Here is a 57,671-nt window from a genome sequence, read left to right as displayed (position 1 = left end):
TTCTGCAGAGAGATACAGATCGTCTTTACTACCTTCAACGCGTAAAAAACCAAAACCATCGCGGTGGCCAATAACCGTCCCGCGTAATAAGTCCAGACGCTCCGGCAAGGCGTAGCACTGACGGCGGGTGAAGACCAATTGCCCATCACGCTCCATGGCGCGCAGGCGGCGACGCAACGCCTCTAGCTGTTCTTCACCAGATAAATTAAGTTCATTCGCCAGCTCTTCACGGCTGGCAGGTGTTTCGCGCTTCGCGAGATGAGCCAAAATGAATTCCCGGCTAGGGATCGGTGACTCATATTTTTCTGCTTCTCGTTCCAAGAATGGATCTTGTGACATTGAGGTTCCTCCGTTGTCAGCAGCAGCTTGCTATACGTGTTTTATTATAAGAATTACTCAACAAGTAATAGCTTGTAGAGCGGGGTATTATCCTGAACCATATCGGCTAAAGTATAGTTATCCAGCTCGTTAAGGAAACTTTGCACCGCCTGATTAAGCACTTGTTTCAGGCGACAAGCGGGTGTTATATGGCAAAAATCACTACTGCAATTCACCAGAGAAAGTGGTTCTAACTGGCGCACAACATCGCCAATCCGAATCTGGTCAGCCGGTTTACCTAACCGTATGCCGCCATTCTTTCCCCGCACAGCGGTTACCAGCCCCACACGGCTCAACTGATTGATTATTTTAACCATATGATTGCGAGACACGCCATAGACCTCAGTTACCTGAGAAATGCTGGTCATTTGGCCTTCAGGTAGCGAGGCCATATAAGTAAGCGCCCGCAAACCATAATCAGTAAAACTTGTTAACTGCACGTATACCCCTGAGTATCAGTTTACCCGGCTTAAACCCATCTACAATGACACGTTTTGGATAGGTTATAAGTGTGATTCTAAGTGCTATTTAGAAAACTTATAGTTTGAATGATAAACCAGTCACAAAGCTTGCGACTAATCATTTAGATGAAGGGCGGGTTTTTTGATGTAAAACAGCTGGTCGAAGATAACTTTCAGGTGAATCTGAAACAATAAACCGGACATAAGCCCGGTTCATTAGCATCTGAATTCTGATTATTTAGCTATTAGCTAATGAATCAAGCATCAAATGGGTCGCGCAGGATCATGGTTTCTTCACGATCTGGGCCGGTAGAGATGATATCAACCGGAACACCTGTCAGCTCTTCTACACGTTTGATGTAGTTCAGGGCTGCCTGTGGCAACTTACTGTGTTCTTTCACGCCAAAGGTCGTTTCTGACCAGCCAGGCATGGTTTCATAGATTGGCTCAATACCTTCCCAACCTTCAGCAGCCAGTGGGGTGGTATCAACTTCACGGCCATCTGGCATGCGGTAGCCGACACAAATCTTCACTTCTTTCAGGCCATCGAGCACGTCCAGTTTGGTCATGCAGAAGCCAGATAAGGAGTTGATTTGCACAGCACGGCGCACAGCAACAGCATCCAACCAACCGGTACGACGGCTACGGCCAGTGGTCGCGCCATATTCGTTACCTTGCTTGCGCAGGAACTCGCCCGTTTCATCGTTCAGCTCAGTCGGGAATGGACCTGCACCGACGCGAGTGGAATAGGCTTTCACGATACCCAATACGTAATCAACATAACGTGGGCCCAGGCCAGAGCCTGTCGCTACGCCACCAGCAGTGGTGTTAGATGAAGTCACATACGGATAAGTACCGTGGTCAATGTCCAGCAAGGTGCCTTGAGCGCCTTCGAACATGATGAATTCACCTTGCTTGCGGGCATTGTCCAGCAATTCGGAAACATCAACTACCATCGCGGTCAGGATATCGGCGACAGCCAATACTTCATCCAGCACTTTCTGGTAGTCAACCGCTTCTTCTTTGTAGTAATGCACTAGCTGGAAGTTGTGGTAATCCACAATTTCTTTCAGTTTGATTGCGAAGGTTTCTTTATTGAACAAATCACCTACGCGCAGACCGCGACGGGCAACTTTATCTTCATAGGCAGGGCCGATACCACGACCGGTAGTACCGATTGCTTTTGCACCACGTGCTTTTTCACGCGCATTATCCAGAGCCACATGATATGGCAGGATTAATGGGCATGCTTCGGAGAGTAACAGTCGCTCACGTACAGGCACACCGCGCGCTTCAAGTTCTGTCATCTCTTTCATTAAAGCGTCAGGCGCCAGTACAACACCGTTACCGATGATGCTGGTTACGTTTTCACGCAGAATACCTGAGGGAATTAAATGAAGAACGGTTTTCTCACCGTTGATAACCAAAGTATGGCCAGCGTTGTGACCACCTTGATAGCGCACAACATATTTAGCCCGTTCAGTCAGCAGGTCAACGACCTTGCCCTTACCTTCGTCACCCCATTGGGTGCCCAGTACGACGACGTTCTTACCCATCTCAAAAATCACCAGGTTGCTTAAAAAAGGATTCTAACATCTCATACGGCGGCTTTCAGTACTTTTTAACACATAACTGAACAATTTTTGTGCTTATATTTAGCCACCCATGCGGCTACGCAACATGTAGTAGATAACAACGCCTGCAACCACTAATCCTCCGCCAAAACGACGTAAAGTGGCATCCGATAATTGGGTCATTGCCAAGATCATTTTGCGCCAGGCTTTGGGATAAAGCATCGGGCCAAGCCCTTCCAGTACCAAAACCAAGCCTAATGCTAATAAGATGGTTGAATTCATTGTCTGTCTCAATCAAATAGAAAAACGGCCTCAAATAGAAAAGGCCCGCGTTAACGGGCCTTACTATTACAGTCAAAAACATACAGTCAAAAACGCGCTATTACGGCAGCCGTTATGGACGTTTGCTAGAGTTATCTGGCGATTTCATGTAGCGGAAGAAATCACTCTCCGGGCTCAGTACCATGACATCATTGCCGCTGCTGAAGCTATTTTCATAAGCACGCAAGCTACGAATGAAAGCATAGAAGTCAGGATCTTTACTGAATGCATCAGCAAACAGACGAGCAGCTTCAGCATCACCGCCACCACGAGTAATACGCGCCTGACGCTCTGCTTCTGCCAGGGTACGAGTCACTTCATAGTCGGCTGTTGCACGCAACTTCTCTGCTTCTTCCTGACCTTGTGAACGGTGACGACGAGCAACTGCTTCACGTTCTGCCCGCATACGCTGGAAGATTGCGTCAGAAACTTCTGCCGGTAAGTTGATTTGCTTGATTCGCACGTCAACCACTTCAATCCCCAGAGCCGCCATACTGTTCGGGTTAACCGCAGGCTGTTTGCCGCGAGTTTCCTGTTCAACACGCGCTGCCGCAGAGGCAATAGCATCATCCGCTTCAGTGGTCACGGCTTCATCACCCACACTACCGGTGTTCAGCGCATCACGCACATCTGACGTCAGACGGCCACGAGAGTCTGTTACGATGTCGCGCACATTCAGGCGACCGATTTCAGAACGTAAACGGTCACTGAATTTACGTTTTAACAGCACTTCAGCCTGAGAGACATCACCACCACCAGTGGCAAGGTAGTAACGGCTGAAATCGCTGATACGCCATTTCAGATAAGAGTCAACAATCAGGTCTTTCTTCTCGTTAGTCACGAAACGGTCGGCCTGGTTGTCCATGGTTTGAATACGGGCATCCAACGTCTTCACTGTTTCGATAAACGGTATCTTGAAGTGCAGGCCCGGTGCGTACACCAGAGGCTTGTTATCACTATCACGCAATACCTTGCCAAAGCGCAGGACAATCCCGCGTTGACCTTCTTGTACGACAAACAGCGAAGCGTAGAGTGCGACTAACACCACAACGACGATAAGTAAAAAAGACTTACGCATTGGTTATTCTCTCCCTACGCGAGTGGAAGTATCACGCTGAGCATTCGCCCGGCGCTGATCCATGATAGAGCCACTGGTTGAACTGGTATTCGAGTTACTTGCACCAGATTCTTGGCTGCTATTGGCAGAGGAAGGCGGATTCAGACGAATCAGACTTGTGTCTTTACTGCCATCTGCTTTATCTGCACCTTGGCCACGCATCAGTTGATCCAGCGGCAACACCATCAGACTGTTACCTTTGTCATTAGCCAGCACTTTGCGGGTATGACCGAGGACTTTCTCCATGGTTTCGATGTATAAACGCTCACGGGTAATTTCCGGTGCCGCCTTATACTCCGGCAACAACTTCGCAAAACCAGCAACTTCACCCTGCGCTTCCAACACTTTACGCGCGGCATAAGCACGGGCATCTTCTAACAGACGCTGCGCCTGACCGTTAGCACGAGGTTGGACTTCGTTGGTGTAAGCTTCTGCTTCACGAATATACTGTTGTTCGTTTTCACGGGCAGCAATCGCATCATCAAATGCCGCTTTAACTTCTTCCGGCGGACGTGCTGCCTGGAAGTTAACGTCCAGCAGAGTTATCCCCATGTTGTATGGACGAATAGTTTCTTCCAGTACACGCTGAGTATCACTACGAACGATGGTACGGCCTTCGGTGAGGATTTTATCCATGGTGTATTTACCAATAACACCACGTACTGCGCTGTCAGTTGCCTGACGCAGACTGTCATCCGGATTAGTCACGCTAAAGAGATAAGCGGCCGGATCAGTCACGCGGTACTGCACGTTCATTTCGATGCGAACAACGTTCTCATCAGAGGTCAACATGACACCTGAAGCCGCCAATTCGCGTACAGATTCGACGTTAACCGGGGTGACTTCATCGATAAAGGTCGGTTTCCAGTTCAAACCGGGCTGTACAATGTGGCTTAATTTACCCAAGCGAGTCACAACACCGCGCTCAGCTTCTTTAATTGTATAGAAACCACTTGCTGCCCAGATAACCACAACCGCAACCACCGCGATACCCACAATACGACCACTGAAACCAGGGCCTCTTGTCGTTCCACCGCTATCGTTACCGCTTCCGCCACTTTTGCCGCCGAGGCTACTCAGCTTTTTGCTCAGTTTACGGAAGATATCATCCAGATCCGGCGGCCCTTGGTCACGGCCACCTTTATTATTATTGTTATTTCCGCCAGAGTTGCCGCCATTATTATTGCTGCTCCCCCACGGATCGCGGTCCTGTCCGTTATTACCGGGCTGATTCCACGCCATGTTTTAGCTCCATTCTTCTATGATTGGTTTTCTTCAGGCCAAGAGCACACGCCAAAGAAGCTGGCTCTTAATCTCACAAAAAAGTTCAATTAATCAATTAATTAGCCAAATCTGGCTCACTAACAACATAACTGACCAAATCTTGCTCTTGTTTACAGAGACGACGCCAATCAACGATAGGCATTCTGACCACCATACCGACATTCCCGTCCTCGTCTATCCACTCTTTTTCAATTGCCTGAAGCTGGTAAAAACGGCTACGTAAACGGCCTGCCTGAGGCGGCAAACGCAATTCAAAGTGTGCGATCTCACCTGAAAGACGCTCCGTTAACGCTTGAAAGAGCAACGGGATACCTGCGCCGGTTTGGGCCGAAAGCCAAACTCTGACTGGCAGATTTTCTTCGTTGCGATCAATTCGCGGGACGAAATCATCCAACAAATCAATTTTATTCATTACTAATAATGTAGGGATTTCATCCGCCTCGATTTCTGCCAATACAGAATCGACCGCGGCCATATTCTCGGCTACCCGAGGATCAGCTGCATCAATAATGTGTAACAGTAATGAGGCTTGCCGCGTTTCTTGTAATGTCGCTTTAAAAGCGGCAACCAGATCGTGCGGCAAATGCCGGATAAAACCTACCGTATCCGCCAACACTGTATCGCCCACATCAGCCACATTAATACGGCGTAAAGTTGGATCCAGCGTGGCAAATAGTTGGTCAGCCGCATAGACATCAGCTGCCGTAATTTTGTTAAACAGGCTAGATTTACCGGCGTTGGTATATCCCACCAAAGATACTGTCGGAATATCAGCACGGGTACGCGCACGTCGCCCTTGCTCACGCTGCTTTGCCACACGCTCCAACCGGTTCAAAATCAGGCTGATACGGTCACGTAGCAAACGGCGGTCGGTCTCCAACTGGGTTTCACCTGGCCCTCTTAGGCCAATCCCACCTTTTTGACGCTCAAGGTGCGTCCAGCCGCGTACCAAACGGGTCGCAATATGGCGCAATTGCGCTAATTCGACCTGTAATTTACCTTCATGGGTACGGGCCCGTTGGGCAAAAATATCTAAAATTAGACCCGTCCGATCAATTACCCGGCACTCACACAAACGCTCAAGATTTCGCTCTTGCGCGGCGGAAAGGGCATGATCAAACAGGACAACAGACGCACCACTGGCTTTCACTGCATCAGCAATTTCTACTGCCTTTCCCTCGCCCACAAAAAACTTAGGGTGCGGTGCTTTGCGACTACCCGTCACAATTTGCAAAGCTTCTACGCCCGCAGAAGATACTAGCGCTTCGAACTCACGCAGATCCTCTGAGTTTTTGTCTTGCGAGAAATAGATATGAACCAGTACGGCCTGCTCACCGCCTTCATAACGGTCAAACAAACGTGCAACCTCTCAAACGGATCAAAACCGCTAGTGCGGAGAACATAAGCCCGAATCCGTTGCTTATGTTCCCCGTCATGGTTGACCAGCAATGCGCTTTATTCAGCGTCATCGCTATCCTGCTGCGGCTGTTGCGGCGCAGATGGATTACTACCATGATAATTATTGGTGCTACCACTCGGATTATTGCTGTGATGCGAAACCGGGCGCGAAGGCACTACAGTAGAGATGGCATGCTTATAAACCATCTGGCTGACTGTGTTCTTTAACAGAATGACAAACTGATCAAAAGACTCAACTTGGCCCTGCAGTTTAATGCCATTCACTAAATAAATAGAAACCGGAACCCGTTCACGACGCAATGCGTTCAGGAACGGATCTTGCAAAGATTGCCCCTTAGCCATTCTATATTTTCCTTATTTGCTTGTTGTTATTAACTAAGAACCTATCGGCTCGAAAATAAACTGCGTAAAAAAATCCGCGCGTTGAGTACTAATCAATTGTACACAATCATTCAACCTATGCACTAACAACCTGTATTACAGAGTCTAAAGCCTCTCCCGGCTTATCACTGTCGAGCCACTGGACTGAACCCCAGCCCCGCAACCAGGTCATTTGGCGCTTTGCCAGTTGACGTGTCGCACAGATTCCGCGGTAAACCATTTCGTCGTAATCAATCTCACCGGACAGATAAGACCACATCTGTCGGTATCCCACACAACGAATGGCCGGCATATCCGTATGCAAATCACCACGGTCAAAAAGCGCCCTAGCCTCTGTTTCAAACCCGGCATCCAGCATCTGACGAAAACGTAATTCAATCCGCTGGTGCAAGAGTTCCCGGCTAACAGGCGCAATCGCAAATTGGTGAACCCGATAAGGTAAGGTTTCACCTGAAATTTTAGTCAGTTCTGTTAGAGTTTTACCTGAAATAAAAAAAACTTCCAGTGCTCTGGAGAGCCGTTGGGGATCATTAGGATGAATTCGCGCCGCAGCAACCGGGTCGATTTCAGCCAATTGTTGATGTAATGCTTCCCAACCCAGTTCCGCCGCCTGCTGCTCAATACGCTGGCGCACTTGCGGATCTGCTGACGGCAATGGAGATAACCCATCCAACAGCGCTTTAAAGTACAACATTGTGCCACCCACCAGCAGCGGTATACGCCCGGCTGCGGTAATGTCGGCCATTTCTTTTAATGCATCTTTACGAAAATCAGCGGCAGAGTAGGATTGCGCTGGGTCACGAATATCAATCAGCCGGTGTGGGGCTAACGCCAGTTCTTCCGCGCTGGGTTTCGCGGTGCCGATATCCATACCACGGTAAATCAGGGCGGAGTCGACACTGATGAGTTCCACAGGCAGCCGTTTTCTCAGTGCAATGGAGAGCGCTGTTTTACCCGAGGCGGTTGGCCCCATAATAAATATGGCCGGTGGCCGGTCTAAATTTTCAATATCATTCATGTTTCAGGGTTGCCAATGCAGCCTTTATATCAATAGGTTGTAATAGCCCAGCGGGTGGTGATTTCACTAACTGTGGGCAAAGACGTTCAACATCCGCCAATAATTGTATCGCTTGAGACACATTCCATACCTCATGTTCACTGCCAAGATGGCGAGAAATCCATGTGGCCAGAGCATCTGGCGATATCTCTTCATGTTGCGACAGATAGCCTAACAGTTCCGGTATCAGTTTTTGTAAATTTTGTTGGCGTAATGGTAAAGATACTGCACGTAAGGTCGCTCTTGTATGCTCAATGGCCAATTCTATTCCCATGGTAGCTAACAATTTCTGATGATGCAGGCCTGCAGCCGCTTCATTTTTATCCAATGTCAGTTTTAATGGGATCAGTAATGGCTGAGGGCGTAGTCCTTCTGCTGACGGGTTCAATTGGGCTTGCTTTAGCCACCGTTCGGCAACCGTCAGTGCTAATAATGCGACACCCTGCTTATATTCAATAAGAGCATAACAAGGCGGAAATACCGTCAATACCCGACCAAAACTGTAATTATCACCATGAAGTGGCTCGTCCGCCGGGATCTGACGCGCAACAGGAGCTGGAGCTAGTGCGGTGTCTACCGCTTTACTCTCAGTCGCCGGTTGCACCAGTTGACGATATAACTCGCCTTGCTGCTTTTGATAAGGCTGGCCCGAATGATAGGCCGGAATAGGTTCGCGGGCGATGGAGCGCTCAGTAGTGATTGTTCGCTCCGGTGCAGCAACTCGCTCTACGGGTGGCGCTTTCGCCGGTTCCGGCTGCGCATATTTATTAACGCCCGCTGCCACGCGATTTTCCGGCTGCCAGCGCGGTGCTTCGATCTCTTCGCCATCTTCATTGATGTTCAGCACCGGAGTCGCCGCTTGCTGTAAAACAGTGGTAACGGCTTGATATATAAAATCATGCACCAGCCGCGCCTGCTGGAAACGCACTTCATGTTTAGCCGGATGCACATTGACATCAACCTGATGTGGGTCAATATCCAGATACAAAACATAAGCCGGTTGTTGGTCGTCTTTGAGTAAATCTTGGTAAGCCTGGCGGATCGCGTGGTTAATCAGCCGGTCGCGCATCATACGGTTATTAACGTAACAATATTGCATTTCACTGAGTGTGCGGCTGGCGGCAGGATCAGCCACCCAACCACGGATGGTTAAATCGCCATGTTGCCAGGAAATCGCCAGCGCATGCTGCAAAAATGTCGGGCCACAGATACTGGCCAGACGGCGTTCATGCTGGGAAGGATCTGGAGCTGCACGATACTGCCGCATCAACTTGCCGTTGTGACTGAGATTGATAGCCACGTCGAAGCGCGCCAGCGCAATGCGGCGCACCACTTCATCAATATGACCAAATTCAGTTTTTTCAGTACGCATAAATTTGCGACGGGCGGGCGTGTTGTAAAACAGGTCCAGCACCTCAAGGGTACTGCCGACCGGGTGAGCCGCGGGCTTGATGGTCACCGCCATGTCGCGGCCTTCAGCATAAGCCTGCCAAGCTTCATTCTGTTCTGCTGTTCGCGATGTCAAAATTAGCCGGGAAACTGAACTGATACTGGCTAGCGCCTCGCCGCGAAACCCCATACTGAGGATGGCTTCCAAATCTTCCAGTGAACTTATTTTACTGGTCGCATGGCGCGCCAAGGCCAAGGCCAAATCATCTTTACCAATACCACAGCCATTATCACGGATACGAATCAGTTTTGCGCCACCACGTTCGATATCAATATCAATCCGTGACGCCCCCGCATCCAGACTATTTTCTACCAACTCTTTTACGACCGATGCAGGCCGTTCTACCACTTCACCGGCGGCAATTTGGTTAGCAAGCTGTGGTGGTAGAATCTGAATTGGCATAGCCGTTCCTTCGCTTACGATTGTGGAATTGTGAGGGTTTGCCCAAGTTGGACATTACCTGACTTTATCTTATTCGCCCGCTCAATCTCACTCATCGACACACCATATCTGGCTGCAATGGCCGACAGCGTATCACCCCGTTTCACCTGATGTTTCACGGGCTGACTTTTGCTCGGCTTCACTTTAGCAACGGTTTTGGGTGCTGTTATCGCGCCCGCACTGCCCGATGCCGGTACTTTCAAGCGCTGCCCCACCCAGACCACATCATTTTTCAGTGTGTTATTTTGCCGCAATACCGCCATGCTGACGCCGTATTGACTGGCAATGCCAGATAAGGTTTCGCCGCGTTGTACTTTATGAATCTGACTTTTACCTGCCGCAAGTGGCTTGGCGGCAGATGTTCTACCGCTCTGCGCATTACTGTTCGCCACCGGCTCTGGCTGACTAACACTTGAACGTTGTGAAGATGAATCAACCGCCGCTGTTTCAATGAGCGGGCGGTTTTCGACCTTTGGGTCGGCTTGTAGCGGATGCGCGAGGAAATAACTGCGCAAACCTTTATAAATGGCTTGAGCAATTTTCTCCTGATACGCGCTACTGCCAAGCAGCCGCTCCTCCGTACTATTACTGATAAAGCCGGTTTCCACTAACAATGACGGAATATCCGGTGAACGTAACACCCCAAGGCTGGCGTGTTCAGGCCGACGTTTATGAATGTCGCCCACTCTTTGCAGCTCATTCAGCACTTTGGTGGCAACGTCATAACCCACCCGCTGAGAGTGACCAAATTGCAAATCCAATACGGCCTGACTCAAGTAGGGGTCAGAAGCGGTGTTTGCCAGCACATCACCCGCACCACCGAGCAGTTCGGATTGCTTCTCATGCTGCTCCAGCCAGTTGCCCATTTCACTGTTAGCGCGGCGATTCGACAGTACCCAAACCGAGGCTCCGGTTGCGCTGCGGTTAGGTGCCGCATCCGCATGGACGGAGACCAGCACGTTAGCTCCCTGCTTACGCGCCACGTCCGAGCGGCCCATAACCGAAATGAAGTAATCGCCATTGCGGGTCAACACGGGTTTAAACATCGGATCACTGTTAAGCAATGCTTCAAGCCGACGGGCGATAGCAATAGTGACATTCTTCTCTTTCAGACCATTTTGCCCGATAGCTCCGGGATCTTGACCACCGTGACCAGCATCAATGGCCACCACCACGCGCGAGCTATTAGCGGCACTGGCAGTTTTGATTGGTCGGGAGGTGTTGGTGGTGATGTTCTCACTGCTCACCACTACCGTTGGCTTGTTGTTAAACGGGTTTTTAGCCACCGAAGTGGTATTGGTGCTGGTGACCCGTGATGCCGTGTTCGCGCTCGCCGCCTGTGACGTTAAACGCCCGGCATTAGGACTTGGCGTATTAGTTTGATTTAGTGGCGTATTATTTTGGCTTAATATGGGCTGCGGCACTTGCCGAGCAGGCGCGCTGGCCGCCGCCGTCATCGTAATCACGACAGTGTAATTGTTACCTGATTGCTGAGTGACCGCACGAGTTTTGACTTTTTGTGTCAGTTCCAGCACCAAACGGGTGCTTTGCTCATCTTTCGGGGTGCTGGAGCGAATTCTTTTCAGTAGGTTCTGCCCACTGAATTCCAAGGGTAATCCCGAAAGATTGCCACTTTGGCGAACATCTAACACCACCCGCTCAGGTGAATTCAAAGAGAAAAAAGCGTAAATCGGCTGACCATCAAAACTGAGCGTAACCCGACTTTCTGTCGGGCCATTATTCACTTTAATATCAGTCAGTTTCACCGCCCATGCTGAAGGCAGGGTAAATAACCCCATCATAACCAGCACTACAGCGGCTAATGTGCGCTTCCCGCGGTTAAGTCGCGACTGGCTAATTAATTTTGTTAAGCCATGCATCATTATCAAATTATCCTTGCACAGCAGCTAAACGGCGCAACACATCTGCACCCGCATCAGAAATAGCCACCAGGCGAGCTTCACGCCCTTCGTCCTGATAAGCCAAATGCAATTCAACATCCGCCTGAGGTAGGAACCCAGCCCCTTGCTGCGGCCACTCCACCAGACAAATTGCCTGTTTATCGAAATAATCGCGAATACCCATAAACTCTAGCTCCTCGGGGTCAGCCAGACGATACAGGTCAAAATGGTAAACCGGCCTTGGGGCCAAGCTATACGGCTCAACCAAAGTATAAGTCGGGCTTTTAACATGCCCTGAATGGCCAAGGGCCTGAAGGAAGCCACGGCTAAAAGTTGTTTTTCCGGCACCTAAGTCACCGAACAGATAAATAACGCTGGCACCATTGAAGGCATGGGCCAAAGCGGCCCCTAATGCAACGGTCGCTGCCTCATCAGGCAGAGGTAAAACGAGTTCTTTCATTCTGTGATATCTATCTTGCTAACTCAGGATTAACGTACTTCGGAATAACTGGCAGCAAATCTGTGGCCAGTAAACCCCGGGTGCCTTGAACTTCAGCCAGTGTGTCTGCGGCAACGCCATGCACAACACAACCTGCACAGGCAGCATCATACAGCACCAGCTTTTGTGCTATCAAACTGCCAATAATGCCGGACAGGATATCCCCCATACCACCAGAGGCCATACCCGCATTACCGACATCAGCAATCGCCATCTCGCCCTGTTCACTGGCAATTAGAGTACCAGCCCCTTTCAAGACCACCACACCACCATATTGTTTAACAATGTTACGGGCAGAAAGTAAGCGGTCACTCTCAATATCAGCGACGCGGCAACCAAGCAGGCGGGCAGCTTCGCCAGGATGAGGGGTCAATACCCGATTCTGACGCCTATGTGGATTTAATGCCAGTAAGTTGAGAGCATCTGCGTCCCATAATGCTGGTTTATCACTTTGTTGCAATAGATTCAGAGCATTCCTGCTCCAATCGGACTGCCCTAACCCCGGGCCGACCACCAATACATCAGCCCAGCTCATGCTTTGCGCGAGAGTTTCATCCGTTAACTCCTGCACCATCAGCTCAGGGCGAGCGGCCAAAATCGGGGCCACATGCTCAATGTGAGTGAGTACTCGCACTAACCCCGCGCCGCTGCGCAAAGCCGCTTCACCCGCCATGCGAATCGCCCCCCCAAATCCTTTATCGCCCCCCACCAACAGTAGACGGCCGTGCTCCCCTTTGTGGGCACACGGGCGGCGGGGCTTCAGCCATTGCGGCAAGTGCTCGGCTGTCATCCGCTCAATTTGTACCGGTTGAGCCGCTAGCCATGACGTCAATCCCAGATCATTACAGTGTAAATTCCCCACCCAATCGCGGGCCTGCCCAGTGAGCAAACCCGGTTTCAGTGTGACAAAAGTCAGGGTGTGATCAGCACGAATGACTGAGCCCGGAGCCGCGCCGCTATCAGCACTCAGCCCCGACGGAATATCCAACGCAATTTTTGCCGCACAATGGCGGTTTGCAGTGTCAATTAGCGTAGCATAAACACCCTGTGGTGCGGCTCGTAGGCCAATCCCTAGCAAACCATCAATAATTAAATCGATATGCTGCGGCCATGATATATCAGGCTGATGAATCACACCGCCCGCCGCCAGCCACTGAGACTGTGCTTGATGAGCTTCGGCGGGTAATGGGCGATTGCCGGGGCAAGCAATCAGAGTGACATTCAAACCCGCAGCCAAGGCGCGGCTGGCAACAATATAGCCATCGCCACCATTATTCCCGTGACCACATAAAATTAGCCAATGGCGCGCTGCTGGGTATTGCTTTCGCGCCAATTCAAATGCTGCATTTCCGGCTCTCACCATCAGGTCAAATAAAGTCAGGGAGAAGTGTGCTGCGGCAACCGCCTCATTGCGCCGCACCCAGTCCGCAGAAAAAACAGAGTGTGGTAAACTAACACTGATTTGTTTCTTACTATGGTCCGTCATGGCACACCCCCTCGATCTGAATCAATTAGCCCAACATATCAAGCAATGGGGGCAATCGCTAGGTTTCCAGCAAGTCGGTATCTGCGATACTGATTTGTCAGCGGAAGAACCGCGCTTACAGGCCTGGCTTGATAAACAATATCATGGCGAAATGGCCTGGATGGCCCGCCACGGTATGTTACGCGCGCGCGCCCATGAATTATTACCCGGCACTTTACGGGTGATTAGCGTGCGGATGAATTATCTGCCCGCCAAGGCGGCATTTGCCAGCACATTAAAGAATGCAGAATTGGGGTATGTCAGTCGTTATGCATTGGGCCGTGACTATCATAAATTATTACGCCAGCGCCTGAAAAAATTGGGCGATATGATTCAGAATTATTGTCTGGAGCAGACAGGCGATGATATCAATTTCCGCCCGTTTGTCGATTCGGCCCCGATAATGGAGCGCTCGCTGGCCGCCAAATCCGGCATTGGCTGGGTTGGTAAGCACTCACTGATATTAAATCGCGATGCTGGCTCCTGGTTCTTCCTCGGTGAGCTGCTTATTGACTTACCGCTACCTGTCGATACCCCCCAAGAAGAACAATGTGGCCGTTGTGTCGCCTGCATCACGACCTGCCCGACCGGGGCTATCGTGGCCCCTTATACTGTTGATGCACGCCGCTGTATCTCTTACCTGACGATTGAACTGGAAGGCGCGATACCTGAAGAATTTCGTCCACTAATGGGTAATCGTATTTATGGTTGTGATGATTGCCAATTAATCTGTCCTTGGAATCGTTTCTCACAATTAACCGATGAGGAGGATTTCAGTCCGCGCGCTGTGTTGCATACACCGCAGTTACTGGATTTATTTGCCTGGAATGAAGAAAAATTTTTGCGGGTCACTGAGGGCTCAGCCATCCGGCGAATTGGCCACCTGCGCTGGTTACGCAATATCTCGGTCGCGTTAGGCAATGCGCCCTATCTCGATAAGATTGTATTGGCATTGGAAGCGCGTCGCGGTATTGACTCCATGTTAGATGAACATATTGAATGGGCAATCTCACAGCAATTGAAAAGACGGTCTACACTGATTGGGGATGTTCAATTGCCGCAGAAAAAACGGCTGGTGAGAGCGATTGAAAAAGGCCTGCCACGAGATGCCTGATGCCACTTTTGCCTGATGTCGAATGACGTTGAGCAGAGTTTTTTTAGCTATTTCTGTTATAAATGAACTCAGAGTTTTCCTGTGTATAAAAATAAAAACACCTTGGCAATCAAGTGCAAAAAAAAGCACAAGTGATCGGCATAACGTTTTCACATAAAAATATACACAACTAAATCAAATGGTTATAAAACAGGAAATTAAAGTGGTTAAATTATGAACTGAATACAAAAACAGCAGAATCTGTGGATAACTCTGTTGAAGAAGTTAATACAATGTATGTGGAACGAGGTGCAGCGCGTGACTGAGCTGTGGATAATTAAGACAGAATTGAATAAATAATTTTGGAGCGGGAAACGAGACTCGAACTCGCGACCCCGACCTTGGCAAGGTCGTGCTCTACCAACTGAGCTATTCCCGCATTGAAATGCCATTAAGGCAATATTTGACTATCTGAAGTAACCCGTACTGAAAGAAATAAAATTTTGGAGCGGGAAACGAGACTCGAACTCGCGACCCCGACCTTGGCAAGGTCGTGCTCTACCAACTGAGCTATTCCCGCGTCGCCGTCATGCGCTAAAAAAACACATCACTTTTATACTTTTTATTTCTTTTACTACTGACTTCTTTATGACCAATTCCTTTATGACTCAAGAAATTGGAGCGGGAAACGAGACTCGAACTCGCGACCCCGACCTTGGCAAGGTCGTGCTCTACCAACTGAGCTATTCCCGCACTGCGTCATATTTTCCGGTACTGAATCTGTTTGCGCAAGCTCGCGAATTCTTCATCGGTACGGGGTGCGCATTATACGAGAAATCCGTTTTGCCGCAAGCCCCTGAAAGCAAAAAAATCATTTTTCGGTTTAAGTGCCGATTAAATCAGCATGTTGCTGTTTTAATCGGCGCTGGCGGAAGTATATACCCAAATTAATGCAAATTGCAGATAGGCGGCCAGTAAACGCCCCCCGCGACGGCAACGACAAACGGGACTAAGGCTGAATAAAGTGTTCGCGATAGTAGGCCAGTTCCGCGACCGACTCGCGAATATCATCCAGAGCCTGGTGGGTATTTTGCTTCTTAAAACCAGGCAAAATTTCAGGTTTCCAGCGGCGGGCCAGCTCTTTTAAAGTGCTCACATCGAGATAACGGTAATGGAAGTAAGCTTCAAGCTCTGGCATATAACGGAACAGAAAGCGCCGGTCTTGGCCCACACTGTTACCACAAATTGGGGAAATGCCTGCCGGAACCCACTGCTTTAGAAATTCAATGGTCTGTAATTCAGCATCGTGATCACTAAAAGGGCTGGCTTTTACCCGCTCCACTAACCCGCTGCCAGTATGAGTACGCACGTTCCATTCATCCATTAGCCCAAGCTGTTCATCAGACTGATGGACGGCTAGCACCGGGCCTTCTGCCAGAATATTAAGGTTGGCATCGGTGACCAGAGTGGCGATCTCGATGATCCGATCCCGTTCAGGATCAAGACCCGTCATTTCCAGATCAATCCAGATCAGATTATTTTGATTCTCTGCCATGATATTTCCTACCTGTTAGCGGGGGAAGACAACCGAACAAACGGTTAATTGATAAAATAATGTGTATCATAGCCCTTTTGGTCGCAACCAGCGATACATGCAAATTCAAGTGAGGCACAGTGAGCAAGAATAAACTGTCCAAAGGTCAACAACGCCGTGTACAGGCGAATCATCAGCGCCGACTACGCACTGATAGAAAACCTGAGTTAGATGACTCTCAGCTTGGCGATGCGCAAGAAGGTATCGTTATCAGCCGTTTCGGTCAGCATGCCGATGTTGAAGCCACCGATGGTGTTCAGCACCGTTGTAATATCCGCCGTACCATTAAATCACTGGTTACCGGTGACCGCGTGGTTTGGCGTCCCGGTCTGCAAGCGCAGGAAGGTGTACGAGTTAAAGGTATTGTTGAAGCCGTCCATGAGCGGACATCCGTTCTGACGCGCCCTGATCTGTATGATGGCGTGAAACCAATCGCCGCAAATATTGATCAGATAGTGATCGTTTCGGCGATCTTACCAGAACTTTCCCTCAATATTATTGACCGCTATCTGGTGGCCTGTGAAACATTGGATGTCGAGCCGTTAATTGTACTGAATAAAATCGATTTACTGGATGCCGATGGCCGTAAATTCGTTGATGGCATGATGGATATCTACCGTCGAATTGGCTACAACGTATTAGAAGTTTCCAGCCAAACTCGTGAAGGGATGGAAGCATTTGAGCAAGCATTAGCTGGGCGGATCAGCATCTTTGCCGGCCAGTCAGGTGTCGGCAAATCCAGCCTATTGAATGCCTTGTTACCGCCAACTGATAACGAAATTCTGGTCAATACCGTTTCGGGTAACTCAGGTTTGGGCCAGCACACCACCACCGCCGCTCGTTTATATCACTTCCAGCATGGCGGTGATGTGATTGATTCACCAGGAGTGCGTGAATTCGGCCTCTGGCATTTGGCTCCGGAACAAATCACCCAAGGATTTGTCGAATTCCGTGATTACCTTGGCCATTGCAAGTTCCGCGATTGTAGCCACACCACCGATCCGGGTTGTGCGCTGCGCGAGGCGGTCGAGCAAGGCAAAATTGCCGAAGAGCGCTTTGATAATTACCATCGGATTCTTGAAAGTATGGAACAGGCAAAACCTCGCAAAACGTCGGATAGTGACGAGAAATAACGCCTGCATAGCAACTATCAAATTCTATACTTAAAGACTTACATCTGTGGCGCATATAGAGATAATGCGCCCCTAATTTTTATAGCTCATAGCAAACCCAAGAGGTCTACGTGCTGGACAGTATCAAAATCAGATTGCAGTATTTACTCCCTAAACATGGCCTGACCCGTTTGGCAGGCTGGGGCGCAGATAAGCAAGGTGGCTGGTTAACACAACTGGTTATCAAAACTTTTGCCCGCTACTACAATGTCGATATGAAAGAAGCACAAGATCCTGAATTCTCTGCTTATCGTACATTTAACGAATTTTTTGTACGCCCGCTACGCGCAGGTGCACGCCCGATTGTGGCTGAAGAAAATCTCTTAGCCCAACCTGCTGATGGTGCTATCAGTCAGTTAGGCACCATCCATGATGGGCAAATCTTGCAGGCAAAAGGCCACAACTACAGTGTGGAAGCTTTGCTGGCGGGTAACTATATGCTGGCCGCTGAGTTCCAGAATGGTCAGTTCATCACCACTTATCTGGCCCCCCGCGACTACCACCGGGTGCATATGCCATGTGAGGGTGTGTTGCGCGAAATGATTTATGTTCCAGGTGATTTATTCTCAGTCAATCCATTGACCGCAGCGAATGTTCCTAACTTATTCGCCCGTAATGAACGTGTCATTTGTATCTTTGATACCGTCTTTGGCCCGATGGCTCAAATTTTGGTCGGTGCCACTATTGTGGGCAGCATAGAAACTGTCTGGGCCGGCACCATCACCCCACCACGGGAAGGTGTTATTCGCCGCTGGACCTATCCGCAAGCAGGCAGCGAAGGCGCAATAACACTGGAAAAAGGGCAAGAAATGGGCCGCTTTAAATTGGGCTCTACGGTGATTAACCTGTTTGCTGAGGGTAAAGTGTATTTAGCACCACAGTTAAACAGCGGTTCGGTTACCCGCATGGGTGAACTTCTCGCCGAAGCCGTCCCTGAATTATCTTGCACTGCTATACCCTAAATAATTCGAGTTGCAGGAAGGCGACAGTTGAATGAATCCCGATGAGTTGGCTCCAGCCAATGATTCGGGTGTGTGAGAGCCGCTGACGCACATGCAGCTTGAAGTATGACGGGTATAAAAGTCACTGATGTTAAGGAACCCTTACGTGCGCCTAATAATTTCATGGTTTTCTGCAATATTACTGTCAGCGGCAATGTTGTTATCCCTGCCGCTACAGGCAGCAACTCAGCCCAATGAAGATCAGTTAAAACAAGAGCTTAAGCAGGCTGAAGCCAATAAAGGGATGGCGAACCAGGCGGAAATTGTTCAGGCGCTGCAAGGGGCTCTTAGCTGGTTAACGGATGCAAAAGAATCTGATATCCGTGCCCAGCAGTATCAAAAAGCGATTGATGACTTTCCTAAGTTGACGCGCGAACTGCGGCAACAATTGGCGCAGGAAGTGGATAAACCCCTACCTGTCCCTAACAATATGTCCACGTCCGAACTGGAACAGCAAGTGCTGCAAATCAGCAGCCAATTGTTAGAGTTAAACCGTCTGTCACAGCAGGAGCAAGATCGCGCGCGGGAAATCAGTGAGTCACTCAATCAACTGCCCCAGCAACAATCAGAAGCCCGGCGCATTCTGACAGAAATCGGCACGCGACTTCAGGCTCAAAGCAGGCCCGCCACCCCAGTAGCACAAGCTCAATTGGCATTGCTACAGGCCGAAGCCGTAGCCCGCAAAGCAAAGGTCAACGAACTGGAGCTTTCTCAACTCTCCGCCAATAATCGCCAAGAACTGTCACGGCTGCGCGCTGAGCTATACAAAAAGCGTCAGGAGCGGGTCGATGCCCAGCTCCAGACCTTACGTAACAATCTGAATAATCAGCGCCAACAAGCCGCAGAACAAGCACTTGAGCGCACAGAGTTACTTGCTGAACAAGGCGGCGATTTACCCGAGTCGATTACCCAGCAATTACAAATAAACCGTGATTTGTCTCAAGCGCTGAATCAGCAGGCGCAGCGCATTGACCTTATTTCCTCACAGCAACGCCAGGCTGTAAGCCAAACTCAGCAAGTTCGGCAGGCACTTAGCACCATTCGCGAGCAGGCTCAGTGGTTGGGGGTTTCAACCGCGTTGGGTGAAGCATTGCGCACACAGGTATCCAGATTGCCCAATGTGCCAAAATCTCAGCAATTGGATCGCGATATGGCCCAATTGCGAGTTCAGCGCCTGCAATATGAAGACATGCTGGAGAAGTTACAACAGCAAAATGTCAAATTCACACAAGACGATGGCACGCCACTGACCACTGAACAACAGCGAATTTTGGATGCCCAATGGCGCACACAGCGCGAATTACTGAACTCTCTGTTATCCGGCTATGACACTCAAATTCTTGAATTGACCAAGCTAAAAGTGGCGAATAGTCAATTAGTTGATGCCTTAAATGAAGTTCGCGAAGCGACCCACCGTTACCTGTTTTGGGTAGCGGATGTCAGCCCGATATCACTCTCATATCCACTGGACGTCGCCCATGATCTGACCCGCTTGCTGTCACTCGATACCCTTTCGCAGCTAAGCAAAGCATTTGCAATGATGATGACCAGCCAAGAAACATTGCTGCCGATTATTGGTGCGCTGCTATTTGTCGGTTTCAGCATCAGTTCTCGTCGCCATTATCATGCCTTCCTTGAACGCGCCAGCAGCCGGGTCGGTAAGGTGACGCAAGACCATTTCTCCCTGACATTACGTACCGTTTTCTGGTCAATTCTGATGGCGCTACCGCTGCCCGTCTTGTGGGCGGCGGTCGGTTATGGCTTGCAAAATGCATGGTCGTATCCGATGGCTATCGCCATTGGGAATGCCGTCACCGCGACCGTGCCAGTGCTGTGGGTGTTTATGATAAGCGCCTCATTTGCCCATCCCCATGGCCTGTTTATCACCCATTTCCGTTGGTCACCGGCCCAAGTTGGGCGAGCAATGCGCTTCTATCGTATGTCAGTGTGGCTGATTATCCCGCTGATGATGGCGCTGATTACCTTCGAGAATTATAACGATCGTGAATTCGCCGGCACGCTCGGCCGGTTATGCTTCATTTTGCTGTGTATTGCCTTAAGTTTAGTGACCAATAGCCTCAAGCGAGCCGGTATTCCGCTCTATCTGGATAAAAAAGGCTCGGGTGAGAATATTGTTAACGTGGCGCTATGGGGGCTTCTGCTCTCTGCGCCATTGATTGCGGCATTCGCCTCTGCGCTGGGTTATCTCACGACGTCACAAGCATTATTAGCGCGCCTGGAGACCTCGGTTGCTATCTGGTTCTTCTTGTTGGTGGTTTACCATATTATTCGCCGCTGGATGCTGATTCAGCGCCGTCGTATTGCCTTTGATCGTGCTAAACAGCGGCGGGCCGATATTCTGGCGCAACGTGCCCGTGGCGAAGATGATACGCCGCACAATAACAGCACTGAAGGCTCCATTGATGTCGAAGAGCCGGTTATCGATCTGGATGTGATCAGCGCCCAGTCTCTGCGGTTGGTGCGATCCATTCTGACCATGGTCGCGTTGGTCTCCGTGATTGTGCTGTGGTCTGAGATTCACTCTGCTTTTGGTTTCTTGGAAAATATTCGTCTGTGGGATGTGTCATCTACAATTAATGGCATTGAGTCCGTGCAGGCGATTACCATGGGATCTTTATTGATCGCCATCCTGGTGATGATTGTGACCGCCCAATTAGTGCGTAACTTGCCTGCTCTGCTGGAGCTGGCACTGTTACAGCATCTGGATCTGACTCCCGGAACGGGCTACGCCATTTCCACTATCACCAAGTATCTGTTGATTTTGTTCGGCGGCTTACTCGGCTTCTCAATGTTGGGGATTGAATGGGCGAAATTCCAATGGCTGGTTGCCGCATTAGGTTTGGGGTTGGGCTTCGGCTTGCAGGAGATTTTTGCCAACTTCGTCTCCGGCTTGATAATCTTGTTCGAGAAACCGATCCGTATCGGCGATACCGTAACAATTCGCGATCTCACCGGTAGCGTCACTAAGATAAACACTCGGGCAACCACCATCTCTGACTGGGACCGCAAAGAAATTATCGTGCCGAACAAGGCCTTTATTACCGAGCAATTTATTAACTGGTCACTGTCTGACTCTATTACGCGTGTGGTACTGACAGTACCGGCCCCGGCAGAAACCAGCAGTGAGGAAGTGACAGAAGTCTTACTGACCGCCGCGCGCCGCTGTACACTGGTATTGGATAACCCGCCACCGGAGGTCTATTTGGTCGATCTCCAGCAAGGGATTCAGATTTTTGAGCTGCGTATCTATGCCGCCGAAATGGGCCATCGCATGCCGCTGCGCCATGAGATCCACCAGTTGATTCTGGCCGGTTACCGCGAGCACGGCATCACTCTGCCATTCCCACCGTTCCAGGCCCGTTTGGAAACACTGGGGCGTGGACGTGTGGTTTCGTCAAACCGAACTCGCACCCCGGGCAGTTTGTAACGTAGGTCATCCAATAAAAATGGCCTGATTCTTCACAGAGTCAGGCCATTCGTTATCTATGTAATGTTTAGCGCGCTAGCTAAGCAATATTGACTGGGAACGCAATCACATCACTCAACCTTTCCGCGCCCAACGCCAACATCACCAGACGATCAACCCCTAATGCCACACCAGAACAATCTGGTAAACCGTGCTTCAGGGCATCAATCAGATTCATATCAATTGGATGTGGCAGCAAACCACGCTTTTCACGGCTGCGATTATCTTGCTCAAAACGTTTCAGTTGTTCTTCACCGTCGGTCAGCTCATGGAAACCATTCGCCAGCTCAATACCTTTGAAGTAAACCTCAAAACGTTCTGCTACCCGATGATCTTCAGTGCTTATCACGGCGAGAGAGGCCTGAGAGGCCGGAAAATGATAAACAAAAGCCGGTTTTTCTCGGCCAATGTGTGGTTCAACCCCGACGGTGAACAGCAATTGCAGCAGCGTATCGCGATCTTCTTCTGTATCCGCAATATTGCTTAAATCCAGTTTCGCTGCCGCTTCACGTAATTGCGCTTTATCCGCTGACAAAGGATCAATATCCAAATGGCGCAAGAATGCCTGCTGATAAGACAAGGTTTCTGCGCTGTTGCAATCCAAAATTTGCTGCAAGAGGTCATCAACCTCATTCATTAAGCGGTACATATCATAATGCGGGCGATACCATTCCAGCATAGTGAATTCAGGATTGTGATAACGGCCAGCTTCTTCATTGCGGAAACTGCGGCCCAATTGATAGATAGAACCACTGCCCGCCGCCAATAGGCGCTTCATGTGATATTCCGGACTGGTCATCATGTACAGCGTCAAACCATCGGCAGCGCCCGGGCCAACAAACCGGGTTTGGAATGGGACTAAATGAATGTCCGTCACTGTCGCTTGGCTCATGGTAGGCGTTTCAACTTCTAATACGCCACGATCGGTAAAAAAACGCCGGATCTCTGCCATTATTGCTGCGCGCTTCAACAAATTGGCGATAGGTGCACTCGGCTGCCAGCTTGCCGTTTCGCTCATGGTGGTTAACTCCGAAATCAAACAGGGGATGCAGTCTACTCGCATCTATCCACTCAGACAAATCTGTCACTCATCTGGCAAATTTCCCCCTCAAATTCAGCATTTCACTCTGTGAAAAAGACTTTTGCCCAGCATATCCTGTTTGGGATCACGTTTTTGCTAGTAATGTCCTTGAGAGGGTTCAAATAAAACAAAACAATCGATCACATCAAATTTCTGTCACTTTGCATTAGGTATAATTATTCCATACAAAAAGTAAGAAATAGCTATTCTTAATAGAATAATTCTCATTATCCGCTAATTAGTTAGCGTAATAAAAATATTAAAAAACATATTAAGAATAGGAATTCATTTTATATAGCCAAAGTCATTGGTGTTGCAGCAAGACAGCCAGCGAATGCGCCCGACCAGTCAGTAATTCGGATGAATGAGCACAGCGAATACTGCGGCAGCACCAAGGACGATGGGTATAAGATTTTCACTTGAACAATGGAGAAGCGCAGTGCAAACCTTTAACGCCGATCTTGCCATTATCGGGGCCGGAGGCGCTGGTTTACGTGCAGCAATAGCCGCAGCGGAAGCCAACCCTCAGCTGAAGATTGCTCTGATCTCGAAAGTATACCCGATGCGTAGCCATACCGTGGCTGCCGAAGGGGGATCAGCTGCTGTCACACAGGACCACGATACCTTTGACTATCATTTTCACGACACCGTTGCCGGTGGTGACTGGTTATGCGAACAAGATGTTGTAGACCACTTTGTTCACAGTTGCCCGGAAGAAATGGCACAGTTAGAAATTTGGGGCTGTCCATGGAGCCGTAAACCGGATGGTTCTGTTAACGTCCGTCGTTTCGGCGGAATGAAAATTGAACGTACGTGGTTTGCTGCCGATAAAACCGGCTTCCACATGCTACACACCCTGTTCCAAACCTCTTTAAAATACCCACAAATCCAACGATTTGATGAACACTTCGTGCTAGACATTCTGGTCGATGATGGTGAGGCTCGTGGTGTTGTTGCCATGAATATGATGGAAGGTACCCGAGTACAAATCCGCGCGAATGCCGTGGTCATGGCTACCGGTGGCGCAGGCCGAGTTTATCGTTATAACACCAATGGCGGTATTGTTACCGGTGATGGTATGGGTATGGCATTCCACCACGGTGTTCCTTTGCGTGACATGGAATTTGTGCAATATCACCCAACCGGTTTACCGGGTTCGGGCATCTTGATGACTGAAGGTTGTCGTGGTGAGGGCGGTATTCTGGTCAACAAAGACGGCTACCGTTATTTGCAGGATTACGGCATGGGGCCAGAAACCCCGCTCGGAGAGCCGAAGAACAAATACATGGAATTAGGCCCGCGCGATAAAGTCTCGCAAGCCTTCTGGCATGAATGGCGCGCTGGACGCACTATCGCTACGCCACGTGGTGATGTGGTCTATCTGGACTTGCGCCACTTGGGTGAGAAGAAACTGCTTGAGCGCCTGCCATTCATCTGTGAGCTGGCAAAAGCTTATGTCGGTGTTGACCCGGTTAAAGAGCCTATTCCTGTGCGCCCAACTGCGCATTACACCATGGGCGGCATCGAAACCAACCAGCAATGTGAAACGCGCATCAAAGGGCTATTCGCTGTCGGGGAATGTTCTTCTGTTGGTCTGCACGGCGCAAACCGCTTAGGTTCCAACTCACTGGCAGAACTGGTGGTCTTTGGCCGTCTTGCTGGTGAGCAAGCTGCTCTGCGCGCCATGGAAAGTGGCCCGGCAAATGGCAGTGCATTAGATGCACAAGCGCGTGATGTGGAAACCCGCCTGAGCAATCTAATGAAACAGGAAGGGACTGAAAACTGGTCTAAAATCCGTGATGAAATGGGTCTGTCAATGGAAGAAGGTTGCGGCATTTACCGCACCCCAGAACTGATGCAGAAAACAGTGGATAAACTGGCTGAGCTGAAAGAACGCTTCAAACGCGTGAAAATCACCGACAACTCCAGCGTGTTCAATACCGACCTGCTCTACACCATCGAACTGGGCTATGGGCTGGATGTCGCCGAATGTATGGCTCACTCAGCACTGAATCGCAGAGAATCCCGCGGCGCGCACCAGCGTTTGGATGAAGGCTGCACCGAGCGTGATGATGTTAACTTCCTCAAACACACTCTGGCTTTCCATACTCCAGGCGGCGCACCACGTCTTGAATACAGCGACGTAAAAATTACCAAGCTGGCACCTGCAAAACGTGTTTATGGTGGTGAAGCCACAGCACAAGATGCGAAAGACGCAAAAGATGCGAAAGATTTAAAGGATAAGGAGCAGGCGAATGACTGATATGAAAGTCCTGAAAATGGAGGTCATGCGCTATAACCCGGAAAGTGATAGCGAACCTCACTTCGAAACCTTTGAAGTGCCCTACGATGAGCAGACTTCTCTGCTGGATGCGTTGGGTTATATCAAAGATAACCTGGCACCAGACCTGTCGTATCGCTGGTCTTGCCGAATGGCGATTTGTGGCTCGTGCGGCATGATGGTCAACAAAGTACCGAAGCTCGCCTGTAAGACTTTCCTGCGCGAATATACCGGCGGGATGAAGGTTGAGGCGCTGGGCAACTTCCCAATTGAGCGCGACTTAGTGGTTGATATGACTCACTTTATTGAGAGTTTAGAAGCCATCAAACCGTATATTATTGGTAATGAGCGCAAACCCAAAGACGGCCCAAATAAACAGACTCCGGCTCAGATGGCGAAATACCATCAGTTCTCTGGCTGTATTAACTGTGGCTTGTGCTATGCCGCTTGCCCACAGTTTGGCCTCAATCCTGAGTTTATCGGCCCGGCAGCCATCACTCTGGCCCACCGCTACAATCTGGATAACCGTGACCACGGTAAGAAAGAGCGTATGCCGCAGCTTAACGGCAAAAATGGTGTCTGGAGTTGTACTTTCGTCGGCTACTGTTCTGAAGTTTGTCCTAAACACGTTGACCCTGCCGCCGCTATCCAGCAAGGCAAGGTTGAAAGTGCGAAAGACTTCATGATCGCCATGCTGAAACCACAATAAGGGAGGGGAAACAGCAATGACTACTAAACGTAAAGCTTACGTCCGTACCATGGCCCCGAACTGGTGGCAACAGCTCGGTTTCTATCGTTTTTATATGTTGCGTGAAGGCACCGCGGTGACCACAGTGTGGTTCAGTATTCTGTTGATTTACGGAGTATTCGCACTGAAAAGTGGCCCCGCTGGGTGGGAAGGTTTTGTTGGATTCCTGCAAAACCCATTGGTGTTATTAATCAATATTATTACGTTATTGGCCGCTGTGTTGCATACCAAAACTTGGTTTGAACTGGCACCAAAAGCCGCCAATATTGTCATTAAAGACGAAAAAATGGGTCCAGAGCCAGTTATCAAGGCGCTGTGGGTTGTGACTATCGCGGCTACCGCGATTATTCTGGCCGTTGCCTTACTCTAACCCGGAGGAGAACAAGATGAATCAAGTCCCTAAGCGCTCCGATGAACCTATCTTCTGGGGTCTGTTCGGCGCGGGCGGCATGTGGGGTGCCATTATTGCACCCGCAATTATTCTATTGGTCGCTATTTTGCTGCCTCTGGGTGCCTTTCCTGGCGAAGCATTGAGCTATGAGCGCGTATTGGCATTCTGCCAGAGTTTCATTGGCCGGGTATTCCTGCTGCTGATGATTATTCTGCCACTGTGGTGCGGTTTACACCGTATTCACCATGTTATGCATGATTTGAAAATCCACGTCCCAGCAGGGAAATGGGTGTTCTATGGGTTGGCTGCCATTCTGAGTGTGGTGGCTATCATCGGTGTTTTGACACTGTAATTGCCCATGTTCTATCAACGGCCCGTGCTTATGCCGGGCCGTTTTTTTATCCCGCGAATTCCCTCATCCCGCCAATAACTCAGATTCATCCATTTGCCTCTTTCATGAATGATAGCTATTCTCGATCACAAACTAATGATTGAAATACTAAGGAATACAAATGCGTCTGTGGTCAAAATTGTCCTTAATAACAGCCACCTTGCTTTCGGTCGCTTGTAGCGTAACGCCGCCAAAAGACGTGAAAGTCGTCGATAACTTCCAATTACCCCGCTATCTTGGCACATGGTATGAAATTGCCCGGCTGGACCATTCCTTTGAGCGCGGGTTAGACCATGTCACGGCTAATTACTCACCTCGTGATGATGGCGGGGTAAAAGTCATTAACCGGGGTTATAACACGAAGAAACAGCAGTGGCAGGAAAGTATCGGGAAAGCCTATTTCATTGGCTCACCGCAGCAAGCCTCACTGAAGGTATCATTCTTTGGCCCGTTCTATGGTGGCTATAACGTTATTGATTTAGATGATGAATATCAGCATGCTTTGATTGCTGGCCCTAATCGTGAATATCTGTGGATTTTATCGCGCACACCGACGATTGATAACCAAACTCGAGACCGCCTGGTCGCCGTCGCCAAGAATTATGGTTTCCCGGTGGAAGAATTGATATGGGTGAAGCAGGGGAAGATGAGTGCAAACCCATAATCTCAAGGTTGGGTTCCTAACAACCCAACCTTGACCTACATTCGCTTGTGATATTGACTCAGAGGGGAGCTATTCCCCTTGCCATTTACGACGCCAATTTCAGCCCTATTATTCCTGCTAAAATTAGCCCCAAGCTGAAGACGCGCGCCAGGCTGGCCGACTCACCAAGCAGAACAATGCCTAAAATAGCAGTCCCCACCGCGCCAATCCCCGTCCAGACCGCATAAGCTGTCCCCGCGGGTAGCGTTTTCATGGCATAAGCCAACAGAAATACACTGACCGCCATTGCTATCAAAGTAACAATACTGGGTGTCAGTCGTGTAAAACCATGGGAATATTTTAAGCCGATAGCCCAAATAACTTCCAATAGACCCGCAATAACCAGAATAATCCAAGCCATGGTAAACCCCTCGCTCAGGCGGGGTCGTCCCCGAAAAAACAGATGCGTGCCGGGTCGTCCCAGACAGCCGATAGGTAAGACTGATACGTTATCACGCTAAATAATAAGCAGCAATATTATGCTCAGTGAAAAACAAATCCGGCGGCAATAGCCGCCGAGAACAATACGAATGGAGATTTATTCCGCACTGCGTTCAATCGCGCTGCCTGCGCTTTGAACATCTTTACCGACACCTTTGGTAGTATTACAGGCGCTCAATGAAGAGATAACTAACAATGAGAAAATAATAGCGATGCTTTTCTTCAACATTATAAAGGTTCCTTATAGAGCGTGAGTATATTCGCCCTTTAAGGATAGTCAAAAAATCAACATTGCACTTTTTCTGACTTAAATCACTGTCATCAATGCCCTAGCCCCAGATAGCAGAAAACCGCCGATTAAGCGGTTTTCTTTCGTTCTCAGCGCAGGTTTTATCACAATTGAAACATTGCAACCTACTGACTTATTTACTTAACGCGAGAAACGTATTCGCCAGAGCGGGTATCCACTTTGATGACTTCGCCAACCTGTACGAACAGTGGCACTTTGACCACAGCACCGGTGCTCAGTGTTGCAGGCTTACCACCGGTACCGGCAGTATCACCTTTCAAACCTGGGTCAGTATCAACAATTTCCAGCTCAATAAAGTTTGGTGGGGTCACTGTGATAGGCTGACCATTCCACAGAGTTACGATGCATTCTGCTTGGTCAATCAACCACTTAGCATTTTCGCCAATTGCTTTAGCATCGGCTTGCAGTTGTTCGTAGGTCTCGTTATTCATGAAGTGCCAGAACTCACCGTCGTTATACAGGTAAGTCAGGTTCAGGTCATTAACGTCAGCACCTTCCAGAGAATCTGTTGATTTGAATGTTTTTTCAACACGTCCGCCGGTCAGCAGGCGGCGCATTTTAACACGAGCAAAAGCCTGGCCTTTGCCCGGTTTTACGAACTCGCTGGACTCAACTGCGTAAGGCTCGCCCTCAAACATGATTTTAAGACCGGGACGAAAATCGTTGCTATAATAACTGGCCATGATGGTCCTCAAGAAACTGGTAGTAAGCCTAAAAAATGGCAAGTATTGTAACCCGAAACATGCCAATTAGAGAAGATTGGTTGCAACAACTCGCCGATGTAATTACCGATCCGGACGAATTGCTAAGAATTCTGTTGTTAAATGAACACCCTAACCTGCAACAAGGTACTGCTGCACGTCGTTTATTTCCTTTACGAGTGCCCCGCGCATTTGTTTCGCGAATGCAACCGGGAAATCCATTAGACCCTTTATTGCTTCAAGTGCTCACTGCACGGGAAGAATTTATCGCGGCCCCCGGTTTTACCAACGACCCACTTGATGAACAGCAAAGCGTAGTACCCGGCCTATTGCACAAGTACCGCAACCGCGCGTTATTGCTGGTCAAGGGCGGCTGTGCCGTCAATTGTCGCTATTGTTTCCGCCGGCATTTCCCTTATCAGGATAACCAAGGCAATAAAGCCAATTGGCTTCAGGCACTGGACTATGTCCGTCAACATCCTGAGCTGGACGAGATTATTTTCTCGGGTGGCGATCCGTTAATGGCAAAAGACAGCGAACTCGGCTGGTTGCTGGATGAAATCGAAAGTATCCACCACATCAAGCGCTTACGTATCCACACTCGCTTACCTGTCGTCATTCCTGCGCGCATTACTCCAGCACTTTGTCAACGGCTGGGGGATTCACGATTACAGGTGTTGATGGTGACACACATCAACCACGCCAATGAAATTGACTCGTCTTTACGGGACAGTATGGCACAGCTAAAACGGGCGGGTGTGACTCTCTTAAACCAGAGTGTTTTGTTGCGAGGGGTCAATAATGATGCCGAGGTTTTGGCGGCATTAAGTAATGCATTATTTGATGCTGGTATTCTGCCCTATTACATCCATGTGCTGGATAAAGTACAAGGCGCAGCTCATTTTATGGTCGATGATGATGAAGCTCGACAATTAATGAAAGGGCTGCTCAGCCGTGTATCTGGGTATCTGGTTCCGCGCCTGGCGCGAGAAATCGGGGGGCAACCCAGCAAGACACCACTGGATTTGCGATTGATGCAGGATAAATTATCAGAAGAATAAACAACAGGGGATGCCATGACATCCCCTGATTTATTTATGTTCGCGCTTCAAATATCAAGGGCACTTGTAAACTTCGCCGACCATTTTGCTGTCTAGCGGTGCAAAACTTGATAAGAAGGTTTCACTCGGGCTGGTTGCGCCATAAATGACATTGCCGCCCATTGCCGCCGCTTTATTGCGCAGGTCATTTGCCGCACCACGCATAGAGCTGCTTTCACCGCTTGAGATCCAATTGCTCTGAGTCCCCGTCACCTGTCCAACCAACTGGCATTCACTACCCGGTTTGGTATCAGAGAACTTCACTTGCTCGCCCGCTGAACTCAATTGATTAGTGGAGCTACAGCCTGCCAGCAACAGTGCCGCTGAAAGACCAAGTAACACTTTAATCCGCATTTTTTTCCCCATTCGAAGTTGAGAATCACGCTAAAGATTACCAGAAAGCACCGCTGCCGCTTAGGCATCCGTTGCCGAAATTATCCAAATACTCGATATCGAGCCTGATGGTTAATAATTAACAGTTTACACATTAAATCAGAAATGAAGGCAATAAAAAGTCCTGCAATCATCACACAGAGCAAAATAAAACTGCTTTTAGGGCGCGAGTTTGCAAGATGTGAATCAGAAAAGGCTGAGTATAAAACGTGGGCGAGGCAAGGTTATGACAGGTATTGGTTATATAGCCGTTTTTTTCCTATAAAAAAAGCGAGTAGGTTACCCCACTCGCTTTAGGTTTATAGCTTAATCAGCAATCAATGAAGCTATAGGGTTAGGGGCATTACATCATGCCGCCCATGCCGCCCATACCACCCATGCCGCCAGCGCCCATATCAGCACCTTTGTCATCACGTGGCAGGTCAGTTATCATGCACTCGGTGGTGATCATCAGGCCAGCAATAGAGGCTGCGTACTGCAAAGCAGAACGAGTCACTTTAGTTGGGTCCAGAATACCCATCGCGATCATATCGCCGTATTCTTCGCTGTATGCGTTGTAACCGTAGCTACCTGAACCTGCTTTAACGTTGTTCGCGATAACAGAAGCTTCTTCACCGGCGTTAACCACGATCTGACGCAGCGGAGATTCCATCGCGCGCAGAGCAACTTTGATACCAACGTTCTGGTCTTCGTTGTCGCCTTTCAGGCCAGACGCAGTGATAGCAGATGCAGCACGAATCAGAGCAACACCACCACCAGCAACTACGCCTTCTTCTACCGCAGCACGAGTTGCGTGCAGAGCATCTTCAACGCGAGCTTTCTTCTCTTTCATTTCAACTTCAGTTGCGGCACCAACTTTGATGACAGCAACGCCGCCAGCCAGTTTAGCAACACGCTCTTGCAGTTTTTCTTTGTCGTAGTCAGAAGTCGCATCTTCAATTTGCTGACGGATCTGAGTAACACGGCCCTGAATTGCAGCTTCGTCGCCTACGCCATCGATGATGATAGTGGTGTCTTTGTTGATAACGACACGTTTCGCCTGACCCAGATCTTCCAGAGTGGTTTTTTCCAGTTCCAGACCAATTTCTTCAGAAATAACCGTACCAGAAGTCAGAGTTGCGATGTCTTGCAGCATGGCTTTACGACGGTCGCCGAAACCAGGTGCTTTAACGGCTGCAACTTTAACAATGCCGCGCATGGTGTTAACCACCAGAGTCGCCAGAGCTTCGCCTTCAACATCTTCTGCGATGATCAGCAGTGGTTTACCGGCTTTCGCTACTGCTTCCAGAACGGGCAGCATTTCACGGATATTAGAGATTTTCTTGTCAGCCAACAGGATGAATGGGCTTTCAAGTTCAATAGAACCCGTTTCTGGTTTATTGATGAAGTAAGGAGACAGGTAGCCACGGTCAAACTGCATACCTTCTACAACGTCCAGCTCGTCTTGCAGGCCTGAACCTTCTTCAACGGTGATAACGCCTTCTTTACCGACTTTTTCCATTGCTTGCGCAATCAGCTCACCCACAGTTGAGTCTGAGTTAGCAGAAATGGTGCCTACCTGAGCAATTGCTTTAGAATCAGAGCAAGGCACAGACAGTTTTTTCAGCTCTTCAACAGCAGCGATAACTGCTTTGTCGATACCGCGTTTCAGGTCCATTGGGTTCATGCCGGCCGCAACTGCTTTCAGGCCTTCAGTGATAATGGATTGAGCTAATACAGTTGCAGTAGTGGTACCGTCACCTGCAGCGTCGTTCGCTTTAGAGGCAACTTCTTTAACCATCTGTGCGCCCATGTTCTCAAACTTGTCTTCCAGTTCGATCTCACGCGCAACAGAAACACCATCTTTGGTGATAGTTGGAGAGCCAAAAGACTTGTCCAGAACTACGTTACGGCCTTTCGGGCCCAGGGTCACTTTTACTGCATCAGCAAGAATGTTTACGCCGCGTAGCATTTTGATGCGTGCGTCGTTACCGAATTTTACGTCTTTAGCTGCCATTGGTATGATTTCCCTTAACTCGTTCAGTTCAGAAGATTAGAGCGCGCGAATTACGCTTCAACAATTGCCAGAATGTCGCTTTCGGACATGATCAACACTTCTTCATGGTCGATTTTCTCTGCCTTCACGCCGTAACCATCGTTGAAAATAACGATGTCGCCAACTTTCACATCCAGCGGCTTGATCTCACCGTTATCCAGGATGCGACCATTGCCGACAGCCAGAACTTCACCACGGGTAGATTTACCCGCAGCTGTGCCAGTCAGAACGATGCCGCCAGCAGATTTGGATTCAACTTCTTTGCGCTTGACGATAACGCGGTCATGCAATGGACGAATTTTCATTGATAGCTCTCCTATTGAGAAGGTCCGTATCAGATTTAGGATTAGTACCGGCGTGCCTTCATAACCGATACCGTGGCTATCTTAATGGGGGCGACTTCACACCCCTTCAAGGGAGAGGACAAAAAAAAATTCAGTTTTTTCTTGTCCAGCAGTGACTCATTTCTGCCACCATTCCGTCGGCCCATAAAAGAAAGCGTTATGATTTACTTTATGAATTTATGATTAATAAACAATCAATTAGAACTATGGCGATTTACTTATCATCTTTGAAGCGATTATCTGTCGATTTATCATCCTCATCCGGACGATGTTCGACGATAAAGTGGTCATCGGCCTTGCGCTGAAATTCCCCATCGAAGGTATTTCCGCCTCCCATTGGGCCACTGCCAGTGCCAAAACTACCGCCACGGTAAATGTTCAGATGTGGCATCAGCTTTAAGGTCAACGATTTTTGAATCGGTGGCAATAACAGCAGCAAACCGAGGAAATCGGTAAAAAAGCCTGGGATCAGCAGCAAGAAGCCCGCCAATACCAGCGAGACACTTTTAACCATTTCTGCCGCAGGGCTTTCACCCGCGGCCAGTTTTTGCTGCATCTGCATAAAGGTTTTGATTCCCTGATTGCGCACCAGAGAGATCCCCACACAGGAGCTAAGGATAACCAGCAGCAGGGTAACCAACACACCCAACACGGCTGCAACCTTGATAAATATCGATATTTCTATATATGCCAATAAAAATATCAGCGCTAACGGTAACCAACGCACCGCATTCTCCTTATTCCAATCATTCCGTACCTCTCATCAGGGTAAACCTGCCTGACAGATACCATGAAAACCTTGACCCGGCTGGTGCTGACACTGCCTTTCCCCTAATACCCTTCATACTTCAAACTGCATATGCGTTGGCTGCACTCAATCACCCGAATCACTTACTCAAGTTAGCTCATCGGGACTCATTCGCTTGCCGCCTTCCTGCAACTCGAATTATTTTGGGTATCTCTAGATTTCGGCGTCAGCTCCCCTTTTCGACGTGGGTCGACAATCATAAAGTGGTGGTGATTGAATCGCTTTTCAAGTTAGGGGAATAATTTTATTACTCATTTGTGCAACTGTGAGAGAAATCACAGATATCAGATCCTCTTAATTAATTCCGACCATATAGTGATCCTAGTTCAAGGCTTTTTATCGTTAAGCAGCATATGATCCTGTCAGCAACATGATGAATGGTTAATCTTTCCGCACTAAAGGTTCATGGCGGCATCATATTGCCCACGGCGGCATAATTTAATTAACAAATACAAAACAAGACAGCACATTAGAGAAGGTTCTCATGTCAAATAACATTCGTATTGAAGAAGACCTGTTAGGTACACGAGAAGTCCCCGCAGAGGCTTACTACGGTGTTCATACCCTGCGTGCGATTGAAAACTTCTATATCAGTAACAGCAAGATCAGTGATGTTCCCGAATTTGTACGCGGCATGGTTATGGTAAAAAAAGCGGCGGCAATGGCGAACAAAGAGTTACACACCATTCCACGCAAAATTGCAGATATCATTATTCAGGCATGTGACGAAGTTCTGGATAAAGGCAAATGTATGGATCAGTTCCCGGTTGACGTGTTCCAAGGCGGCGCCGGCACTTCTTTAAACATGAATACCAACGAAGTTCTGGCCAATATCGGTCTGGAACTGATGGGGCACCAGAAAGGGGAATATCAATATCTCAACCCTAATGACCATCTAAACAAGTGCCAATCCACCAACGATGCCTATCCAACTGGCTTCCGTATTGCGGTTTATGCTTCCATCATGAAGCTTATCGACGCCATCAATCAGTTAAAAGAAGGTTTCGAAAGAAAATCTAAAGAATTCGAAAAAATCCTGAAGATGGGCCGAACCCAATTGCAGGACGCAGTTCCTATGACGCTGGGGCAGGAATTCAAAGCCTTCGCGGTGCTATTAAAAGAAGAAACCAAAAACCTGCAACGTACCGCAGAGTTGCTACTGGAAGTTAACCTGGGTGCAACCGCGATTGGTACTGCGCTGAATACACCAGAAGGTTACTCACAGTTAGCTATACAAAAACTGTCTGAAATCAGTGGGCTGGCATGTGTACCAGCAGAAGACTTGATTGAAGCAACATCTGACTGTGGTGCTTACGTGATGGTGCACAGTGCGCTGAAACGTCTGGCAGTTAAGATGTCAAAAATCTGTAATGACTTACGTTTGCTCTCCTCTGGCCCACGTACTGGTCTGAATGAAATCAACCTGCCAGAATTGCAGGCCGGTTCCTCTATCATGCCAGCCAAAGTCAACCCGGTTATTCCTGAAGTTGTTAACCAGGTTTGTTTTAAGGTGATCGGCAACGACACTTGCATTACTATGGCGGCCGAAGCAGGCCAGCTCCAGTTGAACGTCATGGAGCCAGTGATTGGCCAGGCTATGTTTGAGTCCATTCATATCCTGACAAATGCTTGCTATAACTTGTTGGAAAAATGCATCAATGGCATTACGGCCAACAAAGAGGTCTGCGAGCGTTACGTCTTTAACTCTATCGGTATCGTCACTTATCTGAACCCATTCATTGGCCACCATAATGGTGACATTGTGGGCAAGATTTGTGCGGAAACCGGTAAAAATGTGCGGGAAGTGGTTCTGGAACGCGGCTTGCTAACTGAAGCCGAGTTAGACGATATTTTCTCTGTCGAGAACCTGATGCATCCTGCCTATAAGGCGAAACGTTATACCGATGAAAATGAACAATAAAATAATCATTCGGTAGCCCTGTAAGGCACGCATGCTCCTCTGGACAGCGTGCCTTTTTACTTTCTGGCAAACACAATTTTTTAACTTTCTATTTGCAATAAAAACAAATAGTTTCCAATTAAAAACAAGGAGTAAACACTATGATAGCCGTAGAATTAGTCATCGTTCTGCTGGCCATTTTTTTAGGGGCCAGGTTAGGCGGTATCGGTATCGGATTTGCGGGTGGTATTGGTGTTTTGGTATTGGCGATCATTGGCGTCAAACCAGGCAGCATTCCCTTTGACGTTATTTCAATCATCATGGCTGTTATCGCCGCAATCTCTGCAATGCAAGTGGCGGGCGGTATGGATTATCTGGTACAGCAAACTGAAAAATTGCTGCGTAAGAACCCAAAACACATCACCATCCTTGCTCCGCTGGTCACCTATTTTCTGACCATCTTTGCCGGGACAGGTAACATTTCGCTATCAGCCCTGCCGGTGATTGCTGAAGTGGCGAAAGAACAAGGCATCAAACCTTGCCGCCCGCTGTCAACCGCAGTCGTCTCCGCACAGATTGCTATCACCGCATCACCTATTTCTGCGGCAGTCGTTTATATGTCTTCAGTAATGGAAGGTCATGGCGTCAGCTACTTACATTTATTGATGATAGTCATCCCATCCACCCTGCTGGCGGTGTTTGTGATGTCACTGATTGTATCTTGGTGTTTTAACTCCAAATTGTCTGATGACCCAATCTATCTGAAACGTTTGGAAGAAGGTTTGGTAACGCTACGTGGCGACACAGTAAAAGTTATTAAACCACGCGCTAAAACCTCCGTATTGCTGTTCCTGGCGGGCGTATTGTGTGTTGTGGCGTATGCCATTATCAACAGCCCAAGTGTCGGTCTGGTGGCAACACCGCTGATGAACACCACTAACGCCATCCTGATAATCATGCTGAGTGTGGCAACCATCACCACCATGGTTTGTTCGGTTGATACCGATTCAATCCTGAACTCCAGCACATTCAAAGCAGGTATGAGTGCTTGTATTTGTATCCTGGGTGTCGCCTGGTTGGGTGATACTTTTGTACAACACAACCTGGAATGGATTAAAGAAACCGCGGGTAGCTTGATTCAAGCTCACTCATGGCTGCTGGCCGTTATCTTCTTCTTCTGTTCCGCACTGCTTTACTCTCAGGCCGCAACTGCCAAGGCATTGATGCCAATGGCAATGGCGCTGAACGTTTCACCACTGGCGGCAATTGCTTCTTTCGCTGCGGTTTCTGGTCTGTTCATTTTGCCTACCTACCCAACACTGGTAGCCGCAGTACAAATGGATGACACCGGCACCACTCGCATTGGTCGCTTTGTGTTCAACCATCCGTTCTTCATCCCAGGGACTATCGGGGTAGCACTGGCCGTTTGTTTCGGCTTCGTGATGGGCGGTCTGGTTCTGTAATCTATCATCTGTAAATGGGGCGCGCGATGCGCCCCACTCTCATTTGCGAGCTTCATCGCATCTATTCCACTGTGATATAAATCATCTTCTGACCTCCCCCAACTTCAGGGTATAGTACGTTTTATAAGCCGATGACTTCACTCATTGCGTTATCTCGCAACTTCCCACGCCACCATAGAACAGCACTACCAATGAGGTTAAGATGTCTGATTGTGATGCAATTGTGGTATTGTGCACCGCCCCTGATGAAGCCAGCGCACAGGATTTAGCCGCGCAGGTACTCGGGGAGAAATTGGCCGCCTGTGCGACTTTGTTGCCGGGCGCGACCTCGATTTACTACTGGGAAGGCAAGCTCCAGCAAGAGTATGAAGTCCAACTTTTGTTCAAGAGCAATACCGCTCATCAGCAAGCGCTTCTTAGCTATATCAAACAACATCACCCCTACCAGACACCGGAATTGCTGGTGCTGCCGGTACGGGACGGAGATAAAGATTACCTGTCATGGCTCAACGCTTCATTACTCTGATACTGCTGCTGTGCAGCGTTTTACTCGCGCCGCACAGTGCGCAAGCCTCGCTGTTTGGTGACAATGCCGCATTTGGCCAAAAAAGTAGCCAGAGCCGGTTTATTCCGGTCGATCAAGCGTTTGCTTTTGATTTTCGCCAACAAGGTGACCAGCTCACCCTGAACTGGCAGATTCATCCTGACTATTATCTGTACCGCCAGCAAATCAAAATTGTGCCTAAAAATGCGGCTCTCGGGGCATTTAGCCTCCCGGAGGGCATTGCCCACCATGATGAGTTCTACGGCGAAGTTTCGATTTTCAAGCAACAGTTAACACTGAAAATCCCTATTACACAGGCCGGTGAGCAGGCGAGTGTCAGTGTGACTTATCAAGGGTGCGCCGAGGCCGGTTTCTGTTATCCGCCGGAAACCCGTGTGATTCCGCTCTCCGCTGTGACCGCCGCGTCATCCGTTGCGGCTGATGCAAAGGCTGCTGTTTCTCCGGTGGCCAATAATGCGGCCCCAGAGCCGGCTGAGCTGCCCTTCTCCCCCCTGTGGGCGCTACTTATTGGGATTGGCATCGCCTTCACACCTTGTGTATTGCCGATGTACCCCCTGATTTCTGCCATTATCCTCGGGCGTGAGAAACCTCACAGTCAGCGGCGGATATTGCTATTGGCGGTCGTGTATGTGCAGGGGATGGCGCTGACTTATACCTTACTCGGCCTGGTGGTTGCGGCGGCGGGGTTACAATTTCAAGCCGCGTTACAGCATCCCTATGTATTGATTGGGTTATCGGTGCTGTTCGTGCTGCTGGCGCTATCTATGTTTGGCCTCTATTCGTTGCAATTACCGTCGTCACTGCAAACCCGGCTGGTGCAATGGAGCAGCAGTCAGCGCGGGGGTTCGCTGGCCGGTGTCTTTGCCATGGGCGCACTGGCTGGTCTCATTTGCTCGCCCTGTACGACTGCGCCGCTCAGCGCCATTTTGCTGTATATCGCCCAAAGCGGGAATATGTTGGCCGGTGGAGGAACGCTGTATTTATATGCCTTAGGGATGGGGATTCCTCTGGTCATTGTGACGTTGTTTGGCAATAAGCTGCTCCCGCGCAGTGGCCCGTGGATGCAATATGTCAAAGAGGCTTTCGGCTTCGTCATTCTGGCTCTGCCGGTGTTCTTGCTGGAAAGGGTTCTGGGAGATGTCTGGGGCTTACGTTTATGGGGCCTGTTGGCGATAGCCTTCTTCGGCTGGGCATTTGTATTAAGTCTGAAAGCCCACTCCGGTTGGGCGCGAGTTTGCCAGTTATTGCTGCTGGCCGCCTTGTTGGTTGCCGCCCGCCCACTGCAAGACTGGGTTTTCAGTAGCAACACACAACAGAATGAAATTAAGCACTTAGCCTTTAAACACGTTGCCGATTTACCCCAGTTACAGGCAGCATTAGCGCAAGCAAAAGGCCAGCCGGTGATGCTGGACTTATATGCCGACTGGTGTGTAGCCTGCAAAGAGTTTGAGAAATATACCTTTAGTGATGAAAAAGTTCAGCGCCAGTTAGCGAATACGGTGTTGCTCCAGGCTGACGTGACGGCGAACAGCGCAGAGCATGCGGCGCTGTTGAAACAGCTAAATGTACTGGGCTTGCCAACCATCCTGTTTTTCGATGCGCAGGGCAATGAGATTAGCGGGGCTAGAGTGACCGGTTTTATGAATGCCAGCCAATTTTTGCAACATCTGCAAAGTCAGGTGCGGTAAACCACGACAGTGGCCTACCGCCGTGGGCTAGACAGCCGCGGCATCTGATAGCCGTTTTTTCAGTTGGTTATATTGCTGTTCAACATATTGCTCTGCCGCACTTTGATCACCAATAGCGTCCACTTTGACCGCGCAGTGTTTGAATTCCGGTGTTTTTGACACCGGATCAACATGATCCACCGTCAATTCGTTACACGCGCCAATCCACCACTGATAAGTCATATACACCGCGCCACAATTAGCCCGCTCGGTAACACTGGCACGAACAATCACTTTGCCACGCCGTGAGGAAATCCAAACTAGCGCCTGATCGACGACGCCAAGTTGACTGGCATCTTCTGGATGAATCTGCACATAACCCGGCTCATCCGCCAGAATTTTCAGTGTGGCGCAATTACCGGTCATTGAGCGGCAACTGTAGTGCCCGACTTCACGCACCGTGCAAAGTGCCAGCGGATAATCGCGGTCAGTTTGCTCATGCGGCGGTTGCCACGGCGCACAACTCAAAACACCTTTGCCATCTTCAGTGGCGAATTGGTTGCCGGTGTACAAATAGGGTGTTCCGGGGTGGTCTTCACTCGGACAAGGCCATTGCACATATCCCAGCCCCGCCATTTTCGCGTAAGTTGCACCAAAGAATGGCGGACACAAACCCCGCATTTCATCCCAAATCTGCTGGGTATTCTGGTAGGCCATAGGGTAGCCCATCGCCGTGGATATCAGACTGATAATTTCCCAATCTGGCTTCACATCACCTTTTGGCTCAATGGCCTTATTGAAATGCTGGAAGCCGCGATCTGCACTGGTATAAACGCCTTCATGCTCGCCCCATGATGTGGCGGGCAAGATGACATCCGCCAGTTCAGCGGTTTTGGTCATAAAGATATCCTGCACCACCACCAGCTCCAGTGCGGCAAAAGCGGCGCGCATGGCGGCCAAGTCCGGCTCGGTCTGGATAGGGTCTTCGCCAAACACGTAATAAGCTTTGAGTTTGCCTTGCGCCACTTTGTGCGGAACATCAGTAATTGAGTAACCCACATGTGCCGGTAGTTCAGTGACGCCCCAAGCCGCGGCAAAACGGCCTCGGGCCGCCTCGTCCGTGACCTTCTCATAGCCGGGGAAAGTATTGGGCAAGACCCCCATATCACAAGCGCCCTGCACATTATTCTGCCCGCGCACCGGCCCGACACCCACATTAGGCCGCCCGAGATTGCCAGTTAATAACGCCAGCGAAGACAGCCCTTTCACCACATCCACCGCCTGCCCCCATTGGGTGACGCCCATGCCCCACAAAATAGTGGCGGCTGGGGCGGCAGCATAAGTGCGCATCGCCAGACGGACAGCTTGCGCAGGTAGGCCGGTAATATGCTCGACATCCTCTGGGCGGTAATCGGCAATTCCCGCTTTCAGTTCATCAAAGCCACGGGTATGGGCGCGGACATAATTATCGTCGTAGAGTTTTTCTTCAATTAACACATAAATAAAGGCATTCACCAGCGCCATATTGGCACCGTTTTTCAATGGCAACCATTGATCTGCAATACGCGCCGTCTCAATATGCCGAGGATCGCAGACGATCAACTTGGCACCTTTATTCTTGGCCTTCAGAATACGGCGCGCCACGATAGGATGAGAGTCGGCGGCGTTATAGCCGAACACCAAAATACAATCGGTATTCTCAATTTCGCCAATGGAATTACTCATCGCGCCATTGCCCAGAGTTTGCTGTAAACCGGCGACTGAAGGGCCGTGACACAAGCGGGCGCAGCAGTCGATATTGTTGGTGCCGATGGCGGCACGAGCAAACTTTTGCATCACATAATTGGCCTCATTACCCGGCCCGCGTGATGAACCGGTCATCATGATGGCATCCGGCCCGTGGCGCTTTTTGATAGCTTTAAGTTTGGTTGTAATGAATGCAATGGCCTCTTGCCAGCTTACGCGTTCAAATGTACCGCCGCGCTGGCGGCGCAGTAATGGGCTGGTTAACCGAGGGGTTAGCAGGCGAGTGTCATTAAGAAAATCCCAGCCATAGTAACCTTTCAGGCACAACTCCCCCTGATTAGTGACGCCATTCGCCGGCTGTGCGCCGACAATTTCACCGCCCTCAACCAATAGATTTAATTTGCATCCGGAACCGCAATAAGGGCAGACCGTGAGGATTTTTTCCATTTTTTATCCTTATGACCGCGGGCGTTATCGGGCGATACCTGATGCAGCGCCACGAGCGGCCCGCAATTGTCGGTCCCGCTGGAGATTTTCTAACGCCCGTGGCGTCACCAATTTCAATGCTTTCGTCGGGCAGACCTCAATACAGGCCGGGCCAGTTTCACGGGAATGGCATAAGTCACATTTATGCGCTTGCGCACTCACGGTCGCGTTTTGATTAATCTGCTCAATCATATTCATCGCACCAAACGGGCATACCAACATGCAGGTTTTACAGCCAATACAACGTGATGCCAGCACTTGCACCCCATGGTCGCCGGTGACAATTGCACCATTGGGGCAAGAATTCTCACATGGCGCATCCTCACATTGATGGCAGAGAATGGGGGTACTGACGGCAAAACTTTTCATCACACTCAGGCGCGGGTGAAACTGATCAGGTGTGATGGCGCTGGCCTTATTCTCAGCGCTGTGTGCCACCACACAGGCAATTTCACAAGTGCGGCAGCCAATACATTGGGTCATATCGGCGATAACAAATCGGTTCATCTTTTCTCCTCGCCGCTGGGGTTATAAGACATTGAGATAATAAGCAATGCTCTCGGCCGCTTTGCGCCCCTCGGCGATGGCCGTGACAATCAAATCAGCCCCGCGCACGATGTCCCCCCGGCAAAGATTTTAGGATTACTGGTTTGATACGGATAACCGGAAATCGTCGGGGCAACCACCCGCCCCTGCTTATCCAGTACCACATTATGTTCCGCCAACCACGACATCCGATGCGGGCTAAAACCAAATGCCATGATAACTGCATCAGCCGGAATAATGTGTTCGGAACCGGCAATAGGCCGCGCCTGCCGCCGCCCTTGGGTATCGGCCTGCCCCATTTCGGTACGCACCATTTTGATGCCAGTCACCAGCCCTTGCTCATCCACCTCAATTTGTTGCGGCTGAAGATTGAACATAAACTCCGCGCCTTCTTCGCGGGCATTTTTGACCTCACGTTTGGAGCCAGGCATGTTCTTTTCATCACGGCGATAGGCACAAACCACACTGCTGGCCCCCTGACGTAATGAGGTGCGCACGCAATCCATGGCGGTATCTCCACCGCCCAATACCACTACCCGCTGATTTTCCATGCTGACATAAGGGTGAGCAGCGCTGGCGGGATAGCCCATCAAGTGCTGGGTATTACCAATCAAGAATGGCAAAGCATCATAAACACCGGTCGCATCCTCATTTTCCAGCCCGGAGCGCATCGAACGGTATGTCCCCACCCCCAAGAAAAGTGCATCAAACTCGCCGAGCAGATTTTCCATGGTGATATCACGGCCAATTTCAGTATTTAGGCAAAACTCAACACCCATCTCGCTAAAGATTTCTCGCCGACGCGCCATGACACCTTTTTCTAGTTTGAAAGCCGGAATACCGAAGGTCAGCAAACCACCGATTTCAGGATAGCGATCAAAGACAACTGGCGTGATGCCGTTGCGGACCAAAATATCCGCGCAGCCCAAGCCTGCCGGGCCAGCACCAATAATGGCAACCCGCTTTCCGCTAGGGTTAACTTGTGACATATCAGGCCGCCAGCCAGTCGCCAATGCGGTTTCTGTAATATGCCGTTCAATCTGGCCAATGGTGACCGCGCCATCGTGGTCATTTAAAGTACAAGCTTGTTCACATAAGCGGTCTTGCGGGCAAACTCGGCCGCAAATTTCTGGCAAGCTACTGGTTTGATGAGACAATTCGGCAGCTTCATGAATACGACCTTGATAGGCCAATGAAATCCATTGCGGAATGGCGTTATGCAGTGGGCACGTCCACTGACAAATAGTCTTGTCGCCGCAATTCAAGCAACGTTCAGCTTGTTCATAAATTTGGCCTTCGGTGAAAGGCAAATAGATTTCAGCAAAGCTTGTTTTGCGCTCCGCCAGTGGGATTTTTTTCGCTTCCAACCGCGGAGTGCGTGGCCGCAATAACAGATTGATGGGGGCCGTATCGCGGATATTTTTGCGCGCTGGACTGAAAGAGTGGGTCACGCCCGCAGAAGTGGCACAGCTAAACAAGCGGCCATTATGCTCATTCAATGCAGTACGCTGGCGCTTTTGTCGTTGTTGATTCAGTAGGTAATTTTGATCAACCAAAGTCAGAGCTTGAGTGGGACAAACACTGATACAGGCTGGGCCATCAGGTTGATCAAGACACAGGTCGCATTTCTGGGCTTCGGTACGTTGATAAACATCGGCCAGGCGGTGACTGGCGGGTTGCACGGTTTCAGTCACGACGGTCATCATGCCAAACGGGCAGGCAATCATGCAGGTTTTGCAGCCAATACATTTTTCCTGAATAACCTGAATACTGTTATTCATTTCAACAATAGCGCCATTCGGACAGGTACTTGCGCAAGGAGCATCTTCACAATGATGGCAAAAAACAGCTGTGGCGCCCTGATTATCTCTAAAGACTTTCACCCGTGGAGTGAAATAATCCGGTTTATCCGGGAATTTGCCTTCATGATGCGCAACAACACAAGCGACTTCACAGCTCCGACAACCAATACAGCTTTCGGTGTCAGCCACAATAAATGAATTCATTATATTTCTTCCCAGAAGTCATACCCTTTCGGATAAATAATTCTTATTTACAACAATAATTTACAACTCAAACAAGTAATTAACCTTATAAATATAGTGGCTATAATATTGTATTATTACAATTAATTTTTAATGCAAAAGAATTGTGCTATTGCAGATATTTCAGGGGGGAAAAATAGGCAGATGTACGAAGCAGAATAATAAATTGCGGGGAGAATCGATTAAGCACAGGGAATTATTCCAATTAACTCTCATAATAAAGAGAATTAATTTTTGTGCGGATAATGCACTCTAGAAAAAATAGATTATTTCTATTCCTGTTCGCCTAATTGTAAAGCGACATACAGTAACAAGCGGTCATCGAAATTCGCCAAATCCAGCCCGGTCAATTCCGAAATACGATTAAGTCGATATTCCAATGTATTACGGTGGATAAACAGCGCTTTCGCCGTCGCCGTGGGTTGCACATTATTGCGAAACCAGCAGGCCAATGTACGACGCAGTAAGCCATTGCTGTCCATGGCCCGCAATTTAGCTAATGGCAAAGCCAGCTCATTGGCTTGCCAACCACCGCGCAAACTGTCAAGCAAGACGGGCAAAACCAAATCCTGATAATAGTAACTGCGCTGCTCTGGCATCCGTTGTTTACCAACGGCCATGGTGGTGCGGGCGGTGCGGTATGAGCGGGCAATACTGCCGGGGCCAGTAAAGAAATTCCCCAATGAGAGGCGCACTCGCAAGCGGCCACGTTCTGTCATACGCGAAAGCAGTGATTCCATCCGACGCCGATGATCAACCGCATCCCAACGGCCATGGCTGTTGAGTGCCGGTTTCAGCACCACCATTTCGGTGAGGGAGACAATCGCAATCAAGTTGTTGCGCTCTGGGGTGGTCAACAGGGTTTGCAACTCTTGTAATTCTGACATGGCGCTGTCGACACTCAGTTGGCCGCTGTCCACATCCACCACCGCTACCACCCGGGGTTCATTGATATCAACTCCGAGGCGCTGCGCCCATTCAATCAGTGCCGGTGATATCTCTTCAGTTCGGATCAAGTTCAAAACCAGCTCTTCGCGCAAGCGGCTATCCTGCGCCAACAGGTGCACCAGCCGCGCCTGCTCCATCATCATTTCGGCTGCCATGCATACCAGCTCGCCATATTGGCGCAATTGCCCGGGGTTCCCGGTCAGGCCAATCACGCCAACGATTTCACCCTCAAGGCGCAATGGCAGATTGATACCGGGCTTCACGCCGTGCAATTGGCGGGCAACCGCATCGTCAATGTCAACAATACGGCCATGGGACAACGCCAGCAGCGCACCCTCATGCAGCTCGCCAAGGCGCTCCTCATCACCGCTACCAATGATCCGCCCCTTGCCATCCATTACATTAATATTGGTGTCAATAATCTTCATGGTACGGATGACGATATCCTGAGCAAGCCGGGGATCAAGATTATATACACTCATGAGGAAGGCCTTGGTTTAAAATATGATGATGATTTACCGAGATATTATGACCCAGTAGCAGCCATACCTATTGCTAACGTGGCGGCGATATTGCGCGCCGTTCTGAACACATTATCTGCCGCATTATCCAGCGCCTGCTCCAAAGTGCATATACTGTAAATCACACTGAAAATTGCATCCAAACCATGCTCATAGACCACATCCACGTCGTCACTCAAGCTACCGGCAATTCCAATCACCGGCTTGTTATAACGCTTAGCCACTCTGGCGACACCAATGGGTACTTTACCGTGAATAGTTTGACTATCAATCCGCCCTTCACCCGTAATCACAAAAGTTGCATCGCGGACTAAAGCATCCAACCCCAATGCATCAGTTACAATATCAATACCTGGGCTGAGAGTCGCTCCGCAAAAAGCCAGCAACGCCGCACCTAACCCCCCGGCAGCTCCCGCGCCCTCTACGTGATCAACATCAATATCAAGATGATGCTTAATAACACGAGCATAATGCAGCAGCCCCTCATCCAGTTGGGTCACCATGGCCGGTGTTGCACCTTTTTGTCGACCGAAAACCGCAGAAGCCCCTTCACGACCCGTTAATGGATTGGTGACATCACAGGCCACATCGATTTGGCACTGCTTAATACGTGAGTCGAGCCCTGCAATATCAATCGTAGCCAGTTGAGCCAGCATACCGCCGCCAAAACCAATCTGCTTTCCTTGCTTATCCAGCAGTTTGACGCCCAGAGCTTGTACCATGCCCGCCCCACCATCATTAGTCGCACTGCCACCGATGCCGATAATGATATGTTTCACTCCCTGATCAAGCGCATTACAAATCAATTCGCCCGTACCATAAGAGGTGGTGTTTAACGGATTGCGCAATTGTGGCGGGACAAGTTCTAGCCCACTGGCAGCAGCCATCTCAATAAATGCACACTTTTCATCACCAGAAATTCCGTAAAAGGCATCAACTTCTTCACCTAACGGGCCGGTCACATTAACCTTAATAATTCTGCCTGACGTAGCCGCAACCATGGCTTCCACCGTGCCTTCGCCGCCATCTGCAACCGGCAACTTGATATATTGCGCATCAGGAAACTGGGTGCGAAAACCCGCTTCAATCTGCACGGCAACATCCAGCGCGGATAAACTTTCTTTATAAGAATCCGGAGCGATGACTATTTTCATAAATAATTCAATCTCATGAGCTATCCGCTGCTACACAAAGTTTGTCTAGCACTGATTAACGCGTCACTTCAATTTTAGCCAACTTCTCGTAATAACAGGCCAATGCGCTGTGGTCTGCTGTTCCCAGCCCATCCGCTTTCAGCGCCTGCATCATCTCCATGACTGCGGCGGTCAATGGCAATTGAGCGCCCACACCGTGCGAGGTCTCTAAGGCATTAGCCAAGTCTTTGATATGCAAGTTAATGCGGAAGCCCGGTTTGAAGTTGCGATCCATCACCATCGGGGCTTTGGCCTCCAGCACCGCACTGCCTGCCAGACCACCACGAATCGCCTGGAATACTAAATCCGGATTCACGCCCGCTTTCGTGGCCAGCACCAATGCTTCAGACATCGCGGCAATATTCAGCGCCACGACCACCTGATTCGCCAACTTTGTCACATTACCCGCCCCAATCTCACCGGTATGCACGACTGAGCCGCCCATTGCTTTCATCACATCAAAACACTGGTCGAAGACGGTTTTATCACCGCCGACCATGACAGATAATGTGCCATCAATCGCTTTAGGTTCACCACCACTGACGGGCGCATCCAACATGGCGATGTGTTTAGCGGCCAGCGCCTCGCTGATTTCGCGGCTAACCAACGGCGCAATCGAACTCATATCAATGAGCACCGAGCCTGGTTTCGCGCCTTCAATTACACCATTTTCACCTAATACCACTTCTTTCACATGCGGTGAATTAGGCAACATAGTAATGATAATATCGCACTCGGCTGCCAGCGCTTTGGGTGTCGACGCCTGATTAGCACCAGCACTGAGCAGCTCATCCAATACTGCCGCATTCCGATCAAGGACTGTTAATGAGTAACCCGCTTTTAGCAGATTTTTACTCATGGGTTTTCCCATAATCCCTAAACCAATAAAGCCGATTTTCATTTGTCTCTCCTCGAATAGGCCGGAAGGCCGTTAATACGGCAGCGCTAAATAGGTAAAATAAACTGCTTATTATTTCTTAAATTTGTCACACAGTGCTTGGGTGGCATTGCGAAAGACGCCCAAATCACTGCCAACAGCCACAAATGTTGCGCCCCATTCCAGATAACGGCGGGCATCCGCCTCAACCGGCGCCAGAATACCGCTCGGCTTACCCTGTGCTTTGGCGCGATCAAAAATATGGCGAATGACTTTTTGTACTTCAGGATGGTTTGGTTGACCGAGATAACCGAGTGCAGCAGAAAGATCGCCCGGCCCAACAAAAATACCGTCAACACCCTCAACAGCGGCGATAGCATCCAGATTGTCGACCCCTTGCTGGCTTTCAATCTGCACCAATACAGTAATATTGTCGTTAATAGTGGCGAAGTAATCCGGCACCGTACCGTAGTTGTTACTGCGATGAGACACCGAAACGCCCCGGATACCAGCGGGCGGATAACGGGTGGAAGCAACTGCCCGGATAGCCTCTTCTTCACTTTCGACAAAAGGGATCAGAAAGTTGTAGAAACCAATATCCAATAACCGCTTGATAATGACCGGCTCGTTACACGGCGCGCGCGCAACTACAGCGCTGTGGCTGCCTTTCAACGCCATTAACTGTGGGATAAACGTCGTGACATCATTCGGGGCATGTTCACCATCTAAAACCAACCAGTCAAAACCAGCCAACCCGAGCACCTCAGCTGAGATATGATTGGCCAGCGCACTCCAGCAGCCAATCAGCGTTTGCCCTTGTTGTAGATTGCGGCGGAACTGATTAGGATAATTTTGGAGACTCATTTTTAATCCTTATGATAGAACGCCCAATGCGAACGAAAGCTCGATGCAGGACGTTATGCAATTCACGATAAGCATTATAGAAACCGCGTTCCAATAAACCATCGGGCAAAAGAACAGGAATAATAAGTTATTCATCAACAGTTATAGGCGGATGCACAATAAAATGCGTGCTACCTCACAGAGTACGGGCCTGTCATACATGGCTTTACTCATTGAGCACGGAGAAATAAGCAAGACCGTAATGGCAAAGAGTTCATAAGATCTCATCACAGTAGTGATAAGGTATAGAGTCCATTGGCAGAAAGTGACGATACCAACCGAGACCTATTAATCTATGCTCGGAGTTGTCGCTAAATAATCCCGTGGCTCAAAACACGAAGGGTATCGGCCGTGGAAAACCATACTTGCCAGTTAAGAAGTCGGAGGAGAGCAACGTGCAACGTGAACAAGTTTTAAGCAGCGCGCTCAATCTGTTAGAGCAGAAAGGGCTGGCAAATACCACGCTGGAGATGCTGGCAAAAGAAGTCTCAGCCGAGGTCAGTGATCTGACCCGATTTTGGCCGGGCCGCGAGGCGTTACTGTATGATTGCCTGCGTTACCATGGTCAGCAGATCGATACCTGGCGGCGTCAATTACAGCTGGACGAGACATTATCGCCGAAACAAAAGCTACTGGCGCGCTACCAAACACTCAGTGAACAAGTGCAAAACCAGCGCTATCCCGGTTGCCTGTTTATTGCGGCGTGTAGCTTTTATCCTGATGATGAACACCCTATCCACCAATTGGCTGAACAGCAAAAAGAGGCCTCGCTGCACTATACGCTGGAGTTGTTGAGAGAAATGGAGGCCGATGATGCCGAGATGGTCGCTCAGCAAATGGAGTTGATTTTAGAAGGCTGCCTGAGCAAATTGCTAGTGAAACGCCAACTCGTCGACGTTGAAGTTGCCAAATGCTTGGCTGAGGATGTATTGGAAGTTGCTCAATGCCGAAAAAATGGTGCGCTGAGTTAAGCTGTACCGGACTGAATTTCAGGCCAATTTGTGAAGACTTTTCGTTTTTTGCCTGAAAAGAGAGCAATCAATACAGTTTTAGTCGTTTTACGCTATAAATTCGTTGACGATCAGCGGCCAATACGGTTTAATGCGCCCCGTTGCCCGGATAGCTCAGTCGGTAGAGCAGGGGATTGAAAATCCCCGTGTCCTTGGTTCGATTCCGAGTCCGGGCACCATCATTCAGAAGCGCCTGTTAATCTTTCAGGATGAAAAAATGACAGGTACGAAATGGGTCAGAACACGCAATAACCGAAGGTGTGGTTGGAAGGTTTCACCCAGTGATACCATTACCCGGTTGTTGTAAAAAGGCTCTCGATAATCCCGCCTATGTCACTAGGCGGGGTTTTTCGCGTACAATTTTTACAGTTTCCGTATGCGAATGTCAAATTGTGTCAAGGTGATACTCTCATTTAGTACCTCACCCATTCCCCCACTCCTGCTCCAGAAGTTCACGCAAAGCATCAATATCCTCATCAATGTACTCCAACGTAGACCGTAAGCTGGAGTGTCCCAACAGACGTTTGACGGCCTGAATATTGCGATCGGGGGACTTCATCAGATTGGTCGCTACCGTATGCCGAAAACGATGGGGGCTGACAGCAAACCGGCACTCCTTGGAAATACGCCGAAAGAAGGCCCTTATAGGGTAAATCCCCATATTCACGTCATGACTTCCTTGTACAAACCGTGCTTTCCGTCTCAGGTCAAAACGGTTCACATTGAAAAGCTGATCGCTTAATTCCGCGCCTGCCGCTAATGAACGCTCCAGAATGACTTCTAATCGCGGATATAAAATAGACGTTATCGGAACCTTAAATTCACGATGATTTTTTGAACCCTCAGAAATCACATCGATCCAGCGCTCCTCCAGATTGACATCACACAACCGTACATGCAGAAGTTGGTTTTGACGCATTCCGGTATGGCTTAGCGTATCCAGTACAGCCAGCCAAAACCAGGCTGGATGACAGGCATTGGCCCGTGCGCTCATGGCATAAGATTGCGCAAAAAGTCGCTCCTGTTGATAGTGTTGATCCATCAATCGGTACACTGTATTCACCTGCCCCTTTGAAAGCGTTTTTTTCTTCTTTTTCCCAACCCGAACAACCGCCTTATTAAAGGGATTTTCCTTATGGGGTAATATCCCCTTCTTCATGCCAAAATTAAATAATGCCCGCATATGTGTGACTTTATTGTTCCAGGTACAAGCCTCCAGTTTCAGTTCTTTAAGAACATGCCTACGCCATTCAAGTACCAATGTATTGTTGACATCACTAGGCAATTGCTGTGCGTACTTCTGAAAAGTTCGAACAACTTTCCGATAACTCCACTCCGTCGCTGGCCGAATGGAATTACTGAAAAAATACTGCTCCATCAACTGTTCAAACGTCACATTCATCATGCCATAACTCCCTATTTCCTAAGGTTTTATCATCACCAATGGGCTATCCCCTGGAATGCTATGGTCTTTATACAGTTTCTTGGCAACGATAAGATAACCGGTCATTTTCTGGAATCGCCCTTCCTTGGCCTTATCTTGATAGACATGGCAGGTATACATCACGCCTTTATCCTGTCTATGTCTCCCTAATCGCTCGAATGCACTTTGTAAGCTAGTTTTAGCTTCGGAGTTTTCGCAACTTTCTGATAAAAACTGGTGAAAGATGTTAGGAGTACGAATAAAGACATAACCTGCAATAATATATATCCTTGCATCGGCAGTATTTACTGCAAAAGTCCCTGAGCAACATCCTTCACTCAACCATTGCCAAAAACGTTCTCCAATCCCCATTGAATCTGAAGAATCGATGTCTTCCTTTAATACAGTCTCCGTTTGCATCGATATTACCTGCACATCCTGCGTCAAATTAATGGGTGCAGAAAACCCCATGACAGCCAACAAATCCCCCGTAGTATCTTCTTCAGGAAAAGCTGACTCGACAGCTTCAATATCAGGCACCGCGCTGCCGAGAGAGAGAGAAAACCCTTCAGATATAGAACTCTCACCGGGCAGGGAAGAAGAAATCAGCACCGGGGAAGATGCTGAATGAAGAGAGTAATTCTCTAATGGCATTATCGCTTCAAGTACAACCGGTGGGATTGATGCCGAAATAGCAGTGGCAATTTCAGGTACCTCTTTTTCTTTTCCTATTGATGTAGAGATAGCTTCGGAAGCAATTGTATTGATTATTCCTGATTCGTTTCGAAAACCCGTCAGATACAGCGACAACGTTTTCAGAACCTCTGGCCAGGTACTCAACCAGAGCAAGGCTTCATCAGGAATGACTTTCCAGGCCAACATCGCGCCCAGGCTCTGGGCCTGTGTCGCATCAACAACAGGCTTGAAACGAAAACGGTAGGGTTCACTCGGCATAGCATTGAGCGGCATCCAGCGTTGCCCACTTTCCAACTCAACTTCAATCTGACAAAGCCTGTCAAGCGATTGCAGCATAGCTGCGTAAACAATCACCGCATTCCAAGCTGCGCTTTGTGAGGCCTGATCTTCCGGTTGTGCGCCGATCGGCAGCAGGTGGTTTTTTGATAGACGGGCAGCATACGCCACAGTTTCAAGCAGATGATCCACCATCCCCCCCAGATAAGCATGATGCCCACTCTCCGTGGCAGGAAACTGCTGCATCAGAGTGACGCAGTGCTCAAGCGGTCGTAGGTAATAATGCAGATACAGGTCTTTTGGCAGTGACGAGTAATCCCACAACGTTTGCAACCATTGACGGCGTTGTGGCGAAGCCAAAAGCTTGGCAGCTTGTTCAGGTTCATGATAGCCATCAGGAACACTAGCGGCAGAGATAGAAACTTTCTCCTCCCTTTTTCCGATCGACGTAGGTAGAAGTTTAAGAAGTGATTTCAACATGGCTCATTTCCAATAAGGTTTGTTTAGCAACAGCCGCAGCTAACTGACGAAACACCACTTTTAGGATGAGGTAACTCCCTACAAAAACCTCTTTTATCAACATAGTCAAAGCCTTACCATAATTAAATCCTACCATTCTATGGGAACGCTTTTTCTCAGCAACAAAGAACCATAACGCATGTTTAAAAAGTTATTTACCTTCACCCTTTGCCATGGCTATAGTCAATCAGTCCTTATTTACAAGCCTCACAAGGCATAACAGAACCTTCCCTCTAGAGGCTAAAAAACAAAAAAGCCCCGGTGACGGGGCAATAATGTCAATAAGGATGTGTTTTTATTGTGGGTTACTCGGGGGAAACGCTTACTCAGTTAGATTGCATCATACCGCGATGCTTTTCAGCCTGTTCTTTATGCGCACTTGACTGAGCATTTTTCACCGTTTCATGGGCGATGGCGGCTTTTTCATGCTCATCCATCTGCGAGAATGACTTGGCATTTTTGCGTTCAGCATCAGTAACGCCCTGCTCTCCCATCATTTTCTTGTGCGTCTCAGCCATTTTTTTATGGGCGTCAGAATTGCTGTTGTTCACGGTTTCATGTGCCACAACCGCTTTCTGGTGCTCATCCATGTCCATCATTTTTGTGCCAACACCCTCCACCGCAGATTTCGGTGCAGATGATATCATCTGATGTACTGGCGCCTGGGCATTATTAACCCGATCATGTACGTTCACGGTTTCTGCAGCCCAGGTTGAGGAAACAAAGGTCATGGCAAAAGCAGTGGCAATTAAAATTTTGTTCATGGTGTGTTCTCCGTTTTCACATCATAAGTGTTCAAATCGTCTGAAACATCCTTTCACAAGAGTATCTTTGAGATGTTCCGGTTTGTAGTAAATGGTCACAACGTAATCCCGTTAATATCAGGATCTCGCTGAGCCTGTCTAAGTTAATAGTGATTATAAGGGAGCGGTTCTGTTGGACTCGTGACAGAATGATGACAAATGTGTAATGTAAGGTTTTTTATTTAAATACGATTAAAAACAGATGGTTAAGAAATTTTCTTGATAGCTTTCAGTCGGATATGCATGATTTACCCTAGGACTGGTTATGTGACAGGCATATTTATTATTTAAAATATACCCGTCCTTATCATGCGACGAACCGGGGAAAAGAGAGAGTGAAACGGGTTGAAACCGCATCGGAGGCAACGCTAATTCTACCTTGATGTACTGTCACTATGGATTTCACGATAGCCAGACCGATACCACTTCCCTCACTTTTTCTTTGTCTCGAGGGATCAACACGATAAAAACGGTCAAACAATCGTGGAAGGTGCTCTTGAGAAATGGGCACGCCAGGATTTTCAACGATAAGATCAACCCATTCATCCCGTTCGTTCACACGAACGGTGACCGCCATGCCCCTGGAGGTATAACGAATGGCATTCGATAAAAGGTTATTGATAACCCGACGCAACATGAGTGGATCCCCTCCAATTAGGGCTGGACTCCCCTCAAACTCGAGACTCACTTCCTGTTCCTCAGCCCAGGCTTCAAAAAACTCGAATACCTTCATCGTTTCTGACCTGAGATCTATCATTGATCGTTCAGGAATGAGTTGGTTATTGTCTGCCTGAGCCAGAAACAGCATGTCACTGACCATCTTGGCCATACGATTATATTCTTCAAGATTAGAGTAAAGCACATCCTCCAGTTCTTTATCCGGTCGACGCTGGCTTAATACAATTTCTGTCTGAGTAACAAGATTGGTAATGGGAGTCCTAATCTCATGTGCAATATCTGCAGAGAAATTAGCCTGCCGGGTAAAAACATCCTCGATACGTTCAATCATATGATTGAAGGAAATAACCAGTTGCTCCAGTTCAATAGGAACCCGATCAGGCTCAAGTCTGACATCCAGATTCTCAGACGTAATATTTTTAATTTTCAGGCTGACATTTCTTAATGGTTGATGCCCTTTATGAACCGCAAACAAAACAATAAAAATAATCATCAAACTGATGACGGAGGCGATCATGACAAGATTGTTTTTGAGCTCATCAATATAATGCAGATGAAAATCAATGGAGAGTGCTATCAGCAACGTGTAAGGATTGACGCCCTCAGTCGTCCTCACTGAGGACGCAATAAGGCGGTACGTTGTATGCCTCATTTCGCTATCAGCGTGATCTGCGTTACTTTTCTTCTCTTTTGACCAGAGAAATACTTCACCAGAGCCAAGGTACTGCGAAAAATCCGGCGAGGATGATACAGGGAGAAGATCTGGACCATCCGGCGAACGATAGAGTACCTGGTTATTTCCGTTGCTGAGTAATACCGATATATTCCGGTAACTTTGCAATACGGTGCTGAGTCGTTCGACTTTCTGTCGTTCCGAACCATCAGGATTTTTAAGTATATTTTCCAAGGTCATACTGACTTGTTTCAGATCATTGACATCCTGCTCCGCAAAATGCTTCTCCACCGAATGCAGCATGATCCACGTAAATGCTACAAATGCGATGGTCGTCGAAAGACTGATAAAAAAGGTGAGACGGGTAGCAAGAGAAAAAGGACGGTGATGGCAATTAATCCTCATCGGGCACCTCAAGCACATAGCCTACTCCGCGTACCGTCTGAATCAATTTGGGTTCGAAATCGTTATCAATTTTTGCCCGTAACCGCTTAACAGCAACATCTATGGCATTCGTATCACTGTCAAAGTTCATATCCCAAACTTGTGAAGCGATCAGTGAACGCGGGAGTACCTCGCCCTGGTGACGAATGAAGAATTCAAGGAGTGTGAATTCCTTACTGGTCAGCGTGATCCGGGTTCCCTTGCGGTTTACTTTTCTCGACACCAGATCAAGGGTTAAATCTGCCACTTGGAACTGGCTTTCCACTATGACAGCAGCGCCCCGGCGTAACAGCGTTCTGACACGGGCCAAAAGTTCAGCGAAGGCAAAGGGTTTGACCAGATAATCATCAGCGCCGAGCTCGAGGCCTTTGACACGATGCTCTATTGTACCGAGTGCAGTCAGGAGCAAAATAGGCATTCCTTTATTTGCAGCCCGCAACATTTTCACGATATCCCAGCCATTCACATCAGGTAGCATGATATCAAGAACAATCAGGTCGTAATCGGCTGTCATGGCCAGGTGATACCCGGTCATGCCATTATTTGCCAGGTCAACAACAAAGCCAGCCTCAGTCAGCCCCTTGCTAAGATATTCACCTGTTTTAACCTCATCTTCGACGATCAATATTTTCACGCGCCCTCCGGAACATCGATATGGAGTTGTCATTCTAGTGGGCAAAAGGGCGATATCAACGAATTAAAACGAAAATGACAGCTTTGTCATTATTCTGTCACTCACCAAACAGAGTCACTCCGGTAAGGTATCCACAATAATCATCAGGAAATCATTTGAACCATTTAACCAGGTATGCCTGGACGAGAAGCGATATGTTCAAATTAAAACTACTAACTCTCAGTACATTGTTCATTTTGGCAGGGTGCACCTCACTGGCTCCGGATTACCAGCGCCCTGAACTCCCAGTGCCACAACAGTTTTCGCTCTCCCGGAACGCACTGGTTCCGGCAGCGGCAGGCTACCAGGATGTCGGTTGGCGACTGTTTTTTGCCGACCCTCAGGCACAGACCCTGATTGACGAAGCTTTGCGTAACAACCGTGATCTAAAAATGGCGGCACTCAAAGTCCAGGAAGCAAGAGCCCAGTACAATGTGACAGACTCGGACAGATATCCGCAACTGAACGCCTCCTCAGGTATTACTTACAGTAGGGGGCTTAAAAACGAAAGTTCCACTACCCGAGAGTATGCGGCGGGTCTTGATCTCAGCTTTGAGTTGGATTTCTTTGGCAAACTGAAGAACATGAGTGAGGCTGACCGCCAGAATTTTTTTGCCAGTCAGGAAGCTCAGCGTGCTGTGCATATTCTTCTTGTGTCTAACGTATCGCAGAGCTATTTCAACCAGCGGCTGGCTTATGAGCAATTGCAGATTGCCAGAGAAACGCTGAAGAACTACGAACAATCCTATGCTTTCGTGGAGCAACAGCTTATCACCGGCAGTACAAACGTCCTGGCACTTGAACAGGCCAAGGGGGTCATCGAAAGTACGCGTGCTGAAATTGCAAAAAGAGAAGGTGAACTCGCCCAGGCGAACAATGCGCTCCAACTGGTGGTCGGAAAATACTCTGTACTGCCCGATGGTAAACTTAACGCGGAAACAGATATTAATCCGGTAAAACTGCCTTTGAACCTGTCATCCGACATCTTGTTACAAAGACCGGATATTATGGAAGCTGAACATGTGCTGAAAGCGGCAGATGCCAATATTGGGGCAGCCAGAGCCGCATTCTTCCCATCAATTTCGTTGACTGGCGGCCTTTCAGGAAGCAGCACTGATCTTTCAAGCCTGTTTAACAGCGCGAGTGGAATGTGGAGTTTTATCCCTAAAATTGAAATTCCCATCTTCAATGCAGGACGTAACAAAGCCAACCTGACACTCGCGGAAGTGCGCCAGCAACAGTCAATTGTCAGTTACGAGCAAAAAATTCAGACTGCGTTTAAGGAAGTTGCTGATGCACTATCACTTCGTGAAAGTATAAGCGGACAATTAACAGCACAACAACGTTTTCTGGAGTCCCTTCAGATAACGCTGCTACGGGCGCGTGGATTATATTCCAGCGGAGCCGTAAGTTATATCGAAGTCCTTGATGCAGAGAGAACACTGTTTTCAACACGGCAGGCCATTCTGGATCTGAGATATGCCCAACACGTTAATGAAATAAATCTTTTCACTGCCTTGGGTGGTGGTTGGACACAATGAATTTATTTTTGAAAAAATATGGAGTTATAAATATGCGTCAGTCAATAAAAGTGGCTTTATTTGGGATGTTCTCTGTTGTCATGGTCGCGGGAACTCAGGCAAACGAGCAACATCACAGCACGGCAGGCAACACGACGGCAGAAGCCGCTTCGCAGCAGGTCATCAGCACTACAGGGGTGGTGAAGGATATTGA

51 protein-coding genes, 4 tRNA genes and 1 pseudogene (2 of these 56 running past the window's edge) are annotated in these 57,671 nt (G+C 49.0%); 18 read left to right on the top strand and 38 right to left on the bottom strand.

Translation table 11 applies throughout. From position 1 onward, the window contains the following. The 13 genes from rnr to nnr form a co-directional block, all read right to left on the bottom strand. On the bottom strand, nucleotides 1–339 hold the 5' portion of the coding sequence (gene rnr, locus F0T03_RS02455; protein WP_145556497.1) for a ribonuclease R. It extends 2,211 nt beyond the left edge of the window; only the first 339 of its 2,550 coding nucleotides appear in the window; the start codon lies at nucleotides 337–339; its stop codon lies off the left edge, out of view. A 53-nt stretch (nucleotides 340–392) separates the two neighbouring features. Further along, nucleotides 393–818, bottom strand: a complete 426-nt coding sequence (gene nsrR, locus F0T03_RS02450; protein WP_005156409.1) for a nitric oxide-sensing transcriptional repressor NsrR — start codon at nucleotides 816–818, stop codon at nucleotides 393–395. A 278-nt stretch (nucleotides 819–1,096) separates the two neighbouring features. Continuing rightward, nucleotides 1,097–2,395 carry an adenylosuccinate synthase gene (locus F0T03_RS02445; protein WP_145556496.1) on the bottom strand — a complete coding sequence of 433 codons (1,299 nt, stop codon included), beginning with the start codon at nucleotides 2,393–2,395 and terminating at the stop codon, nucleotides 1,097–1,099. A 99-nt stretch (nucleotides 2,396–2,494) separates the two neighbouring features. Further along, nucleotides 2,495–2,695, bottom strand: a complete 201-nt coding sequence (locus tag F0T03_RS02440) for a DUF2065 family protein (RefSeq protein ID WP_145556495.1) — start codon at nucleotides 2,693–2,695, stop codon at nucleotides 2,495–2,497. A gap of 112 nt (nucleotides 2,696–2,807) precedes the next feature. Further along, nucleotides 2,808–3,812, bottom strand: coding sequence for a protease modulator HflC (gene hflC / locus F0T03_RS02435; RefSeq protein WP_145556494.1), 1,005 nt, complete (start codon nucleotides 3,810–3,812; stop codon nucleotides 2,808–2,810). Nucleotides 3,813–3,815: 3 nt separating this feature from the next. Then, nucleotides 3,816–5,093 carry an FtsH protease activity modulator HflK gene (gene hflK, locus F0T03_RS02430; protein WP_159677151.1) on the bottom strand — a complete coding sequence of 426 codons (1,278 nt, stop codon included), beginning with the start codon at nucleotides 5,091–5,093 and terminating at the stop codon, nucleotides 3,816–3,818. A gap of 97 nt (nucleotides 5,094–5,190) precedes the next feature. Beyond that, entirely contained in the window at nucleotides 5,191–6,492 is a 1,302-nt protein-coding gene (gene hflX, locus F0T03_RS02425; RefSeq protein WP_159677150.1) for a ribosome rescue GTPase HflX, read from the bottom strand. A 98-nt stretch (nucleotides 6,493–6,590) separates the two neighbouring features. Continuing rightward, on the bottom strand, nucleotides 6,591–6,896 hold the full coding sequence (hfq, locus tag F0T03_RS02420; protein ID WP_004392473.1) for an RNA chaperone Hfq: 306 nt from the start codon (nucleotides 6,894–6,896) through the stop codon (nucleotides 6,591–6,593). Between the two features lie 115 nt (nucleotides 6,897–7,011). Beyond that, nucleotides 7,012–7,953 carry a tRNA (adenosine(37)-N6)-dimethylallyltransferase MiaA gene (miaA, locus tag F0T03_RS02415; protein ID WP_145556491.1) on the bottom strand — a complete coding sequence of 314 codons (942 nt, stop codon included), beginning with the start codon at nucleotides 7,951–7,953 and terminating at the stop codon, nucleotides 7,012–7,014. Then, the gene (gene mutL / locus F0T03_RS02410) at nucleotides 7,946–9,844 is read right to left on the bottom strand and encodes a DNA mismatch repair endonuclease MutL (RefSeq protein WP_159677149.1); all 1,899 of its coding nucleotides are present in this window, start codon (nucleotides 9,842–9,844) and stop codon (nucleotides 7,946–7,948) included. The genes miaA and mutL overlap by 8 nt, the downstream gene beginning before the upstream one ends. 14 nt (nucleotides 9,845–9,858) lie before the next feature. Then, entirely contained in the window at nucleotides 9,859–11,694 is a 1,836-nt protein-coding gene (gene amiB, locus F0T03_RS02405; RefSeq protein ID WP_162527006.1) for an N-acetylmuramoyl-L-alanine amidase AmiB, read from the bottom strand. A gap of 79 nt (nucleotides 11,695–11,773) precedes the next feature. Next, complete coding sequence (gene tsaE, locus F0T03_RS02400) at nucleotides 11,774–12,244, bottom strand: tRNA (adenosine(37)-N6)-threonylcarbamoyltransferase complex ATPase subunit type 1 TsaE (RefSeq protein WP_159677148.1); 471 nt, start codon at nucleotides 12,242–12,244, stop codon at nucleotides 11,774–11,776. A gap of 10 nt (nucleotides 12,245–12,254) precedes the next feature. Further along, nucleotides 12,255–13,769, bottom strand: coding sequence for a bifunctional ADP-dependent NAD(P)H-hydrate dehydratase/NAD(P)H-hydrate epimerase (gene nnr, locus F0T03_RS02395; RefSeq protein WP_145556488.1), 1,515 nt, complete (start codon nucleotides 13,767–13,769; stop codon nucleotides 12,255–12,257). Here nnr and queG point away from each other — a divergent pair. Continuing rightward, entirely contained in the window at nucleotides 13,768–14,922 is a 1,155-nt protein-coding gene (gene queG / locus F0T03_RS02390; RefSeq protein ID WP_159677147.1) for a tRNA epoxyqueuosine(34) reductase QueG, read from the top strand. The two genes, nnr and queG, sit on opposite strands and share 2 nt — an antisense overlap. Before the next feature lie 342 nt (nucleotides 14,923–15,264). Here queG and F0T03_RS02385 read toward each other — a convergent pair. The 4 genes from F0T03_RS02385 to orn all read right to left on the bottom strand — a co-directional run bounded on the left by F0T03_RS02385 (nucleotide 15,265) and on the right by orn (nucleotide 16,456). Beyond that, nucleotides 15,265–15,340: transfer RNA gene (locus tag F0T03_RS02385), tRNA-Gly, on the bottom strand. 65 nt (nucleotides 15,341–15,405) lie between these two features. Then, a tRNA-Gly gene (locus F0T03_RS02380) sits at nucleotides 15,406–15,481 on the bottom strand. A gap of 97 nt (nucleotides 15,482–15,578) precedes the next feature. After that, a tRNA-Gly gene (locus F0T03_RS02375) sits at nucleotides 15,579–15,654 on the bottom strand. Nucleotides 15,655–15,910: 256 nt separating this feature from the next. Beyond that, nucleotides 15,911–16,456, bottom strand: coding sequence for an oligoribonuclease (gene orn, locus F0T03_RS02370; protein ID WP_145556485.1), 546 nt, complete (start codon nucleotides 16,454–16,456; stop codon nucleotides 15,911–15,913). A 119-nt stretch (nucleotides 16,457–16,575) separates the two neighbouring features. On the opposite strand from orn, the gene rsgA reads away from it, so the two are divergent. The 3 genes from rsgA (at nucleotide 16,576) to mscM (ending at nucleotide 22,116) form a co-directional block, all read left to right on the top strand. Next, nucleotides 16,576–17,628, top strand: coding sequence for a small ribosomal subunit biogenesis GTPase RsgA (rsgA, locus tag F0T03_RS02365; RefSeq protein ID WP_145556484.1), 1,053 nt, complete (start codon nucleotides 16,576–16,578; stop codon nucleotides 17,626–17,628). Between the two features lie 110 nt (nucleotides 17,629–17,738). After that, nucleotides 17,739–18,629, top strand: coding sequence for an archaetidylserine decarboxylase (gene asd / locus F0T03_RS02360; protein WP_159677146.1), 891 nt, complete (start codon nucleotides 17,739–17,741; stop codon nucleotides 18,627–18,629). A gap of 145 nt (nucleotides 18,630–18,774) precedes the next feature. Further along, on the top strand, nucleotides 18,775–22,116 hold the full coding sequence (gene mscM, locus F0T03_RS02355; RefSeq protein ID WP_208787092.1) for a miniconductance mechanosensitive channel MscM: 3,342 nt from the start codon (nucleotides 18,775–18,777) through the stop codon (nucleotides 22,114–22,116). Nucleotides 22,117–22,195: 79 nt separating this feature from the next. On the opposite strand, the gene epmA is transcribed toward mscM, so the two are convergent. Next, on the bottom strand, nucleotides 22,196–23,173 hold the full coding sequence (gene epmA, locus F0T03_RS02350) for an elongation factor P--(R)-beta-lysine ligase (RefSeq protein ID WP_145556481.1): 978 nt from the start codon (nucleotides 23,171–23,173) through the stop codon (nucleotides 22,196–22,198). Nucleotides 23,174–23,675: 502 nt separating this feature from the next. On the opposite strand from epmA, the gene frdA reads away from it, so the two are divergent. The 5 genes from frdA to F0T03_RS02325 all read left to right on the top strand — a co-directional run bounded on the left by frdA (nucleotide 23,676) and on the right by F0T03_RS02325 (nucleotide 27,711). After that, entirely contained in the window at nucleotides 23,676–25,499 is a 1,824-nt protein-coding gene (gene frdA, locus F0T03_RS02345; protein ID WP_145556480.1) for a fumarate reductase (quinol) flavoprotein subunit, read from the top strand. Next, nucleotides 25,492–26,226, top strand: a complete 735-nt coding sequence (locus tag F0T03_RS02340) for a succinate dehydrogenase/fumarate reductase iron-sulfur subunit (protein WP_145556479.1) — start codon at nucleotides 25,492–25,494, stop codon at nucleotides 26,224–26,226. The genes frdA and F0T03_RS02340 overlap by 8 nt, the downstream gene beginning before the upstream one ends. Nucleotides 26,227–26,242: 16 nt before the next feature. Continuing rightward, nucleotides 26,243–26,635 (top strand): fumarate reductase subunit FrdC, encoded by a 393-nt coding sequence (frdC, locus tag F0T03_RS02335; protein ID WP_145556478.1) that lies wholly within the window; start codon nucleotides 26,243–26,245, stop codon nucleotides 26,633–26,635. Nucleotides 26,636–26,651: 16 nt separating this feature from the next. Then, nucleotides 26,652–27,008, top strand: coding sequence for a fumarate reductase subunit FrdD (gene frdD / locus F0T03_RS02330; RefSeq protein ID WP_145556477.1), 357 nt, complete (start codon nucleotides 26,652–26,654; stop codon nucleotides 27,006–27,008). Nucleotides 27,009–27,168: 160 nt separating this feature from the next. Further along, a complete protein-coding gene (locus F0T03_RS02325) occupies nucleotides 27,169–27,711 on the top strand; it encodes a lipocalin family protein (RefSeq protein ID WP_145556476.1) in 543 nt (180 codons plus the stop codon). A gap of 85 nt (nucleotides 27,712–27,796) precedes the next feature. Here F0T03_RS02325 and sugE read toward each other — a convergent pair whose 3' ends face one another. From sugE to efp, 3 genes are all read right to left on the bottom strand, one after another. Next, nucleotides 27,797–28,111: a quaternary ammonium compound efflux SMR transporter SugE gene (gene sugE, locus F0T03_RS02320; protein WP_145556475.1), complete on the bottom strand. Its 315-nt coding sequence runs from the start codon at nucleotides 28,109–28,111 to the stop codon at nucleotides 27,797–27,799. Nucleotides 28,112–28,288: 177 nt separating this feature from the next. Further along, a complete protein-coding gene (locus F0T03_RS02315; RefSeq protein WP_004392446.1) occupies nucleotides 28,289–28,420 on the bottom strand; it encodes an entericidin A/B family lipoprotein in 132 nt (43 codons plus the stop codon). Between the two features lie 197 nt (nucleotides 28,421–28,617). Beyond that, entirely contained in the window at nucleotides 28,618–29,184 is a 567-nt protein-coding gene (gene efp / locus F0T03_RS02310) for an elongation factor P (RefSeq protein ID WP_145556474.1), read from the bottom strand. 35 nt (nucleotides 29,185–29,219) lie between these two features. Between efp and epmB the strand changes: the two genes are divergently transcribed. Then, nucleotides 29,220–30,263, top strand: coding sequence for an EF-P beta-lysylation protein EpmB (gene epmB / locus F0T03_RS02305; RefSeq protein WP_159677144.1), 1,044 nt, complete (start codon nucleotides 29,220–29,222; stop codon nucleotides 30,261–30,263). 54 nt (nucleotides 30,264–30,317) lie between these two features. Here the strand turns inward: epmB and F0T03_RS02300 are convergent, their stop codons facing one another. From F0T03_RS02300 to F0T03_RS02285, 4 genes are all read right to left on the bottom strand, one after another. Then, nucleotides 30,318–30,656: a DUF4156 domain-containing protein gene (locus tag F0T03_RS02300; protein ID WP_005175566.1), complete on the bottom strand. Its 339-nt coding sequence runs from the start codon at nucleotides 30,654–30,656 to the stop codon at nucleotides 30,318–30,320. Between the two features lie 382 nt (nucleotides 30,657–31,038). Then, nucleotides 31,039–32,691, bottom strand: a complete 1,653-nt coding sequence (gene groL / locus F0T03_RS02295) for a chaperonin GroEL (RefSeq protein WP_004706989.1) — start codon at nucleotides 32,689–32,691, stop codon at nucleotides 31,039–31,041. Between the two features lie 50 nt (nucleotides 32,692–32,741). Next, nucleotides 32,742–33,035 carry a co-chaperone GroES gene (locus F0T03_RS02290; protein ID WP_145556472.1) on the bottom strand — a complete coding sequence of 98 codons (294 nt, stop codon included), beginning with the start codon at nucleotides 33,033–33,035 and terminating at the stop codon, nucleotides 32,742–32,744. A 253-nt stretch (nucleotides 33,036–33,288) separates the two neighbouring features. After that, nucleotides 33,289–33,801 carry an FxsA family protein gene (locus F0T03_RS02285; RefSeq protein ID WP_145556471.1) on the bottom strand — a complete coding sequence of 171 codons (513 nt, stop codon included), beginning with the start codon at nucleotides 33,799–33,801 and terminating at the stop codon, nucleotides 33,289–33,291. A 565-nt stretch (nucleotides 33,802–34,366) separates the two neighbouring features. Between F0T03_RS02285 and aspA the strand changes: the two genes are divergently transcribed. The 4 genes from aspA (at nucleotide 34,367) to F0T03_RS02265 (ending at nucleotide 39,498) form a co-directional block, all read left to right on the top strand. Then, complete coding sequence (aspA, locus tag F0T03_RS02280; protein ID WP_042547590.1) at nucleotides 34,367–35,803, top strand: aspartate ammonia-lyase; 1,437 nt, start codon at nucleotides 34,367–34,369, stop codon at nucleotides 35,801–35,803. 140 nt (nucleotides 35,804–35,943) lie between these two features. Beyond that, the gene (locus F0T03_RS02275) at nucleotides 35,944–37,245 is read left to right on the top strand and encodes an anaerobic C4-dicarboxylate transporter (RefSeq protein ID WP_050110967.1); all 1,302 of its coding nucleotides are present in this window, start codon (nucleotides 35,944–35,946) and stop codon (nucleotides 37,243–37,245) included. Between the two features lie 202 nt (nucleotides 37,246–37,447). Beyond that, complete coding sequence (gene cutA, locus F0T03_RS02270) at nucleotides 37,448–37,771, top strand: divalent cation tolerance protein CutA (RefSeq protein ID WP_032910396.1); 324 nt, start codon at nucleotides 37,448–37,450, stop codon at nucleotides 37,769–37,771. Then, nucleotides 37,747–39,498 carry a protein-disulfide reductase DsbD gene (locus tag F0T03_RS02265; protein WP_159677143.1) on the top strand — a complete coding sequence of 584 codons (1,752 nt, stop codon included), beginning with the start codon at nucleotides 37,747–37,749 and terminating at the stop codon, nucleotides 39,496–39,498. The genes cutA and F0T03_RS02265 overlap by 25 nt, the downstream gene beginning before the upstream one ends. A 27-nt stretch (nucleotides 39,499–39,525) precedes the next feature. Here F0T03_RS02265 and fdhF read toward each other — a convergent pair whose 3' ends face one another. From fdhF to garL, 7 genes and pseudogenes are all read right to left on the bottom strand, one after another. Further along, a complete protein-coding gene (gene fdhF, locus F0T03_RS02260) occupies nucleotides 39,526–41,670 on the bottom strand; it encodes a formate dehydrogenase subunit alpha (RefSeq protein ID WP_159677142.1) in 2,145 nt (714 codons plus the stop codon). Between the two features lie 24 nt (nucleotides 41,671–41,694). After that, nucleotides 41,695–42,216 carry a 4Fe-4S dicluster domain-containing protein gene (locus F0T03_RS02255; protein WP_145556468.1) on the bottom strand — a complete coding sequence of 174 codons (522 nt, stop codon included), beginning with the start codon at nucleotides 42,214–42,216 and terminating at the stop codon, nucleotides 41,695–41,697. Between the two features lie 21 nt (nucleotides 42,217–42,237). Next, nucleotides 42,238–44,261 (bottom strand): annotated as a pseudogene (gene aegA, locus F0T03_RS02250) (formate-dependent uric acid utilization protein AegA). A 311-nt stretch (nucleotides 44,262–44,572) separates the two neighbouring features. Then, nucleotides 44,573–45,730: a CdaR family transcriptional regulator gene (locus F0T03_RS02245; RefSeq protein WP_145556466.1), complete on the bottom strand. Its 1,158-nt coding sequence runs from the start codon at nucleotides 45,728–45,730 to the stop codon at nucleotides 44,573–44,575. A 44-nt stretch (nucleotides 45,731–45,774) separates the two neighbouring features. After that, nucleotides 45,775–46,923, bottom strand: a complete 1,149-nt coding sequence (locus F0T03_RS02240) for a glycerate kinase (protein ID WP_145556465.1) — start codon at nucleotides 46,921–46,923, stop codon at nucleotides 45,775–45,777. Nucleotides 46,924–46,978: 55 nt separating this feature from the next. Further along, nucleotides 46,979–47,863, bottom strand: a complete 885-nt coding sequence (garR, locus tag F0T03_RS02235; RefSeq protein WP_159677141.1) for a 2-hydroxy-3-oxopropionate reductase — start codon at nucleotides 47,861–47,863, stop codon at nucleotides 46,979–46,981. A gap of 69 nt (nucleotides 47,864–47,932) precedes the next feature. After that, nucleotides 47,933–48,703, bottom strand: coding sequence for a 2-dehydro-3-deoxyglucarate aldolase (gene garL / locus F0T03_RS02230; protein WP_159677140.1), 771 nt, complete (start codon nucleotides 48,701–48,703; stop codon nucleotides 47,933–47,935). A 434-nt stretch (nucleotides 48,704–49,137) separates the two neighbouring features. On the opposite strand from garL, the gene F0T03_RS02225 reads away from it, so the two are divergent. Further along, nucleotides 49,138–49,713, top strand: coding sequence for a transcriptional regulator (locus tag F0T03_RS02225; protein ID WP_159677139.1), 576 nt, complete (start codon nucleotides 49,138–49,140; stop codon nucleotides 49,711–49,713). Between the two features lie 142 nt (nucleotides 49,714–49,855). Then, nucleotides 49,856–49,931, top strand: a tRNA-Phe gene (locus F0T03_RS02220). Nucleotides 49,932–50,173: 242 nt separating this feature from the next. Here F0T03_RS02220 and F0T03_RS02215 read toward each other — a convergent pair. The 6 genes from F0T03_RS02215 to F0T03_RS02195 form a co-directional block, all read right to left on the bottom strand. After that, nucleotides 50,174–51,157 carry a tyrosine-type recombinase/integrase gene (locus tag F0T03_RS02215; RefSeq protein ID WP_050073080.1) on the bottom strand — a complete coding sequence of 328 codons (984 nt, stop codon included), beginning with the start codon at nucleotides 51,155–51,157 and terminating at the stop codon, nucleotides 50,174–50,176. Between the two features lie 18 nt (nucleotides 51,158–51,175). After that, the gene (locus tag F0T03_RS02210) at nucleotides 51,176–52,627 is read right to left on the bottom strand and encodes a TraI domain-containing protein (protein WP_080364170.1); all 1,452 of its coding nucleotides are present in this window, start codon (nucleotides 52,625–52,627) and stop codon (nucleotides 51,176–51,178) included. Next, entirely contained in the window at nucleotides 52,608–52,730 is a 123-nt protein-coding gene (locus F0T03_RS21780; RefSeq protein WP_268989730.1) for a hypothetical protein, read from the bottom strand. The genes F0T03_RS02210 and F0T03_RS21780 overlap by 20 nt, the downstream gene beginning before the upstream one ends. Before the next feature lie 262 nt (nucleotides 52,731–52,992). Beyond that, nucleotides 52,993–53,430: a hypothetical protein gene (locus F0T03_RS02205; RefSeq protein WP_050073082.1), complete on the bottom strand. Its 438-nt coding sequence runs from the start codon at nucleotides 53,428–53,430 to the stop codon at nucleotides 52,993–52,995. A gap of 346 nt (nucleotides 53,431–53,776) precedes the next feature. Then, on the bottom strand, nucleotides 53,777–55,225 hold the full coding sequence (locus F0T03_RS02200; RefSeq protein WP_050073083.1) for a Cu(+)/Ag(+) sensor histidine kinase: 1,449 nt from the start codon (nucleotides 55,223–55,225) through the stop codon (nucleotides 53,777–53,779). After that, nucleotides 55,215–55,898: a copper/silver response regulator transcription factor gene (locus F0T03_RS02195; RefSeq protein WP_046051763.1), complete on the bottom strand. Its 684-nt coding sequence runs from the start codon at nucleotides 55,896–55,898 to the stop codon at nucleotides 55,215–55,217. The genes F0T03_RS02200 and F0T03_RS02195 overlap by 11 nt, the downstream gene beginning before the upstream one ends. A gap of 194 nt (nucleotides 55,899–56,092) precedes the next feature. On the opposite strand from F0T03_RS02195, the gene F0T03_RS02190 reads away from it, so the two are divergent. Together F0T03_RS02190 and cusF are read left to right on the top strand one after the other, a co-directional pair. After that, complete coding sequence (locus F0T03_RS02190) at nucleotides 56,093–57,478, top strand: efflux transporter outer membrane subunit (protein WP_050073085.1); 1,386 nt, start codon at nucleotides 56,093–56,095, stop codon at nucleotides 57,476–57,478. 32 nt (nucleotides 57,479–57,510) lie between these two features. After that, a protein-coding gene (gene cusF, locus F0T03_RS02185; protein ID WP_050073087.1) for a cation efflux system protein CusF crosses the window boundary here: on the top strand, nucleotides 57,511–57,671 show its start. It continues 196 nt past the right edge of the window; 161 of the gene's 357 nt are visible here — the first part of the coding sequence; it begins with the start codon at nucleotides 57,511–57,513; the stop codon falls past the right edge of the window.

It is taken from the genome of Yersinia canariae, from assembly GCF_009831415.1.
GTDB classification, from domain to species: domain Bacteria; phylum Pseudomonadota; class Gammaproteobacteria; order Enterobacterales; family Enterobacteriaceae; genus Yersinia; species Yersinia canariae.
Note: the sequence above shows the minus strand (reverse complement) of the source record. Positions and strands in the feature narration are given on the sequence as shown.

Bases quoted from the DNA above. Each gene is read 5' to 3' on its own strand.
- F0T03_RS02275 (WP_050110967.1), top strand. From the start codon at position 35,944: ATGATAGCCGTAGAATTAGTCATCGTTCTGCTGGCCATTTTTTTAGGG.
- F0T03_RS21780 (WP_268989730.1), bottom strand. From the start codon at position 52,730: ATGTTGATAAAAGAGGTTTTTGTAGGGAGTTACCTCATCCTAAAAGTG.
- F0T03_RS02325 (WP_145556476.1), top strand. From the start codon at position 27,169: ATGCGTCTGTGGTCAAAATTGTCCTTAATAACAGCCACCTTGCTTTCG.
- F0T03_RS02445 (WP_145556496.1), bottom strand. From the start codon at position 2,395: ATGGGTAAGAACGTCGTCGTACTGGGCACCCAATGGGGTGACGAAGGT.
- orn (WP_145556485.1), bottom strand. From the start codon at position 16,456: ATGGCAGAGAATCAAAATAATCTGATCTGGATTGATCTGGAAATGACG.
- nnr (WP_145556488.1), bottom strand. From the start codon at position 13,769: ATGACGGACCATAGTAAGAAACAAATCAGTGTTAGTTTACCACACTCT.
- aspA (WP_042547590.1), top strand. From the start codon at position 34,367: ATGTCAAATAACATTCGTATTGAAGAAGACCTGTTAGGTACACGAGAA.
- frdD (WP_145556477.1), top strand. From the start codon at position 26,652: ATGAATCAAGTCCCTAAGCGCTCCGATGAACCTATCTTCTGGGGTCTG.
- hflK (WP_159677151.1), bottom strand. From the start codon at position 5,093: ATGGCGTGGAATCAGCCCGGTAATAACGGACAGGACCGCGATCCGTGG.
- F0T03_RS02290 (WP_145556472.1), bottom strand. From the start codon at position 33,035: ATGAAAATTCGTCCATTGCATGACCGCGTTATCGTCAAGCGCAAAGAA.
- fdhF (WP_159677142.1), bottom strand. From the start codon at position 41,670: ATGGAAAAAATCCTCACGGTCTGCCCTTATTGCGGTTCCGGATGCAAA.
- mutL (WP_159677149.1), bottom strand. From the start codon at position 9,844: ATGCCAATTCAGATTCTACCACCACAGCTTGCTAACCAAATTGCCGCC.
- garL (WP_159677140.1), bottom strand. From the start codon at position 48,703: ATGAGTCTCCAAAATTATCCTAATCAGTTCCGCCGCAATCTACAACAA.
- hflC (WP_145556494.1), bottom strand. From the start codon at position 3,812: ATGCGTAAGTCTTTTTTACTTATCGTCGTTGTGGTGTTAGTCGCACTC.
- F0T03_RS02190 (WP_050073085.1), top strand. From the start codon at position 56,093: ATGTTCAAATTAAAACTACTAACTCTCAGTACATTGTTCATTTTGGCA.
- groL (WP_004706989.1), bottom strand. From the start codon at position 32,691: ATGGCAGCTAAAGACGTAAAATTCGGTAACGACGCACGCATCAAAATG.
- sugE (WP_145556475.1), bottom strand. From the start codon at position 28,111: ATGGCTTGGATTATTCTGGTTATTGCGGGTCTATTGGAAGTTATTTGG.
- garR (WP_159677141.1), bottom strand. From the start codon at position 47,863: ATGAAAATCGGCTTTATTGGTTTAGGGATTATGGGAAAACCCATGAGT.
- F0T03_RS02215 (WP_050073080.1), bottom strand. From the start codon at position 51,157: ATGATGAATGTGACGTTTGAACAGTTGATGGAGCAGTATTTTTTCAGT.
- tsaE (WP_159677148.1), bottom strand. From the start codon at position 12,244: ATGAAAGAACTCGTTTTACCTCTGCCTGATGAGGCAGCGACCGTTGCA.
- F0T03_RS02340 (WP_145556479.1), top strand. From the start codon at position 25,492: ATGACTGATATGAAAGTCCTGAAAATGGAGGTCATGCGCTATAACCCG.
- cutA (WP_032910396.1), top strand. From the start codon at position 37,448: ATGTCTGATTGTGATGCAATTGTGGTATTGTGCACCGCCCCTGATGAA.
- F0T03_RS02205 (WP_050073082.1), bottom strand. From the start codon at position 53,430: ATGAACAAAATTTTAATTGCCACTGCTTTTGCCATGACCTTTGTTTCC.
- F0T03_RS02240 (WP_145556465.1), bottom strand. From the start codon at position 46,923: ATGAAAATAGTCATCGCTCCGGATTCTTATAAAGAAAGTTTATCCGCG.
- F0T03_RS02265 (WP_159677143.1), top strand. From the start codon at position 37,747: ATGGCTCAACGCTTCATTACTCTGATACTGCTGCTGTGCAGCGTTTTA.
- F0T03_RS02255 (WP_145556468.1), bottom strand. From the start codon at position 42,216: ATGAACCGATTTGTTATCGCCGATATGACCCAATGTATTGGCTGCCGC.
- F0T03_RS02300 (WP_005175566.1), bottom strand. From the start codon at position 30,656: ATGCGGATTAAAGTGTTACTTGGTCTTTCAGCGGCACTGTTGCTGGCA.
- epmA (WP_145556481.1), bottom strand. From the start codon at position 23,173: ATGAGCGAAACGGCAAGCTGGCAGCCGAGTGCACCTATCGCCAATTTG.
- F0T03_RS02245 (WP_145556466.1), bottom strand. From the start codon at position 45,730: ATGAGTGTATATAATCTTGATCCCCGGCTTGCTCAGGATATCGTCATC.
- F0T03_RS02315 (WP_004392446.1), bottom strand. From the start codon at position 28,420: ATGTTGAAGAAAAGCATCGCTATTATTTTCTCATTGTTAGTTATCTCT.
- hfq (WP_004392473.1), bottom strand. From the start codon at position 6,896: ATGGCTAAGGGGCAATCTTTGCAAGATCCGTTCCTGAACGCATTGCGT.
- efp (WP_145556474.1), bottom strand. From the start codon at position 29,184: ATGGCCAGTTATTATAGCAACGATTTTCGTCCCGGTCTTAAAATCATG.
- F0T03_RS02200 (WP_050073083.1), bottom strand. From the start codon at position 55,225: ATGAGGATTAATTGCCATCACCGTCCTTTTTCTCTTGCTACCCGTCTC.
- queG (WP_159677147.1), top strand. From the start codon at position 13,768: ATGGCACACCCCCTCGATCTGAATCAATTAGCCCAACATATCAAGCAA.
- miaA (WP_145556491.1), bottom strand. From the start codon at position 7,953: ATGAATGATATTGAAAATTTAGACCGGCCACCGGCCATATTTATTATG.
- F0T03_RS02210 (WP_080364170.1), bottom strand. From the start codon at position 52,627: ATGTTGAAATCACTTCTTAAACTTCTACCTACGTCGATCGGAAAAAGG.
- epmB (WP_159677144.1), top strand. From the start codon at position 29,220: ATGGCAAGTATTGTAACCCGAAACATGCCAATTAGAGAAGATTGGTTG.
- frdC (WP_145556478.1), top strand. From the start codon at position 26,243: ATGACTACTAAACGTAAAGCTTACGTCCGTACCATGGCCCCGAACTGG.
- F0T03_RS02440 (WP_145556495.1), bottom strand. From the start codon at position 2,695: ATGAATTCAACCATCTTATTAGCATTAGGCTTGGTTTTGGTACTGGAA.